Source organism: Xanthobacter cornucopiae, assembly GCF_043195065.2.
Classification (GTDB): Bacteria; Pseudomonadota; Alphaproteobacteria; order Rhizobiales; family Xanthobacteraceae; genus Xanthobacter.
Map to the genome: position 1 here is coordinate 1771154 of NZ_CM195531.1, position 57671 is coordinate 1828824.

The window sequence follows — 57671 nt, forward strand, 5'->3', positions numbered from 1 at the left end:
TCGTCATCTGCGGATTTGCGGGCGGCCAGCTTCTTCAAGGTCGTGACCTCGCGGAACCACTCCCGCACCGGCTTGGCGGGCGAGCCGCCCCAGCGCACGCCCGGCGGCACATCGCCCTTCACATTGCTGGAGGCCGCGATCTGCGCGCCATCACCGATGGTGGCATGCCCCACCACCCCCACCTGCCCGCCCAGCATCACGAAGTCGCCGAGCCGCGTGGAGCCGGAAATACCGGTTTGGGAAACGATGATGCAATGGCGACCGATCACCACGTTGTGGGCGATCTGCACCAGATTGTCGATCTTGGTGCCCTCGCCGATCACCGTGTCGGACAACGCGCCCCGATCCACGGTGGTATTGGCGCCAATTTCCACCCCGTCCTGGATCACCACCCGACCGAGCTGCGGGACCTTCTGGTGCCCCCGCGGGCTGGGTTGATAGCCGAATCCATCCGACCCGATGCGGGCGCCCCCATGAATGATGACATTATTGCCGATCAGCGCATGGATCACGCTGGCACCGGGCCCGATGGCGCTGTCGCGACCGATGCGCACCTGCGGCCCGATCACCGCCCCGGCGCAGATCACCGTTCCACCACCGATCTCAACCTCCGGCCCCACCACGGCACCCGGATCCACCGTCACGCCGATCTCCAGGCGCGCGGAAGGATGGACCAGGGCCCCGGGCGCGATGCCTTGCTGGCCAAAGATGGGCTGAGGCCGCAGCGCTGAAGGGAACAGCTCGCGCGTCACGGCCAGAAACGCGGCGGCGGGACGCGGCGCGATCAGCAGCGGCAGGTCCGGACGCGCCTGCGCGGCGAAACGCTCCGACGTGATGCAGACTCCGGCGCGAGTCGTGCCGAGCTTCTCGGCAAACTGGAGCGTGTCGCAGAACACGAGGTCGTCGGGACCGGCCGCATCCAGCGTCGCCACCCCGGAAATCCGACGCTCAGCCACCTGATCGTCCGCGCCACCCAAAACCGTCAGGCGAGCACCACACAGCTCAGCCACAGCGGCGAGAGAGAGAGGAACGGGGAGAGGGAAAAAACTGGTCTGGCTCATGCTTCAAACACGCTCAGGCGCCGGAAAGCCGCGGCGATTGCCTTGGCCCTCCAGCGCCTGCCTTGAGGAAAGGGATCAGAAGCGCGTGCCGCCCGAGAAGCGGAACTCCTGGATCTGGTCGTAGCTCGCCTTCGACAGGGCCCAGGCATAATCGAAGCGGAGCGGACCGAACGGAGACTGCCAGATCAGCGAGGCACCGATCGACGAGCGGATGACATTGTCATCAGCGACGCAAACGTTCCCGATCTTATTTGTCGTAGGGACACCTGTCGTATTACAGTACACGACGTTGGGGTTTCCGTAGAAGTTATTACCCGCCCAGTTCATGACACCCGGGAAGGACTGCGCACCATTATAGTCGTAAACCGACCCAGCATCCGCGAACACGGCCATCTTCAGACCGATGTCCTTGGGCAGGAAAGACAACGGAAACTGAATTTCCCCAGACACACCCCAGTAAAGCGTTCCACCCAAAGCGGTCGTCGAGTCATCATGACAGTTCAGATACGCTGCCGTCGGATTGAGCTTACGCTTCTCATACACACCGGTCGTTGGATTGGGTCCCAACCCGTAACCCGCGCACGGAGCAACATCGCGCGGACCGATACCGGAGGGGGCAAAGCCGCGCACCAGATTGGGGCCCATGAAGAAGTTGTTCATCATGGAGTCATTGTCACCCCAGGAGTCCACGTAACCGCCCTGGGCCCGCAGGATCAGCACCGCGTCGCCATACATCAGCGGCGTGTAGTGGCGCACGTCAGCCGTGGTGCGCAGGAAGTTCACATCGCCACCGAGACCGGCCAGATCCTGCTTCAGCTCCGCGAACAGGCCCTGGGTCGGATTCTGGTTGTTATCCAGGCCGTTGAAGGACAGCGTGTAGCCCACCACCGAGGTGATCGTCGCTCCGTCCTGCGCCGCCTGTCGCACCGCCCAAGACGTGGTGCTCAGGCAGTATTCCTGCTGGTAAGCCAACGGATAGGCACTGCTGTCGCAGATGGAGATCTCACGCTGGTAGAGGTTGTAGCGCAGCGCGAAGGTGACCTCATCGGTGATCGGCAGACCAAGCCGCAGGCCGCCACCCACCATGGTGCTGCCATAGGGCGTGTAGCTGGTGGCCTGCGTCTCCTTCCAGTACAGGTCGAAGCCGGCAGCCAGGCGGTAGCCCAGGAAGTATGGCTCGGTGAAGGAGAACTCAGCGCCCTGGGCGTTCTGACCCCAGGAACCGGAGACCTTCACATACTGGCCACGACCGAGGAAGTTCTTCTCGCCCAGCGACACCTCGCCGATGATGCCGTCGGATGTGGAATAGCCACCCGACACCGCGAACTCACCCGTGGGCTGGTCCTCGACATCCACCACCAGGATCACACGATCAGGGGCCGAGCCGGGCTCATTGGTGATCTTCACGGTCTTGAAGTAGCCGAGATTCCGCAGGCGGCGCTCGGCGCGATCCACCAGCACGCGATTATAGGCATCGCCTTCGCCGAGATCGAACTCGCGCCGGATGACCCAGTCACGGGTGCGGGTGTTGCCGCGGATGTCGATGCGCTCGATGTAGACGCGCGGCCCCTCTTCGACCACGAACAGGACGTTGATCTTCTTGTTCTCGAAGTCACGGTCACCGCGCGGACGAACCTGAGCGAAGGCGTAGCCGTTCTTGGAGACCTCGATGGTGAGATTCTCCACCGACTTCTCAACCATCTCCGCATTGTAGACCTGACCGTCCACCGCGCGCACCACGCCCCGGAGGGAGTCACCGGAGACGTCGCGAATGTTGGAGATCACATCCACCTTGCCGAACTTGTAGGGCTCGCCCTCATCCAGCGTGAAGGTGATGATATACCCCTCGCCCGAAGGATCCACCTGAGCGGTGGCCGACAGGATGCGGAAATCGGCATAGCCATTCTTCAAGTAGAAGCGGCGCAGGAGTTCCTGGTCCGAGTTCACCCGATCCGGATCATAGACGTCGGTGGACTTCAGGAAGGAGAGCCAGTTGGTGGTGGTCGTCGAGATGACGTCCTTCAGCTTCCAGTCCGAGAAGGCCTTGTTGCCGACGAACTTGATGTCCTTGACGCCAACCTTGTCGCCCTCGGTCACCTCGAACACCAGATCCACCCGGCCATTGCCGCGATCGATGGTGACCGGATTGACGCGCACATTCATGCGGCCAGAGCGGCGATACACCTCGATGATGCGCTGGGTGTCGGCCTGCACCGTGGACTTGGACAGGGTGCCGCGGGGCTTGGACTGAACCTCGCCAGCCAGGACATCGTCCTTGATCTTCTTGTTGCCCTCGAAGGCAACCTTGTTGATCACCTCATTTTCCGACACGCGCACGATGATGCGCCCGCCGGACTGGGTGATCTGCACATCGGAAAAGAGGCCGGTGGCGTAGAGCGCCTTCCAGGCCTCATCGATCTTGGCTGCCGTGTAGGGGCCGGAACCGAAGTAGGAGCGGACCGTGTCCGCATCCACACGCCGATTGCCCTCCACCACGATGGAGCTGGATTGGGCCGCCGCCGGCCCTGCCACGACGAGGGAACCGGCACCCGCTGACACGGCCACGCACGCGGCAATGCCCACAGCGGCTGCCAGCTTTCTCAACACTCGGAGCGGAGCAGTCATATGGCGCGCAACCCTGAAAAATTTCGACGAACGCGAACCCGCGACGGTCCCGCCACGGATTCTCACCCTATGGTGCCGCTTGTACAGGCTTTTCACCGCGCTGCAAACCGAGCCGGCCTTTCGCCCGTCCTTTTTGCCGGTACCGTTGCGTTCCCGCCACGACTCCGGACGACACCACAAAACCCTTACATCGCAGCGATATGGAGGACATCGTTCCAGGTCGCGAAGATCATCAGCATGAGCACCAGCGCAAGCCCGATCCGAAACCCGATGTCCTGCGTCCGCGCGCTCAGGGGACGACCGCGCAACGCCTCGAAAGCGTAGAACAACAGGTGCCCGCCATCCAACATGGGAATGGGAAAGAGGTTAAGAAGACCGATCGACACCGACAGCACCGCCGCCAGCGACAGCAGGGCGCCGATTCCGAAGGTTGCCACCTGCCCCGATACCTGGGCGATGCGGATCGGCCCGCCGAGCTGGTCCGCCGATTCCCGGCCGGCGATGAGGCCGCCGAGGTAATCAAAGGTGCGGGCCACCACGAACCAAGTCTCCTGCGCGCCCATGGCCACGGCCTCCACCGGGCCATAGCGATGGATGGTCACGTCTCCTTCCGCCACCGACCGGGAAATGCCCAGCAGGCCGGTGCGGTGGACGTTGCCGAATCCGTCCTTCACTTCCTTCAGCTGCGGCGTGGCGGTGAGGGTGCGCTCGGCGCCGGCGCGCTCAATGCGGAACACCAGCGGCTGGCCGGCGTGAATGCCGACGATGCGCTGCATGTCGGCGAAGCTCTCCACCTTGGCGCCGTCGATCTCCAGCACCAGGTCGCCCGGCTTGAAGCCCGCCGCCTCGGCGGCGCTGCCCGGGCTCACCTGATCCACCCGCGGCGCCGAGACCGGACGGCCGAACACCATGAAGACGAGCGAGAAGATGACGATCGCCAGGATGAAGTTGGCAATCGGGCCGGCGGCGACGATGGCGGCGCGCCACCTGACCGGCTGGTAGAAGAAGCTCTCCCGCCGCTCGGCCGGGCTCATGCGGGCCAAGGCCTGCTGGTCCGGCACCGAGGCGGCATCTTCGTCGCCATAAAATTTCACATATCCGCCGAGCGGAATAGCGGACAGCCGCCAGCGCGTGCCGTGCCTGTCGTTGAAGCCGGCGAGCTCCGGCCCGAAGCCGAGCGAGAAGGTGAGCACCCGCACCCCGGCCCGCCGCGCCACCCAGAAATGGCCGAGCTCGTGGAAGAACACCACCAGCGTCAGCACGAACAGGAATGGAATGACGTAGCCCAGCAGGGATGTGCCGAAACCAGTGAGACTTGCACCCAAGGCTGAAACTGCGTCCATCGTCCCTCGTCCTCGCACGCCGCGGAGGCCGTGGCCGCGCTCCGCCTGCTTTCGCTCTTAGGATGCCTTTGCGGCAAACTTAGGCAAGAGGCCCGCGCCGAGGCGCCGCGCCTCTGCGTCCAGGGCGAGCGCCTCATCCACCGCACCCGGCGCGGGCGCCGGCTCCAGGCGGTCCAGCACCTCCGCCACCAGATCGGTCAGGCCATAGAAGCCGATACGCCCCTCGAGAAAGGCAGCCACCGCCACCTCGTTCGCGGCGTTGAGCCGCGTCGGAGCCGCGCCGCCGGCGGCCATGGCCGCGCGCGCCAGCCGCAGGGCCGGAAAGCGATCCTCGTCCGGCGCCTCGAAGGTCAGGCGGCCCGCCTTCACCAGGTCGAGCCGGCGGCAGGAGGTGACGAAGCGCTCGGGATGGCTGAGGCAATGGGCGATGGGCACGCACATGTCCGGCACCGCCAGGCCCGCCACCACCGATCCGTCCACGAACGACACCAGGCCATGCACCACCGATTCGGGATGCACCACCGCATCCAGCCGCTCCGGCGGCAGGGCGAACAGGTGATGCGCCTCGATCAGTTCCAGGCCCTTGTTCATCAGGGTCGCGGAATCGATGGTGATCTTGGCGCCCATGGACCAGTTGGGATGCCGGAGCGCGTCGGCCGGGGTGGCCCGCGCCATCTCGGCCCGGCTCTTCTGGCGGAACGGGCCGCCGGAGGCGGTGAGGGTCACCGTCTCCACCGCCTTCGCCGGCGCCGCGGACAGCGCCTGGAAAATGGCATTGTGCTCGCTGTCCATGGGCAGCAGCTCGGTGCCGCGCCGCGCCGCCTCCGCCATGAAGAAGGCACCGGCGGCGACCAGGCACTCCTTGTTGGCCAGCGCCATGCGCCGGCCGGCGCCGAGGGCGGCCACCGAGGGGGCGAGCCCGGCCACGCCGACGATGGCGCTCACCACCAGATCGGCGTCCCGCGCCGCCGCCTCCAGCACCGCCGAAGGCCCGGCGCCCGAGGCGATGCCGGAGCCGGCCAGCGCGTCCGCAAGATCGCCGCCCGCTGCCGGATCGGCGATGGCGGCGAATCGCGCACCGAGGGCGCGCGCAACCTGCGCCAGTGCCCTTGCGTCACGACCGCCCGCCACAGCCTCCACCGTGAACCGCCCGGGAGCGTCGGCGAGCACCTTGGCGACGCTCTGGCCGATGGAGCCGGTGGCGCCCAGCAGGGTGAGCCGGCGCGCAGAGGTGTCGGATGCGTGTTCCATGGTCTCTCCTACCACACCAGCAGCGCCGCCGCCGGGTCGGCGCCGCCACGCGCGGCCGCCAGCAGCACCGCCGCGAGGGCGGCGGCAGCGAAACCGTCGAGCCGGTCGAGAATGCCCCCGTGGCCGGGAATGAGGCGGCTGGCGTCCTTCACCCCGCAGCGCCGCTTCACCGCCGATTCGGCCAGGTCGCCGGTTTGGCTCACCACGCTCAGCGCCACGGCGATCGCCGCCACCGGCAGCAGGTGCGCGATGCCGCCCAAGGCCGCCACCAGCACCCCGGCCCCGGTGCCCGCCACCGCGCCGCCAATGGCCCCGGACCAGGTCTTGTTGGGCGAGACCCGCGGCCACAGCTTCGGCCCGCCGAGGGCGCGGCCGGCAAAATAAGCGAAGATATCGGTTGCCCACACCACGGCATAAAGAAAGAGCACCGCCAGCAGGCCGAGCCCGTCCGCGCCCCGCAGCGCCACGACTGGCAGCGCGGCGGCCGCCGCCACCGCGATGCCGCCAAGGCTCCACACGCCCTGGCGCGGCACCAGCACGGTGGAAACGCCGGCCGCGAGCAGGACCACGCCGAGCGCGGCCCCCCGCTCGCCCTGAAGCAGCAGGCCAGCGCCGCCGAACAGCGCCACCGCACCCAGCACCAGCCACGCCCGGCGGTTCCCCAGCCGCGCCATGGCCGCCCATTCATGCAGGATGGCGGCCCCCGCCAGAATCCAAAGCACCGCGAACGGCCAGCCCCCAAGATAGGTGATGGCCAGCACCAGCGGCACGAGGACCAGGGCGGACAGCGTGCGATGCCGGAGATCGCCGCCCTTCCGGGCATGCCCCGAGGGGTCTGCGGAGGGGGATTTCGGGGCGGCTCCGGCCGCCGCCACGGCTGGCTTTTCGGCCGGTTCTTCAGCCTGCATCAGCGCGCCGGAGACGGCGCCACACCGCCAAAGCGGCGCTCGCGCCGCGCATATTCATTCACCGCCGACACCAGAGCCGCCTTGTCGAAATCAGGCCAGAAAAGGGGCAGGAACACGAACTCCGCATAGGCCGCCTGCCAGAGCAGGAAATTGGACAACCGTTGCTCACCCGATGTGCGCACGATCAGGTCGGGATCGGGAATGCCGGCGGTTTCGAGCCGCTCCGACAGCATCTCCACGGTCACGTCCTCCGGCCGGATCCGGCCGGCGGCGGCGTCCGCGGCGATGGAGGCCGCCGCCGCGGCGATCTCCTGCCGCGAGCCGTAATTGAAGGCCACCACCAGGGTCAGCCCTGAATTGCCTTGCGTCAGCGCCTCCGCCTCGTCGAGCAGGGCGCGGATGTCCTTCGACAGCCCGGTCCGCGTGCCGATCACCCGCACCCGGACGTCCCGGGCATGCAGATCGGCGAGATCGTGGCGGATGAAGAACTTCAGGAGCCGCATCAGCTCCGACACCTCGGTCACCGGCCGCGACCAGTTCTCGTGCGAGAAGCTGTAGATGGTGAGGTAACGGATGCCGATGTCCTGGGCCGCGCGCACGCAGCGCCGCAGGGCCTCGACCCCGCGCCGATGACCCTCGATGCGCGGCAGCTTGCGCGAGGTGGCCCAGCGCCCATTGCCGTCCATGATGATGCCCACGTGCACGGGCACCAGCGCCGGCACCTCGTCGGGGCTGGTGCCGTCGTTCCCGGCGGCGCGCAGGGACATGGCTTGCTCAGGGCTCAAATGCGTGGGCTCCTCTCCCCCGCGGCTCAAACGGACAGAATTTCCTTTTCCTTGTGGGCCAGCACCTGATCGACCTCGGAGATCGCATCGTCGGTGGCCTTCTGGACGTCCTTGGAGAGCCGCTCCAGGTCATCGGAGCTCATCTCGGCGTCCTTTTCCAGCTTCTTCAGCTGGTCCATCCCGTCGCGCCGCACATGACGCACCGCGACACGGGCCGCCTCGGCGTATTTGTGGGCCACCTTCACCAGTTCCTGGCGGCGCTCCTGGTTCAGTTCCGGAATGCGCAGGCGCAGAACCTGCCCCTCGGTCGCCGGGTTGAGGCCAAGGTTGCTGTCGCGGATCGCCTTCTCCACCGCATTCACCATGCCCCGGTCCCACACCTGCACCTGGAGCAAGCGCGCCTCCGGCACCGACACCGTCGCCACCTGGTTGAGCGGCAGGCGCGCGCCATAGGCGTCGACGGTGATGGGCTCCACCAGGCTGGCGGAGGCGCGGCCGGTGCGCAGGCCCCCCAGTTCGTCCTTGAGCACGCCGATGGCGCCCTGCATGCGACGCTTGATGCCGGCCAGATCGAAGGCAGCGGTGGTCATGGCAATCCTCTGTGCTGTGTCGGCTCTTGCGGCCGAACCTTTATCCCTTCGCCCGCTCCAGGGCGACCGCGAAGTGAAGAAATCTGCGGTCCGCCGCCGCCCGCGCGCCCGGGCAACCTAGACCATCGGCGGGCCGGGGAAAGCGCGGGAGATCAAAATCCCCCGCCCCCGCGGCCACCACCAGCGCCGGGCGAACGGCGGGACGCCGCCCTTCGCCCGGTTCCGCTCTCAGGGCGCCACCACCGTGACCCGGCCGGAGCCGGTCGCGGCGGCGGCGATGGCCCCCGGCTCGCGGATGGAGAACACGATGATGGGCAAGGCCGCCTCGCGCGCCAGGGCGAATGCCGCCGCGTCCATCACCTTCAGGTCATGGGCCAGCGCTTCGTCGTGGGTCAGCCGCTCATAGCGCGTCGCCGTCGGGTCCAGCTTCGGGTCGGCGGTATAGACGCCGTCCACGTTGGTGGCCTTGAGCACCGCATCGCAATCGAGCTCCGCCGCGCGCAGCACCGCCCCGGTATCGGTGGTGAAATAGGGGTTTCCGGTGCCGCCCGTGAGCAGCACGATTCGCCCCCGTCGCAGATGGCGAAGCGCCGGCTGACGGGCATAGGGCTCGCAGACCGTGGGCATGGGCACGGCCGAAAGGGTGCGGGCCGGAGCCCCCGCCTTCTCGATGGACTGCTCCAGCGCCAGCCCGTTCATCACCGTGGCCAGCATTCCCATGTGGTCGGCGGTGGCGCGGTCGAGGTCTTCGCCCGCCACCCGCGCGCCGCGCAGGATGTTGCCACCACCCACCACCACCGCCACCTCGCAGCCGAGCGCGCGCGCCGCCACGAGATCGCGGGCGATGGCCGCCACGGTGGGCGGATGCAGGCCGAACGGCTCCGGCCCCATCAGCGCCTCCCCCGACACCTTCACCAGGATGCGGGGATAGGGAAGCCCTGGCGCCGCATAGGGCGCCAGGGGCTCGGGAACATCCGAATCGTCGAACGACATGGGGACGCCCCCTCCCCGTGCGATCAGGACTGGCCGGCGGCGGCGGCCACTTCGGCCGCGAAGTCGGTCTCTTCCTTCTCGATGCCCTCGCCGAGGGCATAGCGCACAAAGCCGGTGAGCTTGATCGGCGCGCCGACCGAACCCTCGGCCTCCTTCAGCACCTGGGCCACCGACTTGGAGCCGTCATGCACGAACGCCTGGTCAAGGAGGGTGTTCTCCTTGAAGAAGCTCTTGATGCCGCTCTCGGCGATCTTGTCCTGCACGTTGGCGGGCTTGCCCTGGTGCTTCTCAAGCAGGATCGCCTTTTCACGGGCGATGGTGGCCTCGTCGATGCCGGAGGCGTCGAGCGCCAGCGGGTTCAGCGCCGCCACATGCATGGCGATCTGGCGACCGAGAGCGGAGAGCTTCTCCACGTCGCCGGTCGATTCGAGCGCCACCAGCACGCCGATGCGGCCCTGACCCTCGACCACCGCGCCATGCACATAAGTGGCCACCACGCCGGCCGACACCGTCAGCTTGGCGGTGCGGCGCAGAGTCATGTTCTCGCCGATGGTGGCGATGAGGGCGGTCAGCTTGTCGGCCACCGACACCTCGGCGCCGGGGAAGCGGGCGGCGGCCAGCGCCTCCAGCGTGCCGTCGGTGTTGAGGGCGAGCTTGGCCGCCTCGCGCACGAACGCCTGGAAGTCGGTGTTGCGGGCGACGAAGTCGGTCTCCGCGTTGACTTCCACGGCGGCGGCGTAATGGCCGGAGGACTCGACCGCGACCAGACCCTCGGCGGCCACGCGGCCGGCCTTCTTGGCGGCCTTGGCGAGGCCCTTCTTGCGCAGCCAGTCCACGGCGGCCTCGACGTCGCCGCCCGTCTCGGTGAGGGCGGACTTGCAGTCCATCATGCCGGCGCCGGTCTTCTCCCGCAGTTCCTTGACGAGCCCGGCGGTGATCGCAGCCATGTTCAATCCCTTCTTCTCGCACCACGGCCGGCTAGGGGTATCCCGAGCCGGCCGCCGGGGACGCCCCGCGCCCCCAATTACCCGTGATTCGTGTTCACCCGCGCGACGAGATCACTCGACCTCGGCGGACAGCGCCTTGGCCTGGGCGACCCAGCCTTCCACGCGGCCCGGCAGACCCACTTCGTCGCCGAAGCGCGCCGCATCGACCGGCTCCAGGCCGGCGATCTGGCTGTAGTGGAACACGCCGAGATCGTTCAGCTTCTGCTCGATCTCCGGGCTCACGCCGGCGAGCTTCTTCAGATCGTCGGCCACGCCGCGCGGGCCCGACAGGGGCTCGAACGCGATCCAGCCACCGACTTCCGCCGGCAGGTCCTCCAGCAGCGGGGCCTCATCGGCGCCCACGTCGAGGCCGAAGTCGCTCTGGCTGCGGCCGATGCCGTCGATGGCGGCGCGGGCGACCAGATCGCAATAGAGCTGGATGGCGCGACCGGCGTCGTCATTGCCGGGAACCGGGAAGGCAATGCCGTCCGGATCGCAATTGGTATCGAGGATGGCCGCCACCGGGATGCCGAGGCGCTGGGCCTCCTTCACGGCGATGTCTTCCTTGTTCGTGTCGATCACGAACAGCAGGTCAGGCAGGCCGCCCATGTCGCGAATGCCGCCAAGGGCCTTCTCGAGCTTCTCCTTCTCGCGCGACAGCGTGAGACGCTCCTTCTTGGTGTAGCCGGAAGAGGCTTCCGGGGCCGAGAGGGTCTCTTCCAGCTTCTTCAGCCGGGCGATGGAGTTGGAGATGGTCTTCCAGTTGGTGAGCATGCCGCCGAGCCAGCGGTGGTTCACGTAATACTGGGCCGAGCGGCGGGCGGCGTCGGCCACCTGGTCGGCCGCTTGGCGCTTGGTGCCGACGAACAGCACGCGACCGCCCTGGGCCACGGTGTCGGACACGGCCTGCAGCGCGCGATGCAGCGCCGGCACGGTCTGCGACAGGTCGAGAATGTGGATGTTGTTGCGAACGCCGAAGATGTACGGCGCCATCTTGGGGTTCCAGCGGTGGGACTGATGTCCGAAGTGGACGCCAGCCTCGAGCAGCTGACGCATCGAATAATCGGGAATCGCCATGTTCGTCTCCGGTTGAACCTCCGCGGACGTACCCCCCAACCCGTCAGGGAACGAGGGCACCGGATGGCCCATAGGCCGATAGTCCGCGTGTGGGATGGCGGCGCATATACGCGAACGACCGCCGCGAGGCAAGGCCTGCCGCGCGCCGGCCGGGGGAAGCGCCCCTCTCGCCGCTCTCGTCCCGCCGATCGGCCAACACGGCCCCAGGACTTCGCGTCTAAAGTATATTATATCGACATATTTAATCATATATATTGGCAAAGCGATCGCCCGCGCCGGCGTGGCGCGGTCCGTCGCAACCGCCGAGGTGCCACCATGACCGCCGCATCGCCTTCGTCGTCGTCGCCCTGGTCCCGCCTGCTGCCCTCCTTCGGCGTTCAGGTCATCGCCGGATTGGTTCTCGGCCTCGCGCTCGGGCTGCTGGCGCGCTCCATCGGTCCGTCCCACGGCCCGGAGCTGAACGGGCTGGCGGTGGCGCTGCAGACCATCGGCACCATTTTCGTTCAGCTCCTGCGCGCCCTGGTGCCGGCGCTGGTGTTCACCGCCATCGTCGCCAGCATCGCCAACCTGCGGCAGCTTTCCAACGCCGCCGCCCTGGTGTGGAACACGCTGCTGTGGTTCGCCATCACCGCCCTGATCGCGGTGGTGATCGGCATCGCGCTCGGCCTCCTCATCAGGCCCGGGCTGCACACCGGGGTCACCGCCGCCGCCGAGGCGCTGCCGCGCGGCAGCGCCGGCTGGCTGGACTTCCTGAAGGGGCTGGTGCCCGCCAACGTGTTCGCCCTCGAAGCCTCGACCCGGGTGAGCGACGGCCAGGCCAGCACCGCCCTCAACTTCAACGTGCTGCAGCTGGTGGTCATCTCCATCATCGTCGGCGCGGCGGCGGTGCGGGTGGGCGAAAAGGGCGCCGCTTTCCTCGCCTTCAACGAATCGGCGCTGGCGGTGGTGCGGCGAATCCTGTGGTGGGTGATCCGCCTTACCCCCATCGGCACGGTGGGCCTGTTCGGCACCGCCGTCGCCCAATACGGCTGGGATGCCCTGGGCCAGCTCGGCTGGTTCGCGGCGGCGGTCTATATCGGCCTCGCCATCGTGCTGTTCGCGGTCTATCCGAGCCTGCTGGCGCTGCACGGACTGAATCCACTGCGCTTCTTCGCCGGCGCCTGGCCGGCGATCCAGCTCGCCTTCGTCTCGCGTTCCTCGGTGGGCACCATGCCGGTGACGGAAGCGGTGACCGAGAACGAGCTCGGCGTGCCCCGCGCCTATGCTGCGTTCGCCGTGCCGCTCGGCTCCACCACCAAGATGGACGGGTGCGCCGCCATCTATCCGGCGATCTCGGCCATCTTCGTGGCCGAGTTCTACAACGTCCCGCTGGCCGCCAGCGACTATGTGCTCATCGCCTTGGTGTCGGTGCTGGGCTCGGCCGCCACCGCCGGCATGACCGGCGCCGTGGTGATGCTGACGCTCACCCTTTCCACCCTCGGCCTGCCGCTGCAGGGCGTCGGCCTGCTGCTCGCCATCGACCCGATCCTGGACATGGGCCGCACCGCCGTGAACGTGGCCGGACAGGCGCTGGTGCCCACCATCGTCGCCAAGCGCCAGGGCATCCTCGACGAGGAAGCCTACAACGCGACGGCGCGCATCGAGCGGCTGGAAGGCGTCGCAACACCGTCCTGAGCGCATCCTGAGCCGCCCCTGGCGGGCGCGGCGGCGACCGGCCGCGCCCCTTTTCACGAGGATGCGGCCGGCCCGGCGGGGGGTGGCGCGCCGCCTCCGCCTTACGCCGCCTCCACCGCCACCACGCCCGGGATCGCCTTGAGCGCACCGGCGATCTGCGGCGACACCGCGTACTTGCCGTCGAGACGCACTTCCACCTCGGCCTTGCCATCCTCCATCAGCAGCACCAGGCTCACCTCGCCGTCGCGCTTGCCCTGCCCCGCGCCCGCCTCCAGGCGCTTGGCGATGCCCTCCAGCGGGTCCGGGGAGCGCACGAAGATGCGCAGGGCCTTGTGGGCGCGGGCGGCCACCTCGTCCAGCCGCTCGCAGGAATTGATGCGGACCCGCACATCCTCCCCGTTCAGTTCCGCCCCCACCATCATCAGCACGGGCGTGCCCGGCTCCAGCAGGTCTCGGTAATGGGCCAGACCTTCCGAGAAGATCACCGCCTCGAACGTGCCCGAAGGATCCGACAGACCGACGATGCCCATGCGGGTACCCGACTTGGTCCTCTTCTCCTGGCGCGACACCACGGTGGCGGCGAGCCGCCCCGCCGCGGCGCCGGCGCGCACCGAGCGGGCGAACTCGCCGAAGGTCTGCACCCTGAGCTTTTTCAGCGCCTCGGCGTAGTCGTCCAGCGGATGACCGGTGAGGAAGAAGCCCACCGCGTCATATTCCTTCTGCAGCCGTTCCGCCGGCAGCCAGGGCGCCACCTCCGGAATCGGCAGCCTGGCCGCCACCGGGCCGGAGCCGAACATGTCGTTCTGGCCCGACTGGGCGTTGGCCTCCACCCGCTGCGCCTCGGCGACGATGGCCTCGATGGCGCCGAACGCCCGCGCCCGGTTCTTCTCCAGCACGTCGAAGCAGCCCGCCGCCATCAGGCTTTCCAGGGTGCGCTTGTTGACCATCTTCACCGGCATCCGCGCGGCGAAATCGGCAAGGCTCCTGAAGGGCCTGTCGCCACGCGCCGCGACCAGCGCCTCCACCGCCGCGCCGCCGACCCCCTTGATGGCGGCCATGGCATAGATGATCTCGCCATTTTCCACCGCGAACTCGCGGAACGAGCGGTTGATGCTGGGCGGCACCACGGTGATGCCCAGCCGCTGCGCCTCCTGGCGGAATTCGGCCAGCTTGTCGGTGTTGCCCATGTCGAGGGTCATCGAGGCGGCCAGGAACTCGTTGGGATAGTTGGCTTTCAGCCAGGCGGTCTGGTAGGCCACCAGGGCATAGGCCGCCGCGTGGGACTTGTTGAAGCCGTAGTCGGCGAACTTCGCCAGCAGGTCGAAGATGGTGTCGGCCTGCGCCTTGTCGATGCCGCGCGCGGCGGAGCCGGAGACGAAGCGCTCGCGCTGCTTCTCCATCTCGGCGCGGATCTTCTTGCCCATGGCGCGGCGCAGCAGGTCGGCCTCGCCCAGCGAATAGCCGGCCATGGCCTGGGCGATCTGCATCACCTGTTCCTGGTAGATGATGACGCCGAACGTCTCCTTCAGGTACGGCTCCAGCATGGGGTGGAGGTAGTCGGGCTTGGCCCGGCCGTGCTTGCAGTCGCAATAGACCGGAATGTTGGCCATGGGGCCGGGACGATAGAGCGCCACCAAGGCGACGATGTCCTCGATGCGGTCGGCCTTCATGTCCACCAGGGCGCGGCGCATGCCCGCGCTTTCCACCTGGAACACCCCCACCGTCTCGCCCCGGCCGAGCATGGCGTAGGTCTTGGGATCGTCGAGCGGGATCTTGGAGATGTCGAGATCGATGCCGCGCTGGTGGACCAGCTTCACCGCCTTGTCGATGGTGGTCAGCGTCTTCAGGCCCAGGAAGTCGAACTTCACCAGGCCGGCCTGCTCCACCCATTTCATATTGTACTGGGTGACCGGCATGTCCGACTTGGGATCGCGGTAGAGCGGCACCAGCTCATGCAGCTTGCGATCGCCGATCACGATGCCCGCCGCATGGGTGGAGGCGTGGCGGTTGAGCCCCTCCAGCTTCACCGCGATGTCGAAGGCGCGCTTGACCACCTCTTCATCGTCGCGCGCGGCCTGAAGGCGCGGCTCGTCCTCGATGGCCTGCTTCAGTGTCACCGGGTTGGCGGGATTCTGCGGCACCAGCTTGCACAGCTTGTCCACCTGCCCATAGGGCATTTCCAGCACCCGGCCCACGTCGCGCAGCACGCCGCGCGCCTGCAGGGTACCGAAGGTGATGATCTGCGCCACCTGCGCCCGCCCGTAGCGCTCCTGCACGTAATGGATGACCTCGTCGCGGCGCTCCTGGCAGAAGTCCACGTCGAAGTCGGGCATGGACACGCGGTCCGGGTTCAGGAAGCGCTCGAACAGCAGGTGGAAGCGCAGCGGGTCGAGATCGGTGATCTGCAGCGAATAGGCCACCAGCGATCCGGCGCCGGAGCCGCGCCCCGGCCCCACCGGAATGCCGTGCGCCTTGGCCCACTTGATGAAGTCCGACACGATCAGGAAGTAGCCCGGGAACTTCATGCGGGCGATGATGGACAGCTCGTATTCGAGCCGCTCCTCATAGGCCGACACCTCCAGGCCCGGCGCCGGGCCATGCTTGGCGAGGCGCGCGGCCAGCCCCTCGCGCGCCTGGCGGTCCAGTTCCTTCGCCTCGGCCTCCACCGGGTCGGAGCCCTCCTCGCTCTCGGCGGCGGTGGTGAAGCGGGGCAGGATCGGCTTCACCGTGCGCACCCGATAGGCGCAGCGGCGGGCGATCTCGATGGTGTTGGCGGTGGCCTCGGGCAGGTCGGCGAACAGCTCCAGCATTTCCGCCTGGGTCTTGAAGCGGTGCTCCGGCGTCAGGCGGCGGCGGTCGCCGTCGGCGACGATCTTGCTCTCGGCGATGGCGATGAGCGCGTCGTGGGCCTCGTAGTCCGACTGGGCGGCGAAGAAGGGCTCGTTGCTGGCCACCAGGGGCACGCCCCGCTCGTAGGCAAGGTCGATCAGGGCCGGCTCGGCAAGGCGCTCGGACGGGGTGCCGTGGCGCTGCAACTCCAGATAGAGACGGTCGCCAAACAGGTTCAGCAGGGTCTCCAGCCGGGCGGCCGCCAGATCGGCGTGGCCACCGGCCAGCGCCAGGTCGAGCGGCCCGGCGGGACCGCCGGTCAAGGCGATCAGGCCGGACGACGATTCGGCCAGCCACTCCACCAGGATGCGCGGCTCCTCGTCGCTCGGGGTCTCGAGGTAGGAGCGGGAGACCAGCCGCATGAGGTTGCGCCAGCCGTCGTCCCGCTGTGCCAGCAGCACGATTCGCGGCTTTTTGGGACGCAGCACGCCGCGCGGCCCGGGCGGCTCCGGCAGGTCCAGCGCCAGCGAGACGCCGGGAATGGGCTGGATGCCCGCGCCCGCCATTTTCTCCGAGAACTCCAGCGCGCCGAAAAGATTGCCGGTGTCGGTGAGGGCCACCGCGGGCTGGGCGTCGCCCTTCAGGAAATCCGCCAGCTTGCCCACCGAGATCGCGCCTTCGAGCAGCGAATAGGCGGAGTGGACGTGCAGGTGGACGAAACCTGGATCGGACATGGCGTGCGGGCTTCTCTCGAATGCGTGTCGGCTGCGCGCGGCGCGATCGCCGGACGGGGACGGGAGCACCCGAGGCCGCCGGGGATCGACGACGCGACGGGCGTCATCGGCGCCCCCCTTTTATCACCAGGACGCCTCCCGCAGCGACACGCGCAGATTGCAGGACCGATCAGGAAACGAGGCTCCGGCCCGCTCCGCCGGCGCATCTGTGATAAAAATTGATGAACTGCGAAGAAACTCCTTATCCGGCTGAGCACGGCCGGAACGCTGCCGGCCCAAGGCCCGGCGATGGGGGCGGTCGATGCCGATCGGTTTTGGACACAGCCCGGCCAGTGTGATAAGCGCAGGAACCGTTATGGTCGGGGCTCTTCTCGTCAGACACCTCCCCGCCAGGCGCCCCGTAGTACCCCGACATTACCGGAGACCTGCCATGGCCTCGCAGGACGCGAACCCCGCCTCCATTTCGGAGGACAAGAACCGCTTCTTCTCTGCCTCTCTCGCCGAGACCGATCCCGAGATCGCCGGCGTGGTGGATGCGGAGCTGGGTCGCCAGCGCGATGAGATCGAACTGATCGCGTCGGAGAACATCGTTTCGCGCGCCGTTCTGGAGGCCCAGGGCTCGGTCCTCACCAACAAGTATGCCGAAGGCTACCCGGGCAAGCGCTATTATGGCGGCTGCCACTTCGTGGACGTGGCCGAGAACCTGGCCATTGCCCGCGCCAAGAAGCTGTTCAACTGCGGCTTCGCCAACGTGCAGCCCAACTCGGGCAGCCAGGCGAACCAGGGGGTGTTCTTCGCCCTGCTGCAGCCGGGCGACACCTTCCTCGGCCTCAACCTGGCCGCCGGCGGGCATCTCACCCACGGCTCGCCGGTCAACATGTCCGGCAAGTGGTTCAAGCCGGTGCCCTACACCGTGCGCGAGGACGACCAGCGCATCGACTATGACGAGGTCGCCCGCCTGGCCGACCAGCACAAGCCCAAGCTGATCGTGGCTGGCGGCTCGGCCTATCCGCGCGTCATCGACTTCCCGAAGATGCGGGCCATCGCCGACAGCGTCGGCGCCCTGCTGATGGTGGACATGGCCCATTTCGCCGGGCTCGTGGCTGGTGGCGCCCATCCGAGCCCGTTCCCCCATGCCCATGTGGTGACCACCACCACCCACAAGACCCTGCGCGGCCCGCGCGGCGGCATGATCCTCACCAATGACGAGGACATCGCCAAGAAGGTCAACTCGGCCATCTTCCCCGGCATCCAGGGCGGCCCGCTCATGCACGTCATCGCCGCCAAGGCAGTGGCGTTCGGCGAGGCGCTGCGCCCCGAGTTCAAGCTGTACGCGAAGAACGTGGTGGAGAATGCCAAGGCCCTCGCCGAGACCCTCAAGGGCCACGGCTTCGCCATCGTCTCCGGCGGCACCGACACCCACCTGATGCTGGTGGACCTGCGCCCCAAGCGCCTCACCGGCAAGGTGTCCGAGGCGGCCCTGGGGCGCGCCCACATCACCTGCAACAAGAACGGCATCCCGTTCGACCCCGAGAAGCCGTTCGTGACCTCCGGCGTGCGCCTGGGCACGCCCGCCGGCACCACCCGCGGCTTCGGCGTGGCGGAATTCCAGCAGGTGGGCGACCTCATCGCCGAGGTGCTGGGCGTGCTGTCCCAGAAGGGCGTGGACGAGGATTCCCTGGTGGAAGCGGCGGTGCGCGAGAAGGTCTCTGCCCTGCTGAAGCGCTTCCCCATCTATTCGTGAGCGCCAGGGGCCCTGCCGCCGCGCGGCGGCAGGGCCCCTGTCTGTTCGACCCTGCGTGAGCGCCGGAGGCAGGCCCTAAGATGCGGTGTCCCTATTGCGGGAGCCTCGACACCCAGGTGAAGGACTCCCGTCCCACCGAGGACAACACCGCCATTCGCCGCCGGCGCATCTGCCCAGACTGCGGCGGGCGTTTCACCACATTCGAGCGGGTGCAACTGCGCGAGCTCATGATCCTGAAGCGGTCCGGCCGCCGCGTGCCATTCGACCGCGACAAGCTCGCCCGCTCGGTGCAGGTGGCGCTGCGCAAGCGGCCGGTAGAGGCCGACCGGGTGGAGCGCATGATCACCGGCGTGGTGCGGCAGCTGGAAGGCCTCGGCGACGGAGACATCCCGTCGGGCACCATCGGCGCCCTGGTGATGGCTGGCCTGAAGCAGCTCGACGATGTCGCCTATGTGCGGTTCGCCTCGGTCTATCGCGACTTCCGCGAGGCCAAGGATTTCGAATCGGCCCTGGCCGAGCTGTCCGGCGACGGCGAGCCGCGAGCCCTTGGCGCCGTGTCCGGCGCGCCGGGCGAGCCCCCCGCCGCCGAGGGCCGTGGCAGGCCAGCCCCCCCGGCCGACGCACGGACCGACGCCCGCACCGACACCAAGGGCGGCACCCGGCCGCCGCGCAACGTGGAATGAGCGACACCATGGCGCCCGCGTCCCCGGTTCCCATCCACGTCACCTCCCCGGAGGAAGACGAACGTTTCATGGCCGAGGCCCTGGCCATCGGCCAGACCGGGCTTGGCCGCACTTGGCCCAACCCGTCCGTGGGCGCCGTGGTGGTGCAGCACGGTGCCGGCGGACCGCGCATTGTCGGCATCGCCGCCACCGCCGCCACCGGCCGTCCCCATGCCGAGCCGCAGGCCCTGGCCCAGGCCGGCGCGGCGGCGCGCGGCGCCACCCTCTATGTCACGCTGGAGCCCTGCTCCCACCACGGCCGCACGCCGCCGTGCGCCGACGCGGTGATCGCCGCCGACGTCCGCCGGGTGGTGGCCGCCATTGAGGACCCCGACCACCGGGTCAAGGGGCGCGGCGTCGCCCGGCTGCGCGCCGCCGGCATCTGGGTGACGGTGGGCGTCGGCGCCGAGCAGGCGCTGGCGGACCATGCCGGGCACATCCGCCGCGTCACCAGCGGCCGTCCCCACGTGCTGCTCAAGATGGCGGTCTCGGCAGACGGCAAGGCCGGCCTGCCCGGCCCCCGGCCCGCCATCATCACCGGGTCCGAGGCGCGGGCGCGGGCACACCTGATGCGGGCCCACACCGACGCCATCCTGGTCGGCGCGGGCACCGTGCGTGTCGACGACCCCATGCTCACCACCCGCCTGGAGGGCTTCGAGGGCCGTTCCCCGGTGCGGATCGTGCTCGACAGCGGCCTCGACCTGCCGCTCGAATCGGCCCTCGTGCGCACCGCCTGCGAGGTGCCGGTTTGGGTCGTCACCGCCGAGGACGCGCCCGCCGACCGCGCCGCCGCTTTGGCCGAGCGCGGAGTGGAGGTGCTGCGGGTGCCCCGGGGCGGGCCCGACGACCGGCTCTACCTGCCGGCGGTGCTGAAGCTGCTGGGCATGCTGGGCGTCACCCGCCTGATGGTGGAGGGCGGACCGCAGGTGGCGGCCGCCTTTCTCGACGCCGGACTGGTGGACGAGGTCGCGGTGTTCACCAGCCCGGTGGTGCTGGGGCCCGATGCCCTGCCGGCCCTGGCGGGCCGCCCGCTCGGCCGCCTCCTGGCTCCGGTCGGATTCGCCGAAGTGGAGCACGAGGACCTCGGTGCCGATCATCTCGTGCGCCTGTGGCGGCGCTGAGGCGCGGCGTTCAGCCCGCCGCCCGGGAGCCGATGCCGCGGTCGCGCGCCCATGGCCGATCGCCCCGGACATCTCCATATGAGGACGCGGACACCAGCGCTCCTGCCGGAGATCCGGCGCGCGCCGGTGTCCCCGCCGTTCAGGCAGGATGTCGCAGCGCGCGGGGAAAGCGCCGGCGGTAAGGAGGAGCCACACGCCGCCTCCCGCCCGGCGAACGGCGGCACTGAACCGCGACCGGTCGCGACCGGTCGCTTAAGGAGAGGCTGAATGTTCACCGGCATCGTCACCGACGTGGGCGAGATCGTCGCCGCCGAGGCGCGCGGAGAGGTCAAGACCCTCACCATCGCCACCGATTTCGACCCCGCCGGCATCGCCCTCGGCGCCTCCATCGCCTGCTCCGGCGTGTGCATGACCGTCACCGCCGTGGAGGCCGCCGGCCCGCGCGCCGCCCGCTTCACCGTGGACGCCGGGCCGGAGACCCTCGCCATCACCACCGTCGCCGCCTGGCAGGCGGGACGGCGCATCAATCTCGAACGCTCGCTGAGCATTGGCGACGAGTTGGGCGGGCACATGGTGTCCGGCCATGTGGATTCCACCGCCACCGTGCTGCAGCGCGAAGACCTGGGCGCCACCACCCGCTTCCTGTTCGAGGTGCCGGAGCCGCTGGCCCGGTTCGTGGCGGTGAAGGGCTCGGTCGCCCTGGACGGCACCTCGCTCACGGTCAACACGGTGGAGGGGAACCGCTTCTCCTGCCTGCTCATTCCCCACACCCTGGCGGTCACCACCTGGGGTGGCGTCGCCGCGGGCGGCCTGGTGAACTTCGAGGTCGACCTGATGGCGCGCTACGCCGCCCGGCTGGCCGAGTTCCCCCGCCCCTGAGGGCGTTGCATTCAAGAAACTGGGATGTGCTCTGCACCCCGGGCGCACGCGGCGCGCTTGCGCGGCGCGGCGCGCTCTAGTACGCCTCCCGCCTCAGTCTCGGAGACGATATCCATGGTGACGACGCGCAGGGATGCTTCCCAGGAGAAGGATGAGCTGCTCGAAGGCGCCCGCGTGCTCATCGTCGAGGCCCGCTATTACGAGGCGCTCGCCGACGAGCTGCTGGCCGGCGCCCGCGCGGTGCTGGAAGCCGCCGGCGTCGAGGTTCTCGTCATCACCGTCCCCGGCGCGCTGGAAATCCCCATCGCCGCCGAGATCGCCCTCGACGCCGCCGAGATGTCGGGCGAGACGGTGGATGCGGTGGTGGGCCTGGGCGCGGTGATCCGTGGCGAGACCTACCATTTCGAGATCGTCGCTGGCGAATCCTCGCGCGGGCTGATGGATCTCGGCCTCGGCCGCGCCCTGCCGGTGGGCAACGGCATCCTCACCGTGGACACCGAGGCCCAGGCCTGGGAGCGCGCCCGGGTGAGCGAGGGCGACAAGGGCGGCGGCGCTGCCGCGGCGGCGCTGTCGCTGCTCAAGCTGCGCCGGAGGCTGGAGCGATGAGCGAGACCGCCACCCGCCCCATGAAGAAGAGCGCGGCCCGCCTCGGCGCGGTGCAGGCGCTCTACCAGATGGACCTGGCGCAGACCCCCATCCACGACATCCTCGCCGAGTTCGAGAGCCACTGGCTCGGCCAGGAGGTGGAGGGCACCCAGTTGCCGGATGCGGACATCAAGCTGTTCCGCTCGGTGGTGGAGGGCGTGCTCGCCGAGCAACGGCGCATCGATCTTCTGGTGGACGGCGCCCTCTCCCACGGCTGGCCGCTGCGCCGGGTGGAAGCGGTGCTGCGGGCGGTGCTGCGGGCGGGCGCGTTCGAGCTGCTCTCCCGGCCCGACGTGCCGGCGCGGGTGGTCATCACCGAATATGTGAATGTCGCCGGCGCCTTTCTCGACCGTGACGAAACCGGCATGGTCAACGCCGTGCTGGACACCCTCGCCCACGACCTGCGCGGGCGGGAGTTCGGCGGACCGGGCGCCGCCTGACATGGCGGAAGCCGGTCACCGCGCCGACGGCTCGGGCGAGGACCACTTCATCGCCCGCTTCCTGCGCCCGCTGGCCGGCACCCCGGCGGCGCTGGGCCTGCAGGACGACGCCGCGCTGCTGTCGCCGCCCCCCGGCGCCGACCTTGTCCTGACCAAGGACGCGGTGGTGGCCGGCGTGCATTTCTTTCCCGATGACCCGCCCGCGAGCGTGGCGCGCAAGGCGCTGCGGGTGAACCTCTCGGACCTTGCCGCCAAGGGCGCCCGCCCGCTCGGCGCGCTACTGGCCCTGGCCCTGCCGAAGGCCACGCCGGAGGCCTGGGTGGAGGCGTTCGCCGCCGCCCTCGGCGCCGATCTCACCACCTATGGCTGCCCGCTGCTGGGCGGCGACACGGTGGTCACGCCCGGCCCGCTGACGCTCACCCTCACGGCACTCGGCGCGGTGCCCCACGGGGGCTTCGTGCCCCGGACCGGCGCCGGTGCGGGACAGGCGATCCTGGTTTCCGGCACCATCGGCGACGCGGCGCTCGGCCTGCTGCTGCGGCGGGATTCGCCGCACCCCGCCTTCGCCGGGCTCGATGACGCGCAGCGCGGGCACCTGCTGGACCGCTATCTGCACCCGCAGCCGCGCATGGCCCTGGCGGATGCCCTGCGCGCCTTCGCGGCCTCCGCCATGGACGTTTCCGACGGGCTGGTGGGCGACCTTGCCAAGATGCTGGCGGCGTCCGGATGCGGCGGGCACATCGCAGCGCACCGCGTGCCCCTGTCCGGCGCGGCGACGGCGGCCATCCGCCACGACGGCCGTCTTCTGGCCAACGCGCTCACCGGGGGCGACGATTACGAAATCCTCGCCTGCGTGCCCCATGCGGCGGTGCGCGACTTCATGGCGGCGGCGGCGCGGGCCGGCGTTCCCGTGGCGCCGATCGGCGAGACAAGGGCCGAGCCCGGCCTCGAGGTGCGGGACGCGGGCGGGCACCCCCTCGATTTCGGGGCCGGCAGCTACAGCCACTTCTGATACCAAAGCCCCGTGAGCGTGACTCATGGGCCTTTGGTCAGTCCCGCGCGGCCCTTGAACGGACCCACAGGGCACCGGTCGAAGCTTGGCAGCGGTCGAAGACCGAGGCCGATGGTATGAGGTGCTGGTAGCCTCAGCTCACGGCCACCAGCACCGAGCCCAGCGCGATCAGCGCCACGCCCAGAGCCGCCAGGGTGCTCAGCCGCTCACCCAGGAACACCACGCCGAACACCGCCACCAGCACCACGCTCAGCTTGTCCACTGGCGCCACCCGCGCGGCCTCGCCGATCTTCAGGGCCCGGAAATAGCATAGCCACGACGCCCCGGTGGCGAGGCCGGACAGGAGCAGGAACAGCCAGGTCCGCCCGGAAATGGCGGCAGGCGCGCGCCAGGCGCCACCCAGGGTCACCATGGCCGCGATCAGCAGCAGGATGACCACGGTGCGGATGAGGGTAGCGAGGTCGGGGTGGATGCCGGCGACACCCACCTTGCCGAAGATGGCGGTCAACGCCGCGACTGCTGCCGACAGAAGCGCCCAGACGAGCCAGGACATGGAGAGAGAAGACCTGGGTGCGGGCCGAAGCCGTGGCCGGGCGTTCAGGACCCGCCTGGCCACGCGCTCGCGGCGGGGCGACATCGGTTCAGCGCGCCGTCCCGGCCGGGCCGTCCGTGACCACCCTGGAGGCGATTGGAGGACCCTCAGCCGATGGCGCGCCGGACGGCCGGGGCAGACCGGCACCGGAACACCGGGCGCAGCCGCACACATGCCGGTGCCGGACCCGACGAAGCGAGCCCGGCTGCGTCAACGCCGGGTGAAGTTCACCGGGACACTGAAGCTGGCGCCGCGTCCGTCCGGCGGCGAGGGGAAGGGCGAGGCGCGCCGCACAGTGGCCATCGCCTCTCCGTCCAGCACCTCCGACCCGGAAGAGCGGATCAGGCTGACGGATGTGACACGGCCCGAACCATCCAGGGAAAAGCGCACCGACGGCCGCCCGGTAACCCCCTCGGACCCCGGCGGATAGCGCTTGAAGCGGTTGAGATGGGCCGAGATCATCGCCGCCCAGCTCGCCCGCGCCTGCGAGTTCGAGGCCTCCATGCCCGGCGAGGGCGCCGCCGTGGACTGGGAAGGCGCGGCATCCGAACGCGGCGCGGCCGAAGTGACGGGCGCCTGCTTGCGCCGGGTCGGCTTGGCCTCCTTCTTCGGCTTCTCCACCGGCTTGGGCTTCGGCTTCTCCACCGGCTTCACTTCCGGCTCTGGCTTGGGAAGCACCACCTCGGAGGGCGCGGGCGACGGCGGCAGCTCCGGCACCTTCTCAACCACCTCCTGCTTGATGGGATCGGGCGGCGGCGGCGCCTCCTCCAGCGCGTCGGGGGCATCGGGCGTGGTTTCCGGCGACTGCATCATCTCCGGGCCGGGCGCCACGTCCTCGGTCTGCGAGGGCGCACTCACCGGCATGGGCGCCAGCTCGATCATCACCGCCGCGGGTGGTGCGGCGGCGGCCTCGATCTTGCGCCAGAACAGCGCCGCATAGACGAACGCCGTGTGGAGGAGGACGATGAACACCCCGGCCGCCGCGAAGCGAAGGGCCGATTCCCGCAGATGGTGTCGGTCCAGGTCGTGCCAGTGCAGCGCGCTCACTGCGCCGCCCCCGCCGCCGGCAGCGTCGCGGAGGCTGCCGGCAGGCTCGCGGAGGCCGCCGGCGCCGCTGCGCTGGGCGGCCCCTCGAGCCCCACCAGGGCAACCTTGAGGTAGCCGGCAGTCCTCAGGAGGTTCATCACCTCCATCACCGTGCCGTAGTCCACCGATTTGTCCGCGCGCACGAACACGCGCTGCTGGCGGTCGGCGCTGGTCGCCCGGTCGAGCGCTGCGCCCAGCATCGCGCGGTCCACCGGATCATCCCCGAGGGCCAGCGAATGGTCGCTCTTCAGCGAGAGATACAGCGGCTTGTCCGGCCGCGGCTGCGGCTGGGCATTGGAGGTGGGCAGGTCCACCTTCACGTCCACCGTGGCCAGCGGCGCCGCCACCATGAAGATGATGAGCAGCACCAGCATCACGTCGATGAACGGCGTCACATTGATTTCGTGGCTCTCGGCGAGATCGTCGCCGCCGTGGTCGAGCTTCGCGGCCATGGAACGCGCCCCTTACTCAGCCGCGGCGCGCAGGGTGTGCGCACCGCCGCCTTCGGCGGCCCGGTCGAGGTCGCGGGACAGGTGGCGCATCACCTCGGCCGAGGTATCGGCCAGGCGCGCCTTGTAGGCGGCAATGGCGCGGGCGAACACGTTGTAGATCACCACGGCCGGAATCGCGGCCACAAGGCCGATGGCGGTGGCGAGCAGCGCCTCGGCGATGCCGGGGGCCACCACCGCCAGATTGGTGGTCTGCGCCCGGGAGATGCCGATGAAGGCGTTCATGATGCCCCACACCGTGCCGAACAGGCCGACGAACGGGGCCACCGCGCCAATGGTGGCGAGCACGCCGGTGCCCCCCGACATGCGGCGGCCGGCGCCGGCCTCGATGCGCCCCAGCGAAATCGCCACGCGCTCCTTGATGCCCTCCGCCGGCAGGCCGGCCGATACCTCCCATTCGCCAAGCGCCGCGTGCACCGTCGCCGGGGCCGGGCCACGGCCCTTGGGAATGGCGGCGGCCGCGGCGCTCAGCGTCGGCGCGGCGCGCAGCGCCTTCAGGGTGCGGCTCACCTGGATGCGGGCGAAGAACAGCTCCATCGACTTGGCGAACCAGACGGTCCAGGTGACGACCGACGCCAGGGCCAGGCCCAGCATCACCGCCTTCACCACCACGTCGGCGGCCATGAACATGCCCCACGGCGACAGGTCATGGGGCAGCAGGGCGGCGGGCGGCTCCGGTGTCACCACGTCGGTGGCGGGCGGCGCTTCGCCCACGCCGGGGGCCGGCGAATGGTGGGGCGCGGCAACCGCCGGCCCCTCGCTGGCGACAGGCACGGCCGGCGCGACCACGGGCGCGACCGGAACTGGTGCAGACGGGGTGACGACCGTGGCGGACGGACCGCCAACGGCCGGCGTGGACGGCGCAGGCAGGGATGCGGGAGCGCCCGCGGGCGCCTGGGCCACAGCCGGCGTGGCCGACATGGCGCCGCTAGCGAGCAACAGAAGCGCCGCGCCAAAACCAGAACGAAGGACATTCGCCGCCTTCGGCAGCGAGACGAAAATGCAAAGGGGCATCGCGCGTCACCGGAATTGCATAAACTATCGGAGGTCGCTGGCGATCCCGCAATCGGGAAATAGCTTGCAGAAGCATCTATAGACCCATTTGCTGCATTCGCTAAGCCCCTTGCGGCGGCGCGCGCGGCCCGGCGGCAGGGCCCGCCCGGGCCACGCCCGCCGCGTTTCCGCACGCCCGCCGCCAAGCCCCGCCGCGCACGCGGATGAAGTCCTGCGGCACCGGCACAGGCAGCGGCGCACCTCGCCGAAGTGCTGGAGCGCGAACGTACGGGGGCCCGCACGCCGGTTCGTGACGCCCCTGGCGCCTGCGTTCATGGGGTGGGCCACCCCTCGCTCCGGGGTCGTCGCCCGATGCGGATGAATCCGCCGCCCCGGACACCCGCCGATGCGTGCGCCGGGGTGCGGCGCGGCACCTTCGGCTGGAAACAGCGCGACGCTCCGCCGCAGCTTCGCCCGCCTCCTCAGGCCAGTTCCACCAGCCGGCCTTCGCGCAGGGTCACGCGCCGGTCCATGCGGGCGGCGAGCTCCAGGTTGTGGGTGGCGATCAACGCCGCCACGCCGGTGGCCTGCACCAGCTCGGTGAGCGCGCCGAACACGTGGTCCGAGGTCTTGGGATCGAGGTTGCCGGTGGGCTCGTCGGCCAGCAGCAGGCGCGGCGCGTTGGCCAAGGCGCGGGCGATCGCGACCCGCTGCTGCTCGCCGCCGGACAGTTCAGAGGGGCGGTGCGACAAGCGCGGACCCAGGCCGAGGTAGGTCAGCAGGTCCTTCGCCCGCCGGTTGGCCTCCTTGTGGGAGAGCCCCCGGATCATCTGCGGCATGGCGACATTCTCCAGCGCCGTGAACTCGCCGAGCAGATGATGGAACTGGTAGATGAAGCCGATGTGCAGCCGGCGCATGCGGGTGCGCTCGGCATCGGGCAGGCGGGCCGTGGGCTGGCCGTCGACGAACACCTCACCGGCGTCCGAATGCTCCAGCAGGCCGGCGATGTGCAGCAGCGTGGACTTGCCCGAGCCCGAGGGCGCCACCAGCGCCACCGACTGGCCCGGCGAAATGGCGAGGTCCACCCCGCGCAGGATCTCAAGCGCCCCCGCCCCTTCCGAATAGCGGCGGACGACGCCGGTGAGGGCCAGGGCATAGTTGGGACGGGAGGGCATACCGGGCGAGCCTGTCTGTCGGCGGGCGGGTTGGTCCATCACTCGTATCTCAGCGCTTCCACCGGATCGAGCCGCGCGGCGCGCCAGGACGGATAGAGGGTGGCGAACAGCGACAGCACCAGGGCCATCACCACCACGGTGGCGGTCTCGCCGAAATTCATCTGCGCCGGCAGCCGGCTGAGATAATAGAGCTCGGGCGAGAACAGCTCGGTCGCGGTGAGCCAGGAGATGAACTGGCGGATGCTCTCGATGTTGAGGCACACCAGCACCCCGAGCGCCAGCCCCACCAGCGTGCCCACCACGCCGATGGACGCCCCGGTGATGAGGAACACCCGCATCACCGCCCCCTGGGTGGCTCCCATGGTGCGCAGGATGGCGATGTCGTGCCCCTTGTCCTTCACCAGCATGATGAGGCCGGAGACGATGTTCAGCGCCGCCACCAGCACGATCAGCGTGAGGATGAGGAACATGACGTTCCGCTCCACCTGCAGGGCATTGAAGAAGGTGGCGTTGCGCCGGCGCCAGTCCACCAGGTAGACGGGCCGCTCGGCGGCGGCCTGGATCGCGCCGCGCAGTTCCTCCACGTCGTCTGGATTGTCGATATAGACCTCGACGGCGTTCACGTCGTTGTTGCGGTTGAAATAAGCCTGGGCCTCCGGCAGCGGCATGAAGACGAAGGCGCTGTCGTATTCCGACATGCCGATCTCGAAGATGGCCGCCACCTTGTAGACCTTGATGCGCGGCGAGGTGCCCATGGGCGTCACCGCCCCGCGCGGGGCCACCAGGGTGATGTTGTCGCCAGCGCGCAGGGACAATTGGTCCGCGAGGCGCTTGCCGATGGCCAGCCCCTGCCCGGTGTCGAAGCCCTCCAGCGTGCCGGAGCGGATGTTGTGGCTGACCGAGGGCAGCCCGCGCAGGTCCTTCTCCGTGAGCCCGCGCACCAGCACGCCGGAGGCGCCGAACTGCGAGGATGCCAGCGCCTGCCCTTCCACCAGCGGCACCGCCAGGCGCACGCCGTTGAGCTTGGCGATGCGCTCGGCCACCTCCTTGAAGTCGGTCAGGGGGCTTTCCAGCGGCTGCACCAGCACATGGCCGTTGAGCCCGAGGATCTTGCCCAGCAGCTCCTGGCGAAAGCCATTCATCACCGCCATGACGATGATGAGGGTGGCCACCCCCAGGGTGATGCCCAGGAAGGAAAACCCGGCGATGACCGAGATGAAGCCTTCCTTGCGCCGCGCCCTGAGGTAGCGCAGCGACAGCATCCACTCGAACGGGGCGAACGGCCGCGTTCCGGTGGGTTCCTCGTCTGCGACCCCGGACGACGCGCGCGCGCTCATGCCTTCAGCCTCTCCAGAATGTCGCTCGGCGCGATCAGTTCGCGCTCGCCGCCGCGGCGGCGCTTCAGTTCCACCTTGCCGTCGGCCAGCCCCTTCGGACCGACCAGAATCTGCCACGGCACGCCGATCAGGTCGGCCGTGGCGAACTTGGCGCCGGCCCGCTCCTCGGTGTCGTCATAGAGCACGTCGTAGCCGGCGGCGGTCAACTGCGCGTAAAGCCCCTCGCAAGCGGCCTCGGTGGCGCTGTCGCCGACCTTCAGGTTCAAGATGCCCACCTGGAAGGGCGCCACCGCGTCCGGCCAGATGATTCCCGCCTCGTCATGGGAGGCCTCGATCATGGCCGCCACGAGGCGGGACGGGCCGATGCCGTAGGACCCCATGTGCACCGTGTGGGCATTGCCGTCGGGTCCCTGCACGGTCACACCGAACGGCTCCGAATATTTGGTGCCGAAATAGAAGATGTGCCCCACCTCGATGCCGCGCGCCGCCAGGCGCTTGCCCTCCGGAATGGCGGCATAGGCGGCTTCGTCGTGCTTTTCGGAGGTGGCGGCATAAAGCGAGGTGAAATCGTCGAACACCTGCTGCAGAGCGGCCCGGTCGTCGAAATTCACATCGGCCGGCGGCGGCGCCATCTCCAGATAGTCGCCGTGGCAGAACACCTCGCTCTCGCCGGTGGAGGCGAGAATGATGAACTCATGGGAGAGGTTGCCGCCGATGGGGCCGGTATCCGCCACCATCGGGATCGCCTTCAGGCCCATGCGCGCGAAGGTCCGCAGGTACGCCACGAACATCTTGTTGTAGGAGTGCCGGGCTCCGGCGGCGTCCAGATCGAACGAATAGGCGTCCTTCATCAGGAACTCGCGCGAGCGGTACACCCCGAAGCGCGGGCGCACCTCGTCCCGGAACTTCCACTGGATGTGGTAGAGGTTCAACGGCAACGCCTTGTAGGACTTCACATAGGCGCGCACGACGTCGGTAATCATTTCCTCGTTGGTGGGGCCGAACAGCATCTCGCGATCATGACGATCGCGGATTCGTAGCATCTCCTTGCCATAATCGTCGTAGCGCCCGCTTTCCCGCCACAGGTCGGCGGACTGGATGGTGGGCATCAGCATCTCGATGGCGCCGGCCCGGTTCTGCTCCTCGCGGATGATGCCGCAGATCTTGTTGAGCACGCGGTGGCCGAGCGGCAGCCAGGCGAAGATTCCCGCGGCCTCTTGGCGGATCATGCCCGCGCGCAACATCAGGCGGTGGGAGACGATGTCCGCCTCCCGGGGCACTTCACGCAGGATCGGCAGAAAATAACGGGAAAGGCGCATCGCAAGGCTCGACGGCTGAGGGATCGAAAAGGGTCGCGCGGAGTGAAAGCGGAAGCGCCGCCAAAACACAAGAGCGCGCCCCAAAAGCGCTCCAACGCGCACCCATGTTGCGACGCAGCGTATGACTTATTGCGGCGCAAGGATGACAAACGACAGAATCTTGTTCTAGTTTGTCCCCGCACAAGAAAGGGGATCGTCGCCAGCCTGGTTAACCGGGCGGTGAACGCGGTCCGGGTCTCGGGAGGAATCGAATAACAACAGCCGGCCGACGATCGCTCCAAAGAGGAGCGCGCACGGAATCGGCATCACGGATTGGCCATGTCGCACCTCAGTGGGCATCAGACCCGCAGGCGGCACAGGAGCCGTGGGAATGACAAAGGCGAGGCCATCGGGCCTCGCCTTTTCTTTTGGATTCAAGCGCTTCCTCATCTGTACCGCCCCCTGCCTCCGCCCTCGCGGTGCCCTGCCGAGGACGCTTTGCAGCCTCCCCGGCCCGGTTCGCGCCCAGTGTGGTGGCCCGGCGACGCCAGCCTCCCAAGGCGCCGAGCCCCGGTCGGAAGCCGGCTCAGCACACCCTTCAACCGAAGCTGAGCTGCCCTTGATTTATGGCAGTATATTGCTATAAATAAGTCTGGCGAGTCGATGCCACAGGGCCTATCCGCCCGCGCAGGTCACCGGATGTCGTCCCGCACCGCAGCGAAAGCGTGCTTTTTCCCGGCTGCGGCGGCGATGATCGAAAATAATTTTCAGGCCATTGAAATCGGCGCGCCACCCCGTGATCGCTCCCGCGCGCACCGGATCCGTCCGGGCGCCGCCCAACGCGGGGACCCGATACCAGCGGCCTTGATCTTCGGACCACTGCCGGACGGACGGGTCTCGGCTTCACGAAAGGCCGGTCAGTCAGGCCTGCCGGCACTTTGGCATGAACGCACCGGAAATGCCGCGACGGGCAGTTGCGGCCCACCGCGTCACCCGCGCCCCCGCCGCCAGCAGCGTTGCGCCTCAGTCGGCCGTGGTATCGAAGGGCATGGGCAGGTCCTCAAGGGCGATCACGCCACTTGAGATCACATAGACGATGACAAGGGTGATCAACGCCGCCAGCACCGTCGTCGCCAGCATCTTGCGCAGCAATCGAGGCCGTGCCGGCGCCCCGGGGTCGCTCCCCGGGACGATATCGGCCACCTCCGCCTGCGCGCGCACCCCCCAGGGCAGCACCGCGAACAGGCTGATCCACCAGACGATGAAATAAATGGCGACGACGGCTCCAACCGACATCGCCCCGACCTCAGGCCTGTTCCAGTTCGACCAGGGTGCCGTTGAAGTCCTTCGGATGCAGGAACAGCACCGGCTTTCCATGAGCGCCGATCTTCGGATCACCGGAGCCGAGCACGCGGGCGCCCTTCGCTTTGAGCTGGTCACGCGCCACGATGATATCATCCACCTCGTAGCAGATGTGATGGATGCCGCCGTCGGGGTTCCGCTCCAGGAACTTGGCGATGGGGGAATTCTCGCCAAGGGGCTCCAGGAACTCGATCTTGGTGTTCGGCAGGGTCACAAACACGGTGGTCACGCCATGCTCCGCCTGCGGCACCGCCGCGGACACCTCCGCGCCAAGGGTGTCGCGATAGAGCTGCGAGGCGGCGGCGATGTCGCGCACCGCGATGGCCACATGGTTCAGCCGTCCGATCATGGTTCCCTCATTGTCTCGCGCCGGCCCCACCGGCCGGCCGTCGTTCCACCCGTCACACTTCCAGAACGTGCACATGGCACACGGGCTTCTTGCCCCACACCGCGTTCACCGCCCCGCGCACCGCCCGCTCCAGCGTCTCCGCCAGCGCATCCGCATCCCGCCGGCGTGCCTTGGGCAGCCCTTCGAGCGTGGAGACCACGGTGTCGAGGACACGGTCGAGCATGTCCACATTGCCCTCCCCCCGCTCCGGGACGCCCGACAGCTCCACCGACGGGTCGCCGGCGATGCCGCCGTGTTTATCGATGGCCACCGCCACGGAAACCGCGCCGACGAAGCTCAGCTTCCGCCGCTCCGGCAAGGTGCGTCCGCCTTCGGGCAACAGCAGCCGCGCATCCTTGTAGAGACGGCCAAACGGCACCTCCCCGACCCGCTCCGCGGGGCCCGGAGCAAGACGCAGTATCTGCCCGTCATAGCAATTGACCACCTCCGGCACGCCGAGGCTCTGCGCCAGCTTGGCGTGGGCGTGCAGATGCTGCGCCTCGCCATGCACCGGCACTGCCACCTGCGGCCGCACCAGAGCGTACATCTTCTCCAACTCGCCGCGGCGCGGATGGCCGGAGACATGCACCAGCCGGTCACGGTCGGTCAGCACCTCCACTCCGCGCTTGGTCAGCGCGTTGATGATGTGATTGACCACCTTCTCGTTGCCCGGAATGGTGCGGGACGAGAACACCACCAGATCGCCGGGAGAAAGAGCGATCTCCGGGTGGTCGTCGTCGGCAATGCGACGTAGCGCGGCGCGCGGCTCGCCCTGGCTGCCGGTGAGAATCGCCACCACCCGTTCACGTGGCAGGTAGCCATAGGCATCAGCGCTGTGGAACGCGGGAATGCCGTCCAGCATCCCCTGCTCGCGGGCCACCGCGATCACGCGCTCCAGCGCCCGGCCCACCACCACCACCTCGCGCCCCGCCGCCAGCGCGGCCTCGGCGATGCCGCGCACGCGCGCTACGTTCGAGGAGAAGGTGGTGAAGGCGACGCGATGCTTCGCCTGGGCCACGATCTCCTTCAGCGACGCCACCACGTCCAGTTCCGAGGGGGAGACACCGTCGCGAATGGCATTGGTGGAATCGCAGACAATGGCGCGCACACCTTCATCGCCGAGTTCCGCCAGCCGAGCGGTATCGGTGGGCGAGCCCACCAGCGGGGTCGGATCGAGCTTCCAGTCACCCGTGTGAACCACGAGACCCGCTGCCGTGCGGATGGCCAGCGCGTGGCTGTCGGGAATGGAATGCGCGACCGGCACGAACTCCACCTCGAACGGCCCCAGCCGCACCAGCCCCCCCGAGCGCACCACCGTCACCGGCAGGGATTGCGGCGCTCCGGGCTCGCCCGCGCGCTTAGCTTCCAGCAGCCCCGCCGTGAACGCGGTGGTGTAGATGGGGCACTGGAGGCGCGGCCAGAGGTCCAGCACCGCACCCACGTGATCCTCGTGGCCATGGGTGATAACCAGCCCGACGATGTTTTTCTTCTCCGCCTCCAGGAAGCGGATGTCCGGCAGCACCAGATCAACCCCGGGCGCCTCGTCGCCGGCGAAGCTCATGCCGAAATCCACCATGAGCCACGCGCGCTCCCGTTTCGGCCCGAAGCCGTAGAGCGCGAGATTCATGCCGATTTCACCAACCCCGCCGAGGGGGGCGAACACGAGTTCGTCCGATACCGCCATTTAACCGATCACTTCCACCGATGGCCTGCGCGCCGCTCACAGATGCGGACGGTGGAGGCCCCAAGAATCACCCGGATCTGTCCAGGTCCGAACCTTATGCTTCCAATCGCGCCATGCGCCGTGGAGGCAGCGCTGGCTCCGCAAGCCTCACCGCATCCCACGCCCGCCTGGACCGCGCGTTCCCAGCGGGGTTCTCCGCCGGCGCGGCCCTTCACTCCGGCAGGCGCAACGACACGTCACCTGCGGTGATGATCTCCGCGATCCCATCCCGGCGGCGCAACATCATGGCGCCCCGCGCATCGATGTTCTCAAAGCGGCCAACCACCTCGCGCTCACCGATCTTGACGCTGACCTGATCGCCCATGCCCAGAGCGTGCCGCATCCAATCGGAGCGGATCGCCGAAAACCCGGCTCCAGCGTGCCATTGGTTGAGCCGCACGGCGATGGCGAGGTCGAGCGCCTCCAGCAGGCGATCGGGTGCGGTGGGCGCGCCCGCCTCCTCAAGGCTCGTCGCCTTGTACGGCAGCTCATCGGGATGATGCAGGCAGTTCACGCCGAAGCCGATGACCGCCGCTGGCCGACCTGCGGCATCGGTGCCGCCCTCCACCAGAATGCCCGCCAGCTTGCCGCCATTCAGCAGCAGATCGTTCGGCCATTTGAGCTTGAGCGTATCCTGAGCGATCTGCGGCGCGGCGGCCAGCACCGCGTCTCGCAGCGCCAAGCCAGCCACGAAGCACAGCTGCGCCAGATTGGCCAGCGGCGCCGGATTGGGCAGCACCAGAGTGGCGAAGAGATTGCCGAGTTCCGAGGTCCATGGACGGCCCCGACGGCCCCGCCCGGCCGTCTGGATATCCGCAACCAGCCAGACCGGCAAGGTCTCGCCGCGCGCAAGACGGGCGAGACCCTCCGCATTGGTGGAGCCAATCTCGGTGAAACGGATGATGGGAACCGTGGAACCCTGGAATTCGTATTGTGCCATCGATCAGAAGAGCGAGCGGGCAGCGGCGCCCGCCGCCTCGATAAGAGGAGCGGGATAGACGAAATAGAAGATGGTGAACAGGCCACTCACCGCAAGCACCGCCTTCAGCTCGGTCGGCATGGGATCGAAGGCATCTGCCGGCTCGTCGAAATACATGATCTTGACGACCCGCAGATAGTAGAAGGCGCCGACCACGGAGGCTAGCACGCCGATCACCGCGAGGCCATAGAGGCCCGCCTGGATCGCCGCGACGAACACATAGTATTTGGCCAGGAAGCCAGCCAGCGGCGGAATGCCGGCAAGCGAGAACATGAGCGCACCGAACAGGAACGCCATCAACGGATTGTTGCGCGCCAGCCCGGCCAGCTCGTCGATGTTTTCCACAGCCCGGCCCTGCCGCCGCATGGTGAGCACGCAGGCAAACGAACCGAGCGTCATCGCCACATAGATGGCTACGTAGACCAGCACGCCGCGCACGCCCTCCGCCGTGCCCGCCGCCAGGCCCACCAGCGCGAAGCCCATGTGGCCGATGGAGGAATAGGCCAGCAGCCGCTTGATGTTGCGCTGACCGATAGCGGCGAAGGCGCCGAGCACCATGGATGCGATCGACACGAACGCGACGATCTGCTGCCACTGGTGACCGACGTGGGGGAACGCCTCCAGCACCACCCGGATGAAGATGGCCATGCCGGCCACCTTAGGAGCGGTTGCGAAGAAGGTGGTGACCGGCGTCGGCGCGCCTTCATAGACGTCCGGCGTCCACATGTGGAACGGCACCGCCGAGATCTTGAAGCACAGGCCCGCCAGCACAAACACCAGGCCGAAGATGAGGCCGATGGTCGGCTCCTTCACCACGGTCGCGATGACCTCGAAATTCACCGAGCCGGTGAAGCCGTAAACCAGAGACGAGCCATAAAGCAGCATGCCTGACGACAGCGACCCCAGCACGAAATACTTGAGCCCCGCCTCGGTCGAGCGCACCGAATCCCGATTGATGGCCGCCAGCACGTAAAGCGAGAAGCTCATCAGCTCAAGGCCGAGATAGAGCGCGATCAGATCGCCGGCCGACACCAGCATGCACATGCCGAGCGTCGCGATTACGAACAGGACCGCGTATTCGAACCGCGCCAGCTTCTCCCGGTTCTGCCAATCCACCGCCATAATGAGCGAGACGGTGGCTCCGAAGATGGCGAGCACCTTCATGAAGCGGCCGAACGGGTCGAGCACGAGAGAGCCGTGGAACGCCACGGTTTCCCCGCCCGGACCCAGAAGCACCAGGACTCCAGCCGCCGCGAGCACCGCGATGGCGAGGCCAGTGATGAAGTTGGCCGCTCCCTCCCCCCGAAACGCGCCGATGAGGATCAGCGCGATGGCGGAGATGGCGAGCACCAGCTCGGGCAGGACAGCGCCGAGCGGAGGCAGGAGCTGCGTCATAGCTACCTCGAAATCAGAAGGTGAGGAGGAGCGCGGTCTTCACCGCGCCCGCCACCTGGTCGGTGCGCGCGACGACCGCGTTCACCGCATGGGAGGTCATGTTGAGAATGGGCGCCGGCCACACCCCGAACAGGATGGTGAGAATGACCAGCGGCACCATGATGGTGATCTCGCGGGGCGACAGGTCGAGGATGCCCTTCAGGCTGTCCTTCTCCAGCTTGCCGAAGATCACGCGCCAATAGAGGTACAAGGCATAGGCGGCCGAAAGGATCACGCCCGTGGCCGCGAGGAACGCCACCCAGGTGTTGGCCTCGAACGCCGCCAGCATGGTCAGGAACTCACCGACGAAGCCCGAAGTCCCCGGCAGGCCCACGTTCGCCATGGTGAAGATCATCATGACCGTGGCGTAGAGCGGCATGCGATTCACGAGGCCGCCATAAGCGGCGATCTCGCGGGTGTGCATGCGGTCATAGATGACGCCCACGCACAGGAACAGCGCGCCCGCGACGAAGCCGTGGGAGATCATGAGGAACATGGCGCCCTGCAGGCCCTGCTCGTTCATGGTGAAGATGCCCATCGTGACGAAACCCATGTGGGCCACAGACGAATAGGCGATCAGCTTCTTGATGTCTTCCTGAACCAGGGCCACCAGCGAGGTGTAGATGATCGCCACCACCGAAAGGGCGAACACCAGCGGCGCGAAATAATGGCTCGCCTCGGGGAACATGGGCAACGAGAAGCGGATGAAGCCATAGCCGCCCATCTTCAGCAGCACGCCGGCCAGGATCACCGAGCCCGCCGTGGGCGCTTCCACGTGGGCGTCAGGCAACCAGGTGTGCACCGGCCACATGGGCATCTTCACCGCGAACGAGGCGAAGAAGGCAAGCCATAGCCAGATCTGCATCCCCACCGGGAAGCCATGGGTCAGCAGGGTCGGCACATCGGTAGTGCCCGCCTGCCAATACATGGCCATGATGGCGAGCATCATCAGCACGGAGCCGGTCAGCGTGTAGAGGAAGAACTTGAACGCAGCATAGATGCGCCGCGGACCACCCCAGATGCCGATGATGAGGAACATCGGGATGAGGCCGGCCTCGAAGAAGAAATAGAACAGAACCAGATCGAGAGCGCAGAAGGTGCCGACCATGAAGGTCTCGAGCACCAGGAACGCGATCATGTACTCCTTCACCCGCTTATGCACGCTCTCCCAGGAAGCGAGGATGGCGAACGGCATGAGGAAGGTGGTCAGAATGACGAACGGCAGCGAGATGCCATCGACGCCCATGTGATAGGCGGCGATGTCGCCGAGCCACGCCTTCTTCTCCACGAACTGGAAGCCGGGAGCCGCCGGGTCGAATCCCGGCAGCATCAGCAGCGACACGACGAACGTCACCAGCGTGGTCCACAGCGCCACCCAGCGGGCGTTGCGCGCGGCCACCTCGTCGTCGCCCCGCACCACGAAGATGAACAGGGCGCCGACCAGCGGCAGGAAGGTGACGACGGAAAGGATGGGCCAGTCGGTCATCGTCGTCACACTCCGGAGAACATGAACCAGGAGAGAAGAGCCGCGACGCCGATCAGCATCACGAAGGCGTAATGGTAGAGGTAACCGGTCTGCAGCCGCACCACGCGGCCGGTGACGTCGAGCACCCGCGCCGAGACACCGTCGGGCCCAAGCCCGTCGATGATCGCGCCGTCGCCCCGCTTCCACAGCACCCGACCGATGGCCAGCGCCGGCTTCACGAACACGGCGTTGTACAGTTCGTCGAAGTACCACTTGTTGAGCAGGAAGCGGTAGAGCCCGTCCTGCGACCTCGCCAGCGCCACCGGCACCTTCGGGTTCACGATGTAGAACCAGTAGGCCACCAGGAAGCCCAGCACCATCATCACCGTCGGCGCCAGAACGATCGCCTCAGGGATCTCGTGCATCGCGTGAAGGATGTGGTTCTCCGCACCCATGAAGATGGAATGCCGGAAGAACTCGCCCACGCCCTCGCCCACGAACACGTTATAGAGCGCGAAGCCCGCCACCAGGGAACCGACACCCAGCACGCCCAGCGGCACCGTCATCACCAGCGGCGATTCATGGGCATGGTCGTAATGGTGGTGGTCGTGGGGCTTGCCAAAGAAGGTCATGAACACGAGGCGCCAGGAGTAGAAGGACGTCAGCGCCGCGGCGATCACGGTCATCGCCCAGCCGTAGAGCGCGAAGTAATTGTGGCTGGCGTACGCTGCCTCGATGATGGCGTCCTTCGAATAATAGCCGGCCGTCCAGGGGAAACCGGTGATGGCCAAAGTTCCGATCAGCATCATGGCGTAGGTGAAGGGAACCTTCTTACGCAGACCGCCCATGTGCCGCATATCCTGCTCATGGTGCATGGCATGGATCACGGAGCCGGCGCACAGGAACAGCAGGGCCTTGAAGCAGGCGTGGGTCAGAAGGTGGAACATGCCCACCGAATAGGCCCCGGCGCCCATGGCGACGAACATGTAGCCGAGCTGCGAGCAGGTGGAGTAGGCGATCACCTTCTTGATGTCATTCTGGACCAATGCCACCGTGGCGGCGAAGAAGGCGGTGGTGGCACCTACCAGCATCACCACATTGAGCGCCGTCTGCGACAGCTCGAAGATGGGCGACATGCGCGCCACCATGAACACGCCGGCGGTCACCATGGTCGCCGCGTGGATCAGCGCCGAGACCGGGGTCGGTCCCTCCATGGCGTCGGGCAGCCAGGTGTGCAGCAGCAGCTGCGCCGACTTGCCCATGGCACCGACGAACAGCAGCAGCGCGATCACCGTGGGCGCGTCCCATTGGTGACTGAGGAAGGTGATGGTCTTGCCGGCCAACGACGGCGCCGCCGCGAACACCTGGTCAAACGCCACCGAGCCGGTCATCACGAACACGCCGAAAATGCCCAGCATGAAGCCGAAGTCGCCGACCCGGTTGACCACGAACGCCTTCATGGCGGCCGCGTTGGCCGAGGGCTTCTCGTACCAGAAGCCGATCAGCAGGTAAGAGGCGAGGCCGACCCCCTCCCAGCCGAAGAACAACTGCACCAGATTGTCGGCCGTCACCAGCATGAGCATGGCAAAGGTGAACAGCGACAGGTAGGCGAAGAACCGCGGCCGGCTCGGATCCTCGTGCATATAACCGATAGAATACAGGTGCACGAGGCTCGACACCGTCGTGATCACCACCAGCATGATCGCGGTCAGCGTGTCGATGCGCAACGCCCAGTCGATCTTAAGAGCGCCGACATAGATCCAACGCAGCACCTGGACACGCGCCCCCTGGTCGTCGAAGCCGACGCCGGCGAAGGTGATCCAGGCGAACAGGCAGGCGATGAACAGGAAGGTGGTGGTCACCACTTCGCTGGCGCGGGCGCCGATGGCCCGGCCGAACAGCGCCGCGATGAGGAAGCCTGCCAGCGGCAGGAAGACGATGGCCTGATACATGGCCTCAGCCCTTCATGGCGTTGATGTCCTCGACGGCGATCGAACCGCGGTTGCGGTAGAACACCACGAGGATGGCGAGACCGATGGCTGCTTCCGCCGCCGCGACCGTGAGCACGAGCAGCGCGAACACCTGCCCGGTGAGGTTCCCCAGGAAAGCCGAGAACGACACCAGATTGATGTTCACCGACAGCAGGATCAGCTCGACCGACATCAGGATGACGATGACGTTCTTCCGGTTCAGGAAGATGCCGAGCGTCCCGAGCGTGAACAGGATCGCCGCCACCGTAAGGTAGTGGGAAAGACCGATTTCCATGGCGACCCCCTCAAAGCCCCTGGCCAGGGCGCACCTTGACCACCTTGATGGCGGCTTCGGGCGTGCGCGCGACCTGAGCGGAGATGTTCTGGCGCTTTACATTCGGCTTGTGGCGAAGGGTCAGCACGATGGCACCGATCATGGCCACCAGCAGGATGAAGCCTGCTGCCTGGAAGAAATAGATGTAGTCGGTGTACAGCACCCGGGCGAGCGCCTGGACATTGCCCACGTCCGCCGCCTGCGCCACCCCGGCGTGCGCCGTCACCGCCGCCGTGATCCCCGGCCCGGTCGCCCACGCGCCAACCACCAGCAGCAGCTCCGCCAGAAAGATCAGCCCCACCAGGACGCCAATGGGCAGGTATTGCAGGAAGCCCTGGCGCAGTTCCACGAAGTCCACGTCGAGCATCATCACGACGAAGAGGAACAGCACCGCCACGGCGCCGACATAAACCACCACCAGAATCAGGCCCAGGAATTCGGCCCCCACCAGCAGGAACAGGCCCGCCGCGTTCACGAACGCGAGGATGAGGAACAAAACCGATTGAACCGGGTTGCGCGAGGAGATGACCATGAAGGCCGACCCCACCAGCACGAACGCGAAGAGATAGAAAAACACCGCCGCGACACTCATGCGGAGAGCCCCCCCCTGCGCGCCAGTTCCGCGCTCTTTTGAGCCGCACTGGGATGGCCGGTGCCCATCACGGACCCGGACGCCGCGCGGCCGATGCGTCGATAGCTCTGACCCATCCTAAAAGTCCACCATTTCGAACGGCCAACCGCCCGTCCGGCAATCCGGTGGACGCGTCCCGCTCACAACTTCAGATGGCGTGCCCCGAACGTGCCCGAAGGCCCCGCCGATGGCCACGCCGTGCCGTCACGGCGCTCGAACCCTTGGCGACGCGGGCCGGAACCCGCGCCGACCGCCCTCACCGATACGGCGCGTCAAGCGCGATGGACCGCGCGATCTCGCGCTCCCAACGGTCGCCGTTCGAGAGCAGCTTGTCCTTGTCGTAATACAGTTCCTCACGGGTTTCCGTGGCGAACTCGAAATTCGGCCCCTCGACAATGGCGTCCACCGGGCAGGCCTCCTGGCAGAAGCCGCAATAGATGCACTTCACCATGTCGATGTCATAACGGGTGGTGCGCCGCGTCCCGTCGTTGCGACGCGGCCCCGCCTCGATGGTGATGGCCTGCGCCGGGCAGATGGCTTCGCAAAGCTTGCAGGCGATGCACCGCTCCTCGCCATTCGGATAGCGCCGCAGCGCATGCTCGCCGCGGAAGCGAGGCGAGAGCGGCCCCTTCTCGAACGGATAGTTGAGCGTGGCCTTGGGGCGGAAGAAGTACCGCATGGTCAGGAAGAAGGCGGAGACCAGCTCCGTCAGCAACAGGGCGCGCGCGGCCTGATCGAGCTTCATGGGCGCTCTCCCGCCGCGTTCGAGCGGCTCTTCTGAAGGGTGGAGTGCACGATCATTGGGGCGCATTCCCCGTGAAGTGCAGGACGCTGGCCACCAGAACCACGGCCACGAGCGAAATGGGCAGGAACACCTTCCAGCCGAGCCGCATGAGCTGGTCGTAGCGGTAGCGCGGTACGATGGCCTTGGCCATCGCGAACAGGAAGAACATGAAGCACAGCTTCACCACGAACCACACCACTCCCGGCACCCAGGTGAAGGGCGCGAACGGCAGCGGCGACAGCCAACCGCCCAGGAACAGGATGGTGGCGAGGGCGCACATGGTCATGATGGCCACGTACTCGCCCAGCATGAACAGCAGGTAGGGCGTGGAGCCGTACTCGGTCATGAAGCCGGCGACCAGTTCGGACTCGGCTTCCACCAGATCGAACGGCGGACGGTTGGTTTCCGCCAGCGCCGAGACGAAGAAGATCACGAACATCGGCAGAAGCGGCAGAACATACCAATTCAGCAGGCCGAAGCGGCCATTCTGCGCCTCGACGATGGCCGACAGGTTCAACGACCCGGCGCACATCAGCACGGTGATGATGACGAAGCCGATGGAGACTTCGTAGGACACCATCTGCGCCGCAGACCGCAGGGCCGCCAGGAAGGGATACTTCGAGTTCGAAGCCCAGCCGCCCATGATGATGCCGTACACGCCGAGCGACGAAATCGCGAAGATATACAGCACGCCCACATTGATGTCGGCGATCACCCAGCCATCGGCGATGGGAACAACCGCCCAGGCTGCCAGGGCCAGCACGCAGGTGACCAGCGGCGCCAGCAGGAACAGCACCTTGTTGGCGCCCGCCGGAATGGTGGGCTCCTTCAGGACGAACTTGAGAAGATCCGCGAACGACTGGAACAGGCCGAACGGCCCCACCACGTTCGGCCCGCGCCGCAATTGCACCGCCGCCCACACCTTGCGGTCGGCGAGCAGGATGTAGGCGATGAAGACGAGGAGCGCCACCAGCAGAGCCAAGCTCTGGCCGATGATGATCAGCACCTGGATAAGGGTATCCTGCCAGTCCATCGGTTCTATCGCCCCCCAACGCTTGCCGGACGCAGGCGCTGGCCCGTGCCCCGCGCGCCGCTACCGGCGCGATCTGTTGTCTGCCGCCACGTGCCCATCCGCCTCACTCCGCGGCTTCGGCGGCCGACGCCGCGCGCAGCGCCGAGCATTCCGCCATGACGGCGGACGCGCGGGCGATGGGGTTTGTCAGATAAAAATCGGTGATCGCGGAGACGAACGGCGCCTTCTCCACCGCCCCCCCCCGCTTCGCCAGGGCGGCGATCGCGCCGCCATCGGCCGGCGCGATCTCATCCACCCGTCCGAAGTGCGGGAACGCTGCCACCAGCTTCGAGCGGAGCGCCGACAGGCTGTCGAACGGAAGCGTCTGGCCGAGCACCTCCGAGAGCGCGCGCAGGACCGCCCAATCCTCGCGCGCCTCGCCCGGCGGGAACGCCGCGCGACGGGCAAGCTGCACCCGGCCCTCGGTATTCACATAAAGGCCAGACTTCTCGGTATAAGCCGCGCCCGGCAGGATGACGTCCGCGCGATGGGCGCCCCGATCACCATGGGTGCCGATATAGACCACGAACGCGCCCGGAGCCACGTCCACCTCGTCGGCACCCAGCAGGAAAGCCACATCGAGCGCGCCGGGCGCCGACATCGCGGCGGTATCGAGCCCCTTCGGCCCCGGCACCGCGCCGACATCGAGCGCGCCGACACGCGCCGCCGCTGTGTGCAGGACGGCAAAGCCGATCCAGCCCTCCTTGACCGCCCCGCTCGCCACTGCGACCCGCGCCGCGAGCGACAGGATGGCGGCCCCGTCGGGCCGCGCGAGCGCACCCTGGCCGACGATCACCAGCGGACGCTCGGCCTGGCGCAGCACCTCGCCGAAACTGCCGGTGCCGGCGAGATCGGCGAGGCTTTCAGCCCCCGCACCGAGATATTCATACGAATAGGTGAGATCCACCTGGGGCCCGACGACACCCACCTTGAGCCCGCCCTGGCGCCACCGCTTGCGGATGCGCGCGTTCAGAACCGACGCCTCGTGGCGCGGATCGGTACCCACCAGCAGGATGGCGTCTGCATCCTCGATGCCGGCGATGGAGGGGTTGAACACATAGCTGGCGCGACCGAGCGTCGGATCAAGACCGGCGCCGTCCTGGCGCGCGTCGATGTTCTGCGAGCCCAGCTTGCCGATCAGCGCCTTGAGCGCGAACACTTCTTCCGCGCTCGCGAGATCGCCAACAATGGCGCCGATCCGCTCGGGACGCGCGGCCTTCACCTTCGCGGCGACCGCCCCAAAGGCCTCGGTCCAGGACGCCGGCACCAGCCGGCCGCCCTTGCGCACATAAGGACGGTCGAGCCGCTGGACCTTCAGGCCGTCCCACACATAACGGGACTTGTCCGAAATCCATTCCTCGTTCACCCCGTCGTTGATGCGCGGCAGGATGCGCATCACCTCGCGGCCGCGCGTATCGACGCGGATGTTCGATCCGACCGCGTCCATGACATCGATGGATTCGGTCTTGATCAGTTCCCACGGGCGGGCGTGAAAGGCGGTGGGCTTGTGGGTCAGGGCGCCCACTGGACACAGGTCAGCGACATTGCCCTGCAACTCGGAACGCATGGCGTTCTCGAGATAGGTGGTAATCTCGGTGTCTTCGCCCCGCCCGATGGCGCCAAGGTCCGGCACGCCGGCGACCTCGGTGGTGAAGCGCACGCAGCGGGTGCACTGGATGCACCGCGTCATGGACGTGCGCACCAGCGGGCCGATATACTTGTCCTCGACCGCGCGCTTGTTCTCAGCGAAGCGCGAGGTATCAGCGCCATAGGCCATGGCCTGGTCCTGCAGATCGCATTCGCCGCCCTGGTCGCAGATGGGGCAATCGAGCGGATGGTTGATGAGCAGGAACTCCATCACGCCTTCGCGCGCCTTCTTCACCATCGGGCTCTTGGTGAGCACCACCGGTGGCTCGCCATTGGGACCGGGACGCAGGTCCTTGACCGCCATGGCGCATGACGCGGTGGGCTTGGGCGGCCCGCCCTTCACTTCCACCAGGCACATGCGGCAATTGCCTGCAATAGACAGGCGCTCATGGAAGCAGAAGCGCGGAATCTCGACGCCCGCCGCCTCGCACGCCTGCAGCAGCGTGTACTCGGCCGGGACCTCGACCTCTGTGCCGTCGACGACGATCTTCGCCATCCCTTCCACCTCGCCTTGTACCGCGCCGTGCGCGGACCTCGTCTCAAGCCGCTCTTCAGGCGGCCTTCCCGTCAGACCCCCGCTAGGGCGGGCCTGTGAACCACGGAGCGCTGCAGAGCACTGCCTAGGTTCCCCATCTCACTCTCCAGGGGTTTCACCGGCCGATTTCCGGCCATCAAACCCCTTCCTCACCCAACCGCGAAACCATGGACCACGATCTGGCCCTCCCCCGATCGGCACCCGATCAGATCGCCGCCATCTCGCCGTTCCCAGACTGCGGTCCCGAAGAGCCCGGGGATCGCACCTGGTCAGCCATCGTCGCCCTTGACGCTTCCATCCGCCGCAAAGCAGCGGAGGCGCGCGAGCGCTGTCACCTCATTCCGCCGCCACTGGATGCGGATGCGGATTGGCCGCATATTGGTCGATGCGTTCCTCGATCACGTGGCGATAATGCCGGATGAGGCCCTGCACAGGCCACGCCGCGGCGTCGCCAAGCGCGCAGATGGTGTGGCCCTCGATCTGCGTGGTGACCTCCAGCAACAGATCGATCTCGCTCTTGTGGGCGCGGCCTTCCGCCATACGGTTGACCACGCGCCACATCCAGCCCGTACCCTCGCGGCACGGCGTGCACTGGCCACAGCTCTCGTGCTTGAAGAAATAGGAAATGCGCGCGATGGCCTTCACGATGTCGGTGGACTTGTCCATCACCAGCACGCCGGCAGTGCCGAACGAGGACTTCACCGCGCGCAGGCCGTCGAAGTCCATGATCAGGTCTTCGCACTGCTCGGCCGGAACCACCGGACAGGACGCGCCGCCAGGAATGATCGCCAGCAGATTGTCCCAGCCCCCGCGCACACCGCCGCCGTGCTTCTCGATGAGTTCCTTGAAGGGAATGCCCATCGCGTCTTCCACGACGCACGGCCGGTTCACGTGGCCGGAAATGCCATAGAGCTTGGTGCCGACGTTATTGGGCCGCCCGATGGACGAGAACCAGGAGGCGCCGCGCCGCAGGATGGTTGGCGCCACCGCGATGCTCTCCACGTTGTTCACCGTGGTGGGACAGCCGTAGAGGCCCATATTGGCTGGGAAGGGCGGCTTCAGCCGTGGCATGCCCTTCTTGCCTTCAAGACTCTCCAGCAGCGCCGTCTCCTCGCCGCAGATGTAGGCTCCGGCGCCGTGGTGCACATAGAGGTCGAAGGGATAGTCGTGGACGTTGGTCTTGCCCAGCAGGCCGGCCGCGTAGCACTCGTCGATCGCCTGCTGCAGGCGCTTGCGCTCATAGATGAACTCGCCGCGCACATAAATGTATGCCGCGTGCGCGCCCATTGCGAAGGAGGCAATCAGGCAGCCTTCGATCAGCGTGTGCGGATCGTTGCGCAGAATCTCACGGTCCTTGCAGGTGCCGGGTTCGGACTCGTCGGCGTTCACCACCAGATAATGCGGCCGCCCGTCCGACTGCTTGGGCATGAACGACCACTTCAGGCCGGTCGAGAAGCCCGCTCCGCCACGGCCACGCAGGCCGGACGCCTTCATCTCATTGATGATCCAGTCGCGGCCCTTCTCCAGGATGCCCTTGGTGCCATCCCAATGGCCGCGCGCCATCGCGCCCTTCAGGGAAAAATCCTGAAGGCCATAGATATTGGTGAAGATGCGATCCTTGTCGGCGAGCATAGGCGTCACTCCCCGGGAGTCGGCGCCGGCGTGGAGGAAGCCTCCTCCGCCTTCGGCCGCGGCGCATAAAGGGCGGGATCAGTGAGGGTGACCGGCGCGCCCAGCGGCTCCGAGCCGTGGCGCCCGTTCTGCGGACCCACCTTCACCGGGCGGCCGGCGACGAGGTCGTCCAGCAGCTTCTCGAAGGTCTCAGCAGTGAGATCCTCGAAGAAATCGTCGTTGATCTGTACCATGGGAGCATTAGTGCAGGCGCCCAGGCACTCTACTTCCAGCCATGAAAAATTGCCATCGGCCGACACATGGCTCTGGTCGCCGATGCGCCTCTGACACACCGCCTTGATGTCGTCGGAGCCGCGCAGCATGCAGGGCGTCGTACCGCACAGCTGCACGAAATATTTCCCGACTGGGGCGAGGTTAAACATGGTGTAGAAGGTCGCAACCTCCAGTACCCGGATGTGCGCCATCCCCAGCCGGTCCGCCACCGCGCGCAGCGCCGGCTCCGGCAGCCAGCCGCCAGCCGCCTTCTGGGTTTCCCACAGCAGTGGCACCACGGCCGAGGCCTCGCGGCCCTCCGGATACTTGGCAACCAGCGCCTGGGCGATCGCCTCCAGTTCGGGCGGGAAGGTGAAGCTCTCGGGCTGCTCGGCAGCAAGGCGACGAACGGTCATCTGTCAGACCTCCAGGCCGGCGGCGGAGCGGGCCGGCTTGCGGCGCTCACGCATCGGGCGGATGGCGAAAAGGCGGGGCATCAACGATCCACCTCGCCGAACACGATATCGAGCGAGCCCAGGATGGCCGACACGTCGGCCAGCATGTAGCCGCGCGAGAGGAAATCCATCGCCTGCAGGTGGGCGAAGCCTGGCGCGCGGATCTTGCAGCGGTAAGGCTTGTTGGTGCCGTCGGAAACCAGATACACGCCGAATTCGCCCTTGGGCGCCTCGACGGCGGCATAAACCTCACCGGCGGGCACGCGGACACCCTCGGTGTGGAGCTTGAAGTGATGAATAAGCGCTTCCATGGAACGCTTCATGTCGCGACGCGACGGCGGGGAGACCTTGCCATCGGACGTGGACACCGGACCCGCTGTTTTCAGCAGGCGTTCCACGCACTGCTGCATGATCTTGGTGGACTGCCGCATTTCTTCCATGCGCACCACATAGCGATCATAGCAATCGCCGTGGACGCCCACCGGAATGTCGAAGTCGAGCTCCGAATAGCATTCATAAGGCTGAGCGCGGCGCAGGTCCCAGGCGGCACCCGACCCGCGCACCATCACCCCCGAGAAGCCCCACGCCAAGGCGTCTTCCAGCGACACATAGCCGATGTCGACCGTACGCTGCTTGAAGATGCGGTTGCCGGTGACGAGACGGTCGAGGTCGTCCAGCACCTGCGGGAAGGTCGCGCAGAAGGTTCCGATGTCCTCCACCAGGGCCCGCGGCAGGTCCTGATGCACGCCGCCGGGCCGAAAGTAGGCCGCATGCATGCGGCTGCCGGAGGCCCGCTCATAGAAGATCATGAGCTTCTCGCGCTCCTCGAACCCCCACAGGGGCGGGGTGAGCGCGCCCACGTCCATGGCGAACGTGGTGACGTTGAGGAGGTGCGACAGCAGCCGCCCGATCTCCGAATACAGCACGCGGATGAGCTGCCCGCGCAGCGGCACCTCGACGCCCAGGAGCTTTTCCACCGCCAGGCAGTAGGCATGCTCCTGATTCATGGGCGCGCAATAGTCCAGCCGGTCGAAATACGGCACCGCCTGGACATAGGTCTTGGTTTCGATCAGCTTTTCGGTGCCGCGATGCAGGAGGCCGATATGCGGGTCCACCCGCTCCACGACCTCGCCGTTCAGCTCCAGCACCATGCGCAGCACGCCGTGGGCGGCGGGATGCTGCGGGCCGAAATTGATCTTGAAGTTACGGACCTTGTCGGCCGGCTTCAGCTCTTCGGCGGTGGTTGCGAGTTCCTGTCCCATCTTTCGCTCCCTCAGCCGGCCTTCGAGGCTTTCTCGTCACCCGGCAGGACGTATTCCACGCCCTCCCAGGGGGAGAGGAAGTCGAAGTTGCGGAATTCCTGCGCCAGCCGCACGGGCTCGTAAACGACCCGCTTCAGCTCGTCGTCGTAATGCACCTCCACATAGCCGGAGGTGGGAAAGTCCTTGCGCAGCGGATAGCCGTCGAAGCCATAATCGGTGAGCAGGCGGCGCAGCTCCGGATGCCCGGTGAACAGGATGCCGTACAGATCGTACGCCTCGCGCTCGAACCAGTTGGCGCCGGCGAACACACCGCACAGGGACGGCACCGGAGTATCCGCGTCGGTCTTCACCTTGAGGCGGATGCGGGCATTCTGCTTCAGCGAGAGCAGGTGATAGACCACGTCGAAGCGCTTCTCGCGCTCCGGATAGTCCACGCCGCAGACGTCCACGATGCATTGGAACAGGCAGGCCGGGTCATCGCGCAGGAAGGTGGCCACCTTCACGATCTGGGCCGGCTCCAGCTCCAGGGTGAGCTCGCCGAACGCAAGCGTCCAGCCCGTCACGGCGCCAGACAGCACGCCGGTGATATGAGCAGCCAGATCCTTCAGCGTCTCATCCATCTCAACAATCCCGTCCCGAGCCTCGTGGCATCAGCGCTCGATGGTGCCGATGCGGCGGATCTTCTTCTGCAGCAGCAGCACGCCGTAGAGCAGAGCTTCCGCCGTGGGCGGACAGCCCGGCACGTAGATATCCACCGGCACCACGCGGTCGCAGCCGCGCACCACCGCGTAGGAATAATGATAGTAGCCGCCACCATTGGCGCACGAGCCCATGGAGATGACGTAGCGCGGCTCAGGCATCTGGTCGTAGACCTTACGCAAGGCGGGCGCCATCTTGTTGGTCAACGTGCCGGCGACGATCATCACGTCCGACTGGCGCGGCGAGGCGCGGGGCGCGAAGCCGAATCGCTCCACGTCGTAGCGCGGCATGGAGACCTGCATCATCTCCACCGCGCAGCACGCCAAGCCGAAGGTCATCCACATCAGCGAGCCGGTGCGCGCCCAGGTGACCAGATCGTCGGCGGTGGTGAGCAGGAAGCCCTTGTCGGCGAGCTCCGCGTTCACTTCCTTGAAGAAGGGGTCGGTCGCGCCGACCGGCTTGCCGGTCGAGGGATCGATGATGCCCTTGGGGGCCGGGGCGATCTCCGGCCGGGTCGCAGAAGGGGTCAGTCCCATTCTAGAGCTCCCTTGCGCCACTCATAGATGAAGCCGACGGTCAAAATGCCGAGGAACATCATCATGGACCAGAAGCCGAGATCACCCAACCCGCCGAAGCTGACGGCCCAGGGGAACAGGAACGCAACTTCCAGATCGAAGATGATGAAAAGAATCGACACCAGATAGAACCGCACGTCGAAAGTCATGCGGGCGTCATCGAAGGCGTTGAAGCCGCATTCGTAGGCCGACAGCTTCTCGGGATCGGGATTGCTGTAGGCCACGATGAAAGGCGACACCAGGAGCGCCAATCCGATCACCAGCGACACGCCGATGAAGATCACCACCGGCAGATAGTCCATGAGCAAGGCGTTCATGTTGCCCGCACCTCGGGGCGAATGGACGATGCGCTTTGGGAAAGCGGTACCGCCCGGCCTCGGTTGGAGAAGTTCGAAACGACGCCGCAGCCTTATCGCAGCCCCTGTTGGGAGGCAAGTGCGCGGTTCGGTCAAGGGCGCATCGCGGCGCATCCCGTAGTCCGCGTCCAAGGCATTGAGATAAATCTATTTTCGAGCCATCACGCGCAGCGTTGGCGGCGGCGTCGGACAACAAAATTCCAGCCCGAACCTGCGGATTTCGAAGCCGGAAAGGCCATGCCGGAAGGTTCGCTCGCTGGCGGATCGCCAAGCGCCGCGCGCTTCGATTCTCACCCGTGCCTTTTCGCACCGGAAAGCGGCGGAAACACGTCCGCCGCTTTCCGGTGCGCGCCCGCCGGCCGAAAAGAAAACGGGCCGGCGTTAAGCCGGCCCGCATGGATCAGCGACCGATACGGCCGCCACCGCGACTGGGCGCGCGGGGCGTCATGTGTGCCCCGCCGCGTGGCGGAGCTCGGAACTGCGCCGGCCGGGCGCGGTTTCCCGCCCCCATGGAGGGCATCCCCCCCTTCGGCGGCCGCATCTGCGGCGGCTTCAACGTGCCGGGCCGGCCACCATAGCCATGCGACGGCTTCAGGGTCCCAGGACCACCGCCGTAGCCGTAGGCCGGCTTCTTCGCGGGACCGACCGGCCGCATGGGACGTCCGCCCGGTCCAGCCAATCCCCCGTAGGGAGAGGCAGACCCGGCGCCACCCGGCTTGATCGGCCGCGCTCCGGGCCCGCTCAACGGCGGCTTGCCCCCCGCCCCGCCGGGACCACCGGGACCGCCGGGGCGGCCAGGACCGCCGGGGCCAATCACCCCGCCGGGACCACCGGGACCACCGGGGCGACCAGGACCGCCGGGACCAATCACACCGCCGGGACCACCGGGACCACCGGGGCGGCCAGGACCGCCGGGGCCAATCACCCCGCCGGGACCACCGGGACCACCGGGGCGGCCAGGACCGCCGGGGCCAATCACCCCGCCGGGACCACCGGGACCACCGGGGCGACCAGGACCGCCGGGACCAATCACACCGCCGGGACCACCGGGACCACCGGGGCGGCCAGGACCGCCGGGGCCAATCACACCGCCGGGACCACCGGGACCGCCTGGGCGGCCAGGACCGCCGGGGCCAATCACCCCGCCGGGACCACCGGGACCACCGGGGCGGCCAGGACCGCCGGGGCCACCGGGGCGGCCAGGACCGCCGGGGCCAATCACCCCGCCGGGACCACCGGGACCACCGGGGCGGCCAGGACCGCCGGGGCCAATCACCCCGCCTGGGAATCGGCCCGGATCAGGGCGCCACGGCTTCACGTCTCCTCCGGGACCCGGATACGGCGGACGCGGCCCCGGTCCGGGCCAGGGCCCCGGACCGGGCGGGCGCGGGCCTGGACCCGGATGCGGCCCCGGACCCGGCCAGGGGCCCGGTCCCGGATGCGGCCCCGGACCCGGCCAAGGACCCGGTCCCGGATGTGGACCCGGGCCCGGCCAGGGGCCAGGACCCGGCCAGGGGCCGGGGCCGGGGCGCGGCGGATGCGGACGCCAGCCAGGATAGCCCGGCCACACCGGCGGATAGACCCAGCCGCCGCCCCAATTCCAGGAATTGTTCCAGGCATTGCCCACCAGCACGCCAGCGCCGAAGCCCAGCAACCCAGCCCCAACCGCCGTGTAGACGGTGGAGTAATCGTATTGTGGTACATAAACCACGTCCGGCTTGGCGGGCGTGATGTAGATGGTGCTGCCGCCCCCGCCGCCAGAGCTCCGCTGGGTCGTGACCACCTGCTGCGGGGTGCTTTTCAGGTTGCCTGCGGCCTCGGCCTTGGCGCGCAGGGCCTGGATCGCCACCGACACGTCCTGCGGCTGATTGACGAAGGCGTAGCCGATGGCGGTGGTCGCCTCCAGGTCAGCATTGAGCTTCCGGATCACCTCCGGAAAGCGCGCCAGCGCCTTGACGGTGGGATCCCACTTCTGGCTGTCGATCCCGGAGAAATCGCCCTTGGCCACCGCCGTCTTGTGGCTGTCCAGCCAACGCGCGGCCTGCACGATCTCCACCGGATAGGCGGTGGCGGGCAGCAACTGGGCCAGCAGCGTGTCCGGATAAAGGGCATAGGGTGCGAGCAGCGGCTCCAGCTCGGCCAGGGTGTAAAGGTTTGCGGCCGGCACGGCGGCGTCCGCCGGAGCAGCCGCATCGGCCTGAGCGGGGGCATAGGCTTGCGCGGGCGCCTCAGGCGCCGCCTCGGGCGCCATCTCCGGAGCTGGAGCGGGCGGGGCGACCGGAGCAGGCACCTGGGCGACCGCCGCGGGTGCGGGCGGGGGCGCGGCAGGCGCCGCCGCAGGGGGCGCGAAGGGCAGCGCCGCCGGGGCGCCGACGTCCGGTGCAGAACTCGTGGGGGCCACGGGCGCCGCCGTCGACCCCGGGGCCGCAACCGATTCGTGGGTGCCCATCCCGGCCACCGGCGAACCGCCCGGAAGTCCCCCGGGCGCGGTGGCGGACGGACTGGCAACCGGCCCCGGATAGGTCTGCGCCAGCACCGGCCCCACGGTGGAGGACCATCCGAACACCAGCGCGATGGCACATCGCGACCATCCCGCCGGCCCCTCGCTCATGCGCGCGTTCGGCCCCGACTGCCTCGTTCGCCGCCCCATACCGTCCTCCCGCGATCCGTCGCGTGGAAGTGGAGCCTAGGTCGATCAGACGGTTAAGTCCATGCGGCCCGCGCGGGACCCCATCCCTTTCAGCGCGCAAGCGCACCTGCGGCTCCGGCCGGTGCCCGCAGGCCCGGTCGAAGCCGGAAGCGGCTCTGCCCCTCCCCGCTCCTTCCCGCTCGCACCCGCCGTCTGGCGCGCTCCTGCTGGAGTTGGCCACGCCTGCTGTTTCGGGCGACACCCCCCGATTCTCGATCGGAAAATGCGCCGCGACGCCCTATCGCCCCGCAATCCAGGGAAAGCCGAGCACCTCGCCGGTATAGGTCTCGACCAGGGCGCTGAAGGGCCGGCCGTCCGGCAGCGCCAGCACCGCCCGGTGTTGCAGCACGTGCGACGGCGGCGCCAGCGGGGCGCCGGAGGCCGGGGGAAGGGTGGCCCCCATCTCCCAACCCTGCGGCAACGGTCGCCACAGCAGCTCAGCCGACAAGGTGCGCCGACGGGCGGACAGGGGCTGGACGACACGGCCGAACGGTGTGTCGGTGGTGTCGAGAATCCTGTTCATGTCGTCCGTGAGCAGCGCCGGGACATACCAATTATCCGCCTCCGACAGCACCCGGTCGCCGCAGCGCAGGCGGACGCGCCGATAGGCGACCTTCTCCTCCCGCCCCACCTGCAACGCCTCGCGCACGGCGGCGTCAGCCGGCTTGTCCACGTCCTTGACCCGGTCGGCGACGATCTTCATTCCCGCCGGCGCGAGCCGATGATCAGCGCACCAGCGATCCAGGGTCAGGGTCGCGCTTGGATGGCTCAACAGATCGGCATTCAGGGTCTGCACCAGGGCGAGCGCCGCCAGCCGTCCCGCCAGGGAATCCGGCCACGCCGGAGCCGAGGCCGGAGCCGGGGCCAGGGCGGGGTCCAGGGCCCGCGCCGGCAGGCTGGCCGCCGCGACGAGGACTCCCGCGAGCGCCAGGGCCCGCATCCCCGCACCCCGCCGCGCAGGGCTGATGCGCGGAAGGAGAGCGCCGACGGCCGGCGAGAGGAAAGACGGCATGGGACGATTCCTTCAGGACGGCGTTCGGATGCGGGCAAACCCGGCCAGCCGGTCTTGATCCGCTCCGAGGGAGGTACGGAGCCGGCCCCTGGGCCCCGCCGGCACGGCGCCGCCTTGCGGCAGCCCACCCGGCGGGGCGCGAACGGCGGGTGGATCAGTCCGTCCCGCGCAGGGCGGTGTTCACGGCGGCCACCAGCTGCTTCAAGGAGAACGGCTTGGGCAGGAAGGCGAAATGCTCCGAGGGCGGCAGGTTGCGGGCGAACGCCTCCTCCGCATAGCCAGAGATGAAGATCACCTTCATGGCCGGATCGCGGGCCCGCAGTTCCCGCAACAGGCTGGGGCCGTCCATTTCCGGCATCACCACGTCGGAAATGACGAGATCCACCTTCTGCCCGCCCTTGGCGAGCACGTCGAGGGCCTCCACGCCGCTGGCGGCGGTCAGCACTTCGTAACCGCGGGCGGCGAGGGCGCGGCTGGCGAAGGCGCGGACGGCATCCTCGTCCTCGACCAGCAGGATGCGGCCCTGGCCGGTGGAATCGCCCACCTTCACCTCCGGCTCGGCCGGACGCTGGGGCTCGGCCTCCGCCGCCGGCACGTAGCGCGGCAGGAACACGCGGAACACGCTGCCCCGGCCCGGCTCGCTGGCGGCGAGAATGGTGCCGCCGGTCTGCTGCACGATGCCGTAGACCGTGGACAGGCCGAGCCCGGTGCCCTTGCCCACCTCCTTGGTGGAGAAGAAGGGCTCGAAGATCTTGTCGATGATCTCGGCCGGAATGCCGCTGCCCGTGTCCTCCACCTCCACCAGCACGTAGTCGGCGGGGGTGAGGGTGGCGGAGCCGTAGGCGCCGCAGGCGGCAGCGGGCACGTTGGCGGTGCGCAGGGTCAAGGTCCCGCCATCCGGCATGGCGTCGCGGGCGTTCACCACCAGGTTGACGATCACCTGCTCGAACTGGTTGACGTCCACCTTCACCGGCCACAGGTCGCGGGCGTGCTGCACGTCCAGGGTGATGCGCTCGCCGATAAGGCGGCGCAGCAGCTCCGACACGTCGGAGATGACGTCGGTCAGTTCCACCGCCTGCGGCCGCAGGGTCTGCCGCCGCGAGAAGGCCAGCAGCTGGCGCACCAGCGCCGCCGCGCGGTTGGCATTCTGCTTGATCTGCATGATGTCCGGGAACGAGGGATCGCTCGGCCGGTGCTTGCCCAGCAGCAGGTCGCAATAGCCGATGATGGCGGTGAGCACGTTATTGAAGTCGTGCGCCACGCCGCCGGCCAGGTGGCCCACCGCCTGCAGCCGCTGCGACTGGGCGAACTGCGCCTCCAGCGCCTTCTGCTCGCTGGTGTCGATGGCGCACAGGGCGATATCGTCGCCGGGGCCGGCCGCGACCCCGAGCGGCGCCGCGTAGAGCCGGGCCGAGCGCCCGCCGGCGCCGGTGGCGACGACGTCGCAGGGGCCCGAGGACTGGGCACCGGAGCGCGCCGCCGCCAGAAAAGCGTCCACCGCCGGCGCGTCGCGCTCGGCGATCACCGCGCGCAGCGGCTTGCCCACCGAGCCGCCTGCGGCGTCGGAGCCGAACAGGCGCGCGAAGGCGGCGTTGGCGGCGCGAATCCGTCCCTGGGCGTCCACCAGAGCCAAGGCCACGGGCGCCCGCAGGAAGAAACGGTCCACATCGCTGGCCCCGGCGGACGGCGCCGGAGCGGGGGCAGCGGCGCGCACCTCCGGAGCCCCGCGCGCCGGAGCCGAAGCTGGGGCCGTACCGGAGGCCGCCGGCAGCGCGCTGCGCGGCAGGATGACGGCGGTGGCCTCCCCCGCGACATCGCTGGCGCCGAGCCGCACGAACACCGCAACCGGACGGCCGTCCTTGCGGGTCAGGTCCAGCTCCAGGCTGGCCGGCCCACGCCCGGCGCCCAGCGCGTCGCGCAGCAGCGGCAGATGGGCGGGCGCGACCACCTCCTGCAGCGCCATCCCCTCCGGCGCCCATTCGGCGAGCCCGTAGCCCAGCAGACGGCACAAGCTGGCATTGGCCAGCGCCACCCGCTCCCGCCCCACCCGGGCGACGCCGGCCGGCGCGCGCTCCCACGCCTCCAGCAGCACGCCGGCGGCGGTCTCGTCGAGCGCCGCGAGCGGCGACGGCTCGGCCGCCACCGCGGGCGTCGGCACGGGCGCCGGGGCAGAAGGGGCCGCGCCCGGCGCCTCGATCACCCGCAGCGACCACAGCACCCGGCGACGGGTCTCGAGCGGCTGGACGGAAATCTCGATCTGGCGGCCACCATTGCCGGAATCGAAGCTGATGCGGCGCCGGAAGGCCTTCGCCTCCGCCACCGCGTTCAGCAGCTCCGACATGGCCGCCTGCGTGCCCGGCACCCGTGACAGAAACCGCTCCGGGCTGGGCGGCTCGCCGCTCTCGCTGCGGCACATGGTCAGATAGGCGGCATTCGCCTCCACCACCCGTTCGCCGTCCTCGACCACGGCCATGGCATCGCCGGAGGCGGCGAGCACCGCCGGGCCGAGCGCGTCGCGTTGCTCCGGCTCGCCCCGGAACGCCTTCCAGACCATGGATACGGCCCAGAACGCGCCGAATACCGCGAAGCCGCCGATCACCCCCGAGACGAACGATCCGGACGCCTTCACGAACAGCACGGTCGCGAGGAAGCCGCCGATCAGGGCCAGCCCCGCCAGGGCGACCGCACCGAGCCCCCGACCGCCGAACCGCGTCCGACCGACCGATCTGGACGCGCCCGCTGCCGCCTGTGTCTTGCTCATCGCCAACCCTTTATCGCTTGCGCGTCACGGCGCCGGACCGCCCTGCATCCATAAGCGCAGATTCGCCGCCGACTGAAATCCTGCCACGATTATCAACAAAAGCTTAAGTGGTGACGTCTAACATGCAGACGCAGAGTCATCCGCCCGCTATGACTCCAAATTCAGAAGGCTGCGCGACGGAGGCATGATGTTACAGCAGTTGTTTGGCGCGGAGCTCGATTTTTCGGTCCGCCTGGCGATCTCCGTGATCGTCATCGCCGCCTTGCTCGGCGTCACCGTCCTCGTAATGCGCAGGCTGGGCGGCGGGTTCCCCGGCCGCGCCGCCGGCCGCGGCCGCCAGGGTCCGCGCCTCTCCATCGTCGATGCCCTCGCCATCGATCCGCGCCGCCGCCTGGTGCTGGTGCGGCGCGACGACGTGGAACATCTGCTGCTCACCGGCGGCGCCAACGACGTGCTGGTGGAGCAGAACATCACCGGCGGCTATGTGGCCGCCGGCGGCGTGCGCCCGGCCCTGCCGCTGGAGCGCGAGGCGCAGCAGCCCGCGGTCCAGGCCCCCGTCCAGGCCCCCGCCGCCAGGGCGCCGCTGGCCGGCCCGGCCGCCAAGCCTCCCCTTTCCGCCCCGCAGCGCCCTGAGGGCGCGGCCCTGCCGCCGGCGGCGCCCCAGCCGGAAGCGGTGGCGGCCAGCGTCGCCGCGGCCGCCTTGGCCGCCCCGGCTGGCGAACCGCGTGTCCCGCTCCGTGGTGGCGCCGACCCGCGCCCGCCCCTGCCGCCGGAGGCGCTGGAGCGCGCCGCCGCCCGCCTGCGCGAGACCGGCCTTCGCCGCGAGCAGGAGGCGGCCGAGCGCCTCGCCCTCGCGCCCGGCGCCGCCGAGCCGGCTCCCCTCCCTCCGGCCGAACGTCCACCCCAGCGGGCGACCCCGCGCGAGCTCCCGCGCGACACGCGCCCCGGCCTTGCCGAGCCCGCTCCGGCAGCCCAAGAACCGGTCGCCTCCCCCGATGCGGCGGCTGAGAAGCCCCCCGCGCAGCGACCCGCCGTGCCGACGGTCAGCGCTTCCAGGGCTGGGAAGGACCTCCCGGGGAAGGACGCCCCGGCGGCCGACGTGCCCGCCACGCGCGCCTCGGAGCCCAGGCCGGACGCCGGCTCGCAGGGCCTGGAGGAGGATGGTCCCGCGTCACCGGACGACACCGAGGATGCCGGCCAGAAGCGGCTCGAAGCCATTCTCTCCCATGTGGAACGTCGCAAGGC

Annotated in this window: 48 protein-coding genes (2 of these 48 running past the window's edge); 9 read left to right on the top strand and 39 right to left on the bottom strand. The window is 68.4% G+C overall.

Going from position 1 to position 57671, the window contains the following annotated elements; translation table 11 throughout:
* The 10 genes from lpxD to V5F53_RS07990 all read right to left on the bottom strand — a co-directional run.
* Nucleotides 1–1061, bottom strand: partial view of a UDP-3-O-(3-hydroxymyristoyl)glucosamine N-acyltransferase gene (gene lpxD, locus V5F53_RS07945; RefSeq protein ID WP_393997065.1) — the 5' portion only. The gene continues 25 nt to the left of window position 1, outside the view; the window shows 1061 of its 1086 coding nt (coding positions 1–1061); the start codon lies at nucleotides 1059–1061; its stop codon lies off the left edge, out of view.
* Nucleotides 1062–1136: 75 nt separating this feature from the next.
* Complete coding sequence (gene bamA, locus V5F53_RS07950) at nucleotides 1137–3686, bottom strand: outer membrane protein assembly factor BamA (RefSeq protein WP_393997066.1); 2550 nt, start codon at nucleotides 3684–3686, stop codon at nucleotides 1137–1139.
* Between the two features lie 185 nt (nucleotides 3687–3871).
* A complete protein-coding gene (gene rseP / locus V5F53_RS07955) occupies nucleotides 3872–5029 on the bottom strand; it encodes an RIP metalloprotease RseP (protein WP_393997067.1) in 1158 nt (385 codons plus the stop codon).
* Nucleotides 5030–5086: 57 nt separating this feature from the next.
* The gene (dxr, locus tag V5F53_RS07960; RefSeq protein WP_393997068.1) at nucleotides 5087–6280 is read right to left on the bottom strand and encodes a 1-deoxy-D-xylulose-5-phosphate reductoisomerase; all 1194 of its coding nucleotides are present in this window, start codon (nucleotides 6278–6280) and stop codon (nucleotides 5087–5089) included.
* 8 nt (nucleotides 6281–6288) lie between these two features.
* The gene (locus V5F53_RS07965) at nucleotides 6289–7188 is read right to left on the bottom strand and encodes a phosphatidate cytidylyltransferase (RefSeq protein WP_393997069.1); all 900 of its coding nucleotides are present in this window, start codon (nucleotides 7186–7188) and stop codon (nucleotides 6289–6291) included.
* Complete coding sequence (locus tag V5F53_RS07970) at nucleotides 7188–7955, bottom strand: isoprenyl transferase (RefSeq protein ID WP_393997070.1); 768 nt, start codon at nucleotides 7953–7955, stop codon at nucleotides 7188–7190. The genes V5F53_RS07965 and V5F53_RS07970 overlap by 1 nt, the downstream gene beginning before the upstream one ends.
* Before the next feature lie 44 nt (nucleotides 7956–7999).
* Nucleotides 8000–8563, bottom strand: coding sequence for a ribosome recycling factor (gene frr / locus V5F53_RS07975; RefSeq protein WP_393997071.1), 564 nt, complete (start codon nucleotides 8561–8563; stop codon nucleotides 8000–8002).
* 228 nt (nucleotides 8564–8791) lie between these two features.
* On the bottom strand, nucleotides 8792–9556 hold the full coding sequence (gene pyrH, locus V5F53_RS07980; protein ID WP_393997072.1) for a UMP kinase: 765 nt from the start codon (nucleotides 9554–9556) through the stop codon (nucleotides 8792–8794).
* 23 nt (nucleotides 9557–9579) lie between these two features.
* Nucleotides 9580–10503, bottom strand: coding sequence for a translation elongation factor Ts (tsf, locus tag V5F53_RS07985; RefSeq protein ID WP_393997073.1), 924 nt, complete (start codon nucleotides 10501–10503; stop codon nucleotides 9580–9582).
* 111 nt (nucleotides 10504–10614) lie between these two features.
* The gene (locus V5F53_RS07990; RefSeq protein ID WP_393997074.1) at nucleotides 10615–11619 is read right to left on the bottom strand and encodes a 30S ribosomal protein S2; all 1005 of its coding nucleotides are present in this window, start codon (nucleotides 11617–11619) and stop codon (nucleotides 10615–10617) included.
* 315 nt (nucleotides 11620–11934) lie between these two features.
* On the opposite strand from V5F53_RS07990, the gene V5F53_RS07995 reads away from it, so the two are divergent.
* Nucleotides 11935–13293 (top strand): dicarboxylate/amino acid:cation symporter, encoded by a 1359-nt coding sequence (locus tag V5F53_RS07995; protein ID WP_393997075.1) that lies wholly within the window; start codon nucleotides 11935–11937, stop codon nucleotides 13291–13293.
* A gap of 101 nt (nucleotides 13294–13394) precedes the next feature.
* On the opposite strand, the gene dnaE is transcribed toward V5F53_RS07995, so the two are convergent.
* The gene (gene dnaE, locus V5F53_RS08000; protein ID WP_393997076.1) at nucleotides 13395–16856 is read right to left on the bottom strand and encodes a DNA polymerase III subunit alpha; all 3462 of its coding nucleotides are present in this window, start codon (nucleotides 16854–16856) and stop codon (nucleotides 13395–13397) included.
* A gap of 430 nt (nucleotides 16857–17286) precedes the next feature.
* Between dnaE and glyA the strand changes: the two genes are divergently transcribed.
* From glyA to thiL, 7 genes are all read left to right on the top strand, one after another.
* Nucleotides 17287–18600 (top strand): serine hydroxymethyltransferase, encoded by a 1314-nt coding sequence (gene glyA, locus V5F53_RS08005; RefSeq protein WP_393997077.1) that lies wholly within the window; start codon nucleotides 17287–17289, stop codon nucleotides 18598–18600.
* Nucleotides 18601–18680: 80 nt separating this feature from the next.
* Entirely contained in the window at nucleotides 18681–19283 is a 603-nt protein-coding gene (gene nrdR / locus V5F53_RS08010; protein WP_393997078.1) for a transcriptional regulator NrdR, read from the top strand.
* 8 nt (nucleotides 19284–19291) lie between these two features.
* Entirely contained in the window at nucleotides 19292–20443 is a 1152-nt protein-coding gene (gene ribD / locus V5F53_RS08015) for a bifunctional diaminohydroxyphosphoribosylaminopyrimidine deaminase/5-amino-6-(5-phosphoribosylamino)uracil reductase RibD (protein ID WP_393997079.1), read from the top strand.
* Between the two features lie 267 nt (nucleotides 20444–20710).
* Nucleotides 20711–21322, top strand: a complete 612-nt coding sequence (locus V5F53_RS08020; RefSeq protein ID WP_393997080.1) for a riboflavin synthase — start codon at nucleotides 20711–20713, stop codon at nucleotides 21320–21322.
* Nucleotides 21323–21436: 114 nt separating this feature from the next.
* On the top strand, nucleotides 21437–21928 hold the full coding sequence (gene ribH, locus V5F53_RS08025) for a 6,7-dimethyl-8-ribityllumazine synthase (protein WP_393997081.1): 492 nt from the start codon (nucleotides 21437–21439) through the stop codon (nucleotides 21926–21928).
* Complete coding sequence (gene nusB, locus V5F53_RS08030; RefSeq protein WP_393997082.1) at nucleotides 21925–22407, top strand: transcription antitermination factor NusB; 483 nt, start codon at nucleotides 21925–21927, stop codon at nucleotides 22405–22407. Before ribH ends, nusB begins: the two co-directional genes overlap by 4 nt.
* Nucleotide 22408: 1 nt before the next feature.
* Nucleotides 22409–23419: a thiamine-phosphate kinase gene (gene thiL / locus V5F53_RS08035; protein WP_393997083.1), complete on the top strand. Its 1011-nt coding sequence runs from the start codon at nucleotides 22409–22411 to the stop codon at nucleotides 23417–23419.
* Nucleotides 23420–23552: 133 nt separating this feature from the next.
* On the opposite strand, the gene V5F53_RS08040 is transcribed toward thiL, so the two are convergent.
* The 28 genes from V5F53_RS08040 to V5F53_RS08175 form a co-directional block, all read right to left on the bottom strand.
* Complete coding sequence (locus V5F53_RS08040; RefSeq protein ID WP_393997084.1) at nucleotides 23553–23972, bottom strand: EamA family transporter; 420 nt, start codon at nucleotides 23970–23972, stop codon at nucleotides 23553–23555.
* Between the two features lie 249 nt (nucleotides 23973–24221).
* A complete protein-coding gene (tolA, locus tag V5F53_RS08045) occupies nucleotides 24222–25058 on the bottom strand; it encodes a cell envelope integrity protein TolA (protein ID WP_393997085.1) in 837 nt (278 codons plus the stop codon).
* On the bottom strand, nucleotides 25055–25549 hold the full coding sequence (exbD, locus tag V5F53_RS08050) for a TonB system transport protein ExbD (RefSeq protein WP_393997086.1): 495 nt from the start codon (nucleotides 25547–25549) through the stop codon (nucleotides 25055–25057). Before exbD ends, tolA begins: the two co-directional genes overlap by 4 nt.
* 12 nt (nucleotides 25550–25561) lie before the next feature.
* Complete coding sequence (gene exbB, locus V5F53_RS08055; protein ID WP_393997087.1) at nucleotides 25562–26395, bottom strand: tonB-system energizer ExbB; 834 nt, start codon at nucleotides 26393–26395, stop codon at nucleotides 25562–25564.
* Nucleotides 26396–27081: 686 nt separating this feature from the next.
* Nucleotides 27082–27774: an ABC transporter ATP-binding protein gene (locus tag V5F53_RS08060; RefSeq protein ID WP_393997088.1), complete on the bottom strand. Its 693-nt coding sequence runs from the start codon at nucleotides 27772–27774 to the stop codon at nucleotides 27082–27084.
* 38 nt (nucleotides 27775–27812) lie between these two features.
* A complete protein-coding gene (locus tag V5F53_RS08065; RefSeq protein WP_393997089.1) occupies nucleotides 27813–29111 on the bottom strand; it encodes a lipoprotein-releasing ABC transporter permease subunit in 1299 nt (432 codons plus the stop codon).
* Nucleotides 29108–30430, bottom strand: coding sequence for a proline--tRNA ligase (proS, locus tag V5F53_RS08070; protein WP_393997090.1), 1323 nt, complete (start codon nucleotides 30428–30430; stop codon nucleotides 29108–29110). Before proS ends, V5F53_RS08065 begins: the two co-directional genes overlap by 4 nt.
* Nucleotides 30431–31432: 1002 nt before the next feature.
* Nucleotides 31433–31705 carry a DUF1467 family protein gene (locus tag V5F53_RS08075; protein WP_393997091.1) on the bottom strand — a complete coding sequence of 91 codons (273 nt, stop codon included), beginning with the start codon at nucleotides 31703–31705 and terminating at the stop codon, nucleotides 31433–31435.
* Nucleotides 31706–31715: 10 nt separating this feature from the next.
* A complete protein-coding gene (gene mce, locus V5F53_RS08080) occupies nucleotides 31716–32120 on the bottom strand; it encodes a methylmalonyl-CoA epimerase (protein WP_393997092.1) in 405 nt (134 codons plus the stop codon).
* Between the two features lie 52 nt (nucleotides 32121–32172).
* Nucleotides 32173–33843 carry a ribonuclease J gene (locus tag V5F53_RS08085; protein WP_393997093.1) on the bottom strand — a complete coding sequence of 557 codons (1671 nt, stop codon included), beginning with the start codon at nucleotides 33841–33843 and terminating at the stop codon, nucleotides 32173–32175.
* A gap of 211 nt (nucleotides 33844–34054) precedes the next feature.
* Nucleotides 34055–34822 carry a biotin--[acetyl-CoA-carboxylase] ligase gene (locus tag V5F53_RS08090; protein ID WP_393997094.1) on the bottom strand — a complete coding sequence of 256 codons (768 nt, stop codon included), beginning with the start codon at nucleotides 34820–34822 and terminating at the stop codon, nucleotides 34055–34057.
* Between the two features lie 3 nt (nucleotides 34823–34825).
* Nucleotides 34826–36256, bottom strand: coding sequence for an NADH-quinone oxidoreductase subunit NuoN (gene nuoN / locus V5F53_RS08095; protein ID WP_393997095.1), 1431 nt, complete (start codon nucleotides 36254–36256; stop codon nucleotides 34826–34828).
* A 13-nt stretch (nucleotides 36257–36269) separates the two neighbouring features.
* A complete protein-coding gene (locus V5F53_RS08100; protein WP_393997096.1) occupies nucleotides 36270–37781 on the bottom strand; it encodes an NADH-quinone oxidoreductase subunit M in 1512 nt (503 codons plus the stop codon).
* A 5-nt stretch (nucleotides 37782–37786) separates the two neighbouring features.
* Complete coding sequence (gene nuoL, locus V5F53_RS08105; RefSeq protein WP_393997097.1) at nucleotides 37787–39712, bottom strand: NADH-quinone oxidoreductase subunit L; 1926 nt, start codon at nucleotides 39710–39712, stop codon at nucleotides 37787–37789.
* A gap of 4 nt (nucleotides 39713–39716) precedes the next feature.
* A complete protein-coding gene (nuoK, locus tag V5F53_RS08110) occupies nucleotides 39717–40025 on the bottom strand; it encodes an NADH-quinone oxidoreductase subunit NuoK (RefSeq protein WP_393997098.1) in 309 nt (102 codons plus the stop codon).
* A gap of 10 nt (nucleotides 40026–40035) precedes the next feature.
* Nucleotides 40036–40656 (bottom strand): NADH-quinone oxidoreductase subunit J, encoded by a 621-nt coding sequence (locus V5F53_RS08115; protein WP_393997099.1) that lies wholly within the window; start codon nucleotides 40654–40656, stop codon nucleotides 40036–40038.
* Between the two features lie 295 nt (nucleotides 40657–40951).
* The gene (gene nuoI, locus V5F53_RS08120) at nucleotides 40952–41440 is read right to left on the bottom strand and encodes an NADH-quinone oxidoreductase subunit NuoI (protein ID WP_393997100.1); all 489 of its coding nucleotides are present in this window, start codon (nucleotides 41438–41440) and stop codon (nucleotides 40952–40954) included.
* Between the two features lie 52 nt (nucleotides 41441–41492).
* Nucleotides 41493–42512 carry an NADH-quinone oxidoreductase subunit NuoH gene (gene nuoH, locus V5F53_RS08125; RefSeq protein ID WP_393997101.1) on the bottom strand — a complete coding sequence of 340 codons (1020 nt, stop codon included), beginning with the start codon at nucleotides 42510–42512 and terminating at the stop codon, nucleotides 41493–41495.
* 103 nt (nucleotides 42513–42615) lie between these two features.
* Nucleotides 42616–44694 carry an NADH-quinone oxidoreductase subunit NuoG gene (gene nuoG / locus V5F53_RS08130; protein ID WP_393997102.1) on the bottom strand — a complete coding sequence of 693 codons (2079 nt, stop codon included), beginning with the start codon at nucleotides 44692–44694 and terminating at the stop codon, nucleotides 42616–42618.
* 375 nt (nucleotides 44695–45069) lie between these two features.
* The gene (nuoF, locus tag V5F53_RS08135; protein ID WP_393997103.1) at nucleotides 45070–46365 is read right to left on the bottom strand and encodes an NADH-quinone oxidoreductase subunit NuoF; all 1296 of its coding nucleotides are present in this window, start codon (nucleotides 46363–46365) and stop codon (nucleotides 45070–45072) included.
* A 5-nt stretch (nucleotides 46366–46370) separates the two neighbouring features.
* Entirely contained in the window at nucleotides 46371–47033 is a 663-nt protein-coding gene (gene nuoE, locus V5F53_RS08140; RefSeq protein ID WP_393997104.1) for an NADH-quinone oxidoreductase subunit NuoE, read from the bottom strand.
* 80 nt (nucleotides 47034–47113) lie between these two features.
* The gene (locus V5F53_RS08145; protein ID WP_393997105.1) at nucleotides 47114–48334 is read right to left on the bottom strand and encodes an NADH-quinone oxidoreductase subunit D; all 1221 of its coding nucleotides are present in this window, start codon (nucleotides 48332–48334) and stop codon (nucleotides 47114–47116) included.
* Nucleotides 48335–48345: 11 nt separating this feature from the next.
* Nucleotides 48346–48954, bottom strand: coding sequence for an NADH-quinone oxidoreductase subunit C (locus tag V5F53_RS08150; RefSeq protein ID WP_393997106.1), 609 nt, complete (start codon nucleotides 48952–48954; stop codon nucleotides 48346–48348).
* A 30-nt stretch (nucleotides 48955–48984) separates the two neighbouring features.
* Nucleotides 48985–49569: a NuoB/complex I 20 kDa subunit family protein gene (locus V5F53_RS08155; protein ID WP_393997107.1), complete on the bottom strand. Its 585-nt coding sequence runs from the start codon at nucleotides 49567–49569 to the stop codon at nucleotides 48985–48987.
* A complete protein-coding gene (locus tag V5F53_RS08160) occupies nucleotides 49560–49925 on the bottom strand; it encodes an NADH-quinone oxidoreductase subunit A (protein ID WP_393997108.1) in 366 nt (121 codons plus the stop codon). Before V5F53_RS08160 ends, V5F53_RS08155 begins: the two co-directional genes overlap by 10 nt.
* A 439-nt stretch (nucleotides 49926–50364) precedes the next feature.
* On the bottom strand, nucleotides 50365–52614 hold the full coding sequence (locus V5F53_RS08165; RefSeq protein ID WP_509212987.1) for a DUF3300 domain-containing protein: 2250 nt from the start codon (nucleotides 52612–52614) through the stop codon (nucleotides 50365–50367).
* A gap of 277 nt (nucleotides 52615–52891) precedes the next feature.
* A complete protein-coding gene (locus tag V5F53_RS08170) occupies nucleotides 52892–53593 on the bottom strand; it encodes a hypothetical protein (RefSeq protein WP_393997195.1) in 702 nt (233 codons plus the stop codon).
* 226 nt (nucleotides 53594–53819) lie between these two features.
* On the bottom strand, nucleotides 53820–56426 hold the full coding sequence (locus V5F53_RS08175; protein WP_393997110.1) for a hybrid sensor histidine kinase/response regulator: 2607 nt from the start codon (nucleotides 56424–56426) through the stop codon (nucleotides 53820–53822).
* A 187-nt stretch (nucleotides 56427–56613) separates the two neighbouring features.
* Between V5F53_RS08175 and V5F53_RS08180 the strand changes: the two genes are divergently transcribed.
* Nucleotides 56614–57671, top strand: the 5' portion of a protein-coding gene (locus V5F53_RS08180) for a flagellar biosynthetic protein FliO (protein ID WP_393997111.1). It continues 1432 nt past the right edge of the window; the window shows 1058 of its 2490 coding nt (coding positions 1–1058); the start codon lies at nucleotides 56614–56616; its stop codon lies off the right edge, out of view.

Bases quoted from the DNA above. Each gene is read 5' to 3' on its own strand.
- bamA (WP_393997066.1), bottom strand. From the start codon at position 3,686: ATGACTGCTCCGCTCCGAGTGTTGAGAAAGCTGGCAGCCGCTGTGGGC.
- nuoG (WP_393997102.1), bottom strand. From the start codon at position 44,694: ATGGCGAAGATCGTCGTCGACGGCACAGAGGTCGAGGTCCCGGCCGAG.
- V5F53_RS08060 (WP_393997088.1), bottom strand. From the start codon at position 27,774: ATGCCCTCCCGTCCCAACTATGCCCTGGCCCTCACCGGCGTCGTCCGC.
- V5F53_RS08090 (WP_393997094.1), bottom strand. From the start codon at position 34,822: ATGGCACAATACGAATTCCAGGGTTCCACGGTTCCCATCATCCGTTTC.
- V5F53_RS08150 (WP_393997106.1), bottom strand. From the start codon at position 48,954: ATGGATGAGACGCTGAAGGATCTGGCTGCTCATATCACCGGCGTGCTG.
- nrdR (WP_393997078.1), top strand. From the start codon at position 18,681: ATGCGGTGTCCCTATTGCGGGAGCCTCGACACCCAGGTGAAGGACTCC.
- V5F53_RS07970 (WP_393997070.1), bottom strand. From the start codon at position 7,955: ATGTCCCTGCGCGCCGCCGGGAACGACGGCACCAGCCCCGACGAGGTG.
- V5F53_RS08160 (WP_393997108.1), bottom strand. From the start codon at position 49,925: ATGAACGCCTTGCTCATGGACTATCTGCCGGTGGTGATCTTCATCGGC.
- nuoI (WP_393997100.1), bottom strand. From the start codon at position 41,440: ATGAAGCTCGATCAGGCCGCGCGCGCCCTGTTGCTGACGGAGCTGGTC.
- nusB (WP_393997082.1), top strand. From the start codon at position 21,925: ATGAGCGAGACCGCCACCCGCCCCATGAAGAAGAGCGCGGCCCGCCTC.
- V5F53_RS08165 (WP_509212987.1), bottom strand. From the start codon at position 52,614: ATGGGGCGGCGAACGAGGCAGTCGGGGCCGAACGCGCGCATGAGCGAG.
- V5F53_RS08020 (WP_393997080.1), top strand. From the start codon at position 20,711: ATGTTCACCGGCATCGTCACCGACGTGGGCGAGATCGTCGCCGCCGAG.
- pyrH (WP_393997072.1), bottom strand. From the start codon at position 9,556: ATGTCGTTCGACGATTCGGATGTTCCCGAGCCCCTGGCGCCCTATGCG.
- ribH (WP_393997081.1), top strand. From the start codon at position 21,437: ATGGTGACGACGCGCAGGGATGCTTCCCAGGAGAAGGATGAGCTGCTC.
- V5F53_RS07965 (WP_393997069.1), bottom strand. From the start codon at position 7,188: ATGCAGGCTGAAGAACCGGCCGAAAAGCCAGCCGTGGCGGCGGCCGGA.
- V5F53_RS07995 (WP_393997075.1), top strand. From the start codon at position 11,935: ATGACCGCCGCATCGCCTTCGTCGTCGTCGCCCTGGTCCCGCCTGCTG.
- thiL (WP_393997083.1), top strand. From the start codon at position 22,409: ATGGCGGAAGCCGGTCACCGCGCCGACGGCTCGGGCGAGGACCACTTC.
- V5F53_RS08145 (WP_393997105.1), bottom strand. From the start codon at position 48,334: ATGGGACAGGAACTCGCAACCACCGCCGAAGAGCTGAAGCCGGCCGAC.
- nuoE (WP_393997104.1), bottom strand. From the start codon at position 47,033: ATGACCGTTCGTCGCCTTGCTGCCGAGCAGCCCGAGAGCTTCACCTTC.
- nuoF (WP_393997103.1), bottom strand. From the start codon at position 46,365: ATGCTCGCCGACAAGGATCGCATCTTCACCAATATCTATGGCCTTCAG.
- V5F53_RS08170 (WP_393997195.1), bottom strand. From the start codon at position 53,593: ATGCGGGCCCTGGCGCTCGCGGGAGTCCTCGTCGCGGCGGCCAGCCTG.
- V5F53_RS08155 (WP_393997107.1), bottom strand. From the start codon at position 49,569: ATGGGACTGACCCCTTCTGCGACCCGGCCGGAGATCGCCCCGGCCCCC.
- nuoK (WP_393997098.1), bottom strand. From the start codon at position 40,025: ATGGAAATCGGTCTTTCCCACTACCTTACGGTGGCGGCGATCCTGTTC.
- V5F53_RS08100 (WP_393997096.1), bottom strand. From the start codon at position 37,781: ATGACCGACTGGCCCATCCTTTCCGTCGTCACCTTCCTGCCGCTGGTC.
- exbD (WP_393997086.1), bottom strand. From the start codon at position 25,549: ATGGCCGCGAAGCTCGACCACGGCGGCGACGATCTCGCCGAGAGCCAC.
- glyA (WP_393997077.1), top strand. From the start codon at position 17,287: ATGGCCTCGCAGGACGCGAACCCCGCCTCCATTTCGGAGGACAAGAAC.
- rseP (WP_393997067.1), bottom strand. From the start codon at position 5,029: ATGGACGCAGTTTCAGCCTTGGGTGCAAGTCTCACTGGTTTCGGCACA.
- nuoL (WP_393997097.1), bottom strand. From the start codon at position 39,712: ATGTATCAGGCCATCGTCTTCCTGCCGCTGGCAGGCTTCCTCATCGCG.
- frr (WP_393997071.1), bottom strand. From the start codon at position 8,563: ATGACCACCGCTGCCTTCGATCTGGCCGGCATCAAGCGTCGCATGCAG.
- nuoN (WP_393997095.1), bottom strand. From the start codon at position 36,256: ATGACGCAGCTCCTGCCTCCGCTCGGCGCTGTCCTGCCCGAGCTGGTG.
- dnaE (WP_393997076.1), bottom strand. From the start codon at position 16,856: ATGTCCGATCCAGGTTTCGTCCACCTGCACGTCCACTCCGCCTATTCG.
- V5F53_RS08115 (WP_393997099.1), bottom strand. From the start codon at position 40,656: ATGAGTGTCGCGGCGGTGTTTTTCTATCTCTTCGCGTTCGTGCTGGTG.
- proS (WP_393997090.1), bottom strand. From the start codon at position 30,430: ATGCGCCTTTCCCGTTATTTTCTGCCGATCCTGCGTGAAGTGCCCCGG.
- V5F53_RS08065 (WP_393997089.1), bottom strand. From the start codon at position 29,111: ATGAGCGCGCGCGCGTCGTCCGGGGTCGCAGACGAGGAACCCACCGGA.
- dxr (WP_393997068.1), bottom strand. From the start codon at position 6,280: ATGGAACACGCATCCGACACCTCTGCGCGCCGGCTCACCCTGCTGGGC.
- mce (WP_393997092.1), bottom strand. From the start codon at position 32,120: ATGATCGGACGGCTGAACCATGTGGCCATCGCGGTGCGCGACATCGCC.
- V5F53_RS07990 (WP_393997074.1), bottom strand. From the start codon at position 11,619: ATGGCGATTCCCGATTATTCGATGCGTCAGCTGCTCGAGGCTGGCGTC.
- V5F53_RS08085 (WP_393997093.1), bottom strand. From the start codon at position 33,843: ATGGCGGTATCGGACGAACTCGTGTTCGCCCCCCTCGGCGGGGTTGGT.
- V5F53_RS08040 (WP_393997084.1), bottom strand. From the start codon at position 23,972: ATGTCCTGGCTCGTCTGGGCGCTTCTGTCGGCAGCAGTCGCGGCGTTG.
- nuoH (WP_393997101.1), bottom strand. From the start codon at position 42,512: ATGGACTGGCAGGATACCCTTATCCAGGTGCTGATCATCATCGGCCAG.
- V5F53_RS08175 (WP_393997110.1), bottom strand. From the start codon at position 56,426: ATGAGCAAGACACAGGCGGCAGCGGGCGCGTCCAGATCGGTCGGTCGG.
- tsf (WP_393997073.1), bottom strand. From the start codon at position 10,503: ATGGCTGCGATCACCGCCGGGCTCGTCAAGGAACTGCGGGAGAAGACC.
- V5F53_RS08075 (WP_393997091.1), bottom strand. From the start codon at position 31,705: ATGTCGGTTGGAGCCGTCGTCGCCATTTATTTCATCGTCTGGTGGATC.
- ribD (WP_393997079.1), top strand. From the start codon at position 19,292: ATGGCGCCCGCGTCCCCGGTTCCCATCCACGTCACCTCCCCGGAGGAA.